Below are 57,671 nucleotides of genomic sequence, written 5' to 3' on the forward strand. Positions count from 1 at the left end.
TGGGGATGTAGGCGCCGCCGAGAATCTTGAGCAGCGTGGACTTGCCCGCGCCGTTCTCGCCCATCAGCGCGTGCACCTGCCCGGGCTGGGCGGTGAAGCTGATGCCGTCCAGCGCCTTGACCCCAGGAAAGGTCTTGCCGATGCCGTCAAACCGCAGGGCCGCAGCGGTCATTGCCACAGCCCGATTTTGGTCAGCTCTTCCTTGAAGTTCTCGCGGGTGATCAGCGTCACTTCATCCATGGCGGTGTACTTCGGCGGCTCGGTGCCTTTGGTAACCCAGTCGAACATCATTTTCGCGGTGTTGTAGCCTTCGATGTGCGGGCTAGGCAGCATCGAACCAAAGAAGCCGCTGTTGGGCTTTTTCAGCTCGCCAATCGCGTCGGTGCCATTGATGCCGATGCCGATCACATTGGCGGCCTTGAAGCCGGCGCTTTCGGTGGCACGCACGCCACCGAGCACGGTGTTGTCGTTCATGCCGCCGATGATCAGGTTCTTCGCGCCGCTGGGCAGTTTCACCAGCGCGGAGTTGGTGGCGTCCATGCTACCGGGTACGTCGAGGGTCTTGGCGGCGGTGAACAGGATGTGATCCTTGGGCATGCCGGCCTCCTCCAGGGATTTGACCGAACCGTCAGTGCGTTTCTTGCCGGTGTCGAGTTCGTTGAAGGTGTTGATCACCGCATAGGTGTCCTTCCAGTCCCAGCCGCGTTTCTTGGCTTCGGCGGCCATCGCGGCGCCCTGTTTCTGGCCGACTTCAAACGCCGCCATGCCCAGGTACGGCACGTCTTCCATGAAATTGCCCTTGGCATCGACGAAACGGTCATCCACCGCAATTACCTTGAGGCCGTTGGCCTTGGCCTTGGCGACGATGGCCGGGCCGAGGGACACGTCCGGCGGGCAGATCACGAAGCCCTTGGCACCGTTGGCAGCGAGGCTGTCGATGGCCGACAAGGTTTTCTCGCCGTCAGGCACGGCGATCTTGATCACCGTGAAGCCATGGTCCTTGCCGGCTTTTTCGGCAAAGGCCCACTCGGTCTGGAACCAGGGTTCTTCAGCCTGTTTGACCAGAAAGCCGATCTTCACTTCTTCAGCGGCCAGCAACAGCCCGCTCAGGCTCATGGCCGAGACCGCCACGGCGGCAGCACACAGGGAACGGATACCACGACGACGATTCATACGGTGACTCCTTGTTGTTGTTTTTGAATTCGGGCGTTAACCGGCAAAGCGGTGACAGGGTTTACCCGGCACATCGACTTCAATCGCCAATACCGCGCCGTCCAATGGGTGATCCAAGGGGCTCGCGGCACTGGTGATATAGAGCGTGGTGAGCGTGGGGCCACCCAACACGCAACTGGTTGGCCGGCTCACGGGCAGCTCGATGATGCGGTCCACCGTCCCATCGGGCGCTATGCGCAGCAGGCAACTGCCGTCCCAGCGTGCGTTCCACACATAACCCTCAACGTCCATCGCCGAGCCGTCCGGCCCGCCGCGTTCGTGAGGGCCGAACCAGGGCGTGGCGGGCCCGAGTTGGCCGTCCGGCTGGATCACAAACTGGTACAGCGTGCCGTCCAGGCTGTCGCCGAAATGCACCAGGCCGCCGTCATCGCTCCACAGCAGGGTATTGGGAATGCCCAGGCCATTGAGCAAGGGCGTGACCTGGCCGTCGGCATCGATGCGAAACAAGCCGCCGGAGCGCCGCGTGACCGGCAGGTCTTCGCCGTGCGCGCCAATGTTGTTTTGCATGGTGCCCAGCCACAACCGACCCTGGGCATCGCAGCGCGCCTCATTGCCACGATTGCCCGTTTGCGGGTCGGCCACGCACAGCAACGTCAGCGCTTCGGTGTCCAGGTCGAGGCGATACACGCCGCTGCTCAGCGTGACCAGGGCATCGCCACGTTCACAGGGGATAAACGCCGAGACAGGCTCGGGCATCTGCCACACCTGCAGTCGTCCGCCCATCAGGCGCAGCGCCTGCTGGCCGGCGATGTTGACCCAGTACAGCGCCTGGGTGGGCACGTCCCAGAACGGACCCTCCCCCAATTGCGCACGGTGTGCAGTAACGGCGTGAAACGACATGGTGCCTCCTGGATTGTTGTTGTTCTCAGGCGTGCGTTACAGCGGGTCTCGCGATGGCGTGCCATCCACCAGCCGCTGGATACGCAACGGGTTGGCGTTTTTCAACGCGTCGGGCAGCAGGCTATCAGGGTAATTCTGGAAGCACACGGGGCGCAGGAAACGATCGATCGCCAGGGTGCCGACCGAGGTGCCACGGGCATCTGACGTCGCCGGGTACGGGCCGCCATGCACCATCGAATCGCAGACTTCCACGCCGGTGGGGTAGCCATTGAGCAAGATGCGCCCGACTTTCTGCTCCAGCAGCGGCGTGAGCTCGGCGAACTGTTGCAGGTCACTCGGCTCGCCAATGACAGTGGCGGTGAGTTGGCCGTGCAGGCCGTGCAACGCGGCGCTCAATTGGGCCTGGTCGGCGACTTCGACAAACACCGTGGTAGGCCCGAAGACTTCTTCTTGCAGCACTTCATCGCCATCGATCAACAGGCGCACGTCGGCCTTGAACAGCTGCGGCTGCGCTTGATTGCCGGCCTGTGCGCTACCGGCCAGATGCTGGATGCCGGGGTGAGCGAGGAGCTTTTCAAGGCCCTTGCCGTAGCTGCTCAACGTGCCCGCGTTGAGCATGGTCTGCGCCGGTTGATCGCCGATCAGTTGCGCCACTTGTTGGGTGAACGCGGTGAAGGCAGGCGAAGCGATACCGATCACCAGGCCCGGGTTGGTGCAGAACTGGCCGCAGCCCTGCACCACCGAGGCGGTGAGGTCGCGGGCGACGCTGTCGGCCCGCGCTTGCAAGGCCTGGGGCAAGACGATCACCGGATTGATGCTGGACATCTCGGCAAACACCGGGATCGGCTGCGGACGCGCCGCGGCCATGTCGCACAGGGCGCGACCGCCCTTGAGCGAACCGGTAAAGCCCACGGCCTGGATCGCCGGGTGCTTGACCAACGCTTCACCGACACCGCCGCCGAAGATCATGTTGAACACGCCAGCGGGCATCTCGGTGGCCTCGGCCGCACGGATGATCGCATCGGCCACGCGCTCGGCGGTTGCCATGTGCCCGCTGTGAGCCTTGAACACCACCGGGCAGCCGGCCGCCAATGCAGCGGCGGTGTCACCACCGGCCGTGGAAAACGCGAGGGGAAAGTTGCTGGCGCCAAACACGGCGACCGGGCCGAGGCCGATACGGTATTGACGCAGGTCCGGACGCGGCAGCGGCTGGCGTTCCGGCAAAGCTTTGTCGATGCGTGCACCGTAGAAATCACCGCGGCGCAACACGCTGGCGAACAAGCGCATCTGCCCACTGGTGCGTCCGCGTTCGCCCTTGATACGCGCCGCGGGCAGTGCGGTTTCGCGGCAGACCAGTTCGACGAAATCATCGCCCAGTGCGTCCAGCTCATCGGCCACGGCATCGAGGAACTGCGCACGTCGCTGGGCACTCAATGCGCGATAAGCAGGATAAGCCTGCGCGGCGGCCTTGGCGGCGGCGTCGACTTCCTGCGGCGTGGCCTGGTAGAAATCCTGTGGCAGGGCTTCGCCGGTTGTGGCATCGACACTCTTGAGGGTGATGCTGCCGTTGGCGCTGCGCTGGCCGCCGATGTAGTTGTGGCCGAGAAACGAGGTCATGAGGGGCTCCTTATAAGGTGATGACTTGGCCGGGTTCGAATGCCGCGTCGCTGCTGCCGACGCTATTGACCAGCGGCGCGCCGAACTCGGCCTGGCTGATCTCGAACACATCCCCCGGCTCGGTACGTATACCGTCGGCGAATGACAGGGTGGCGGTGCCAAAGAAGTGAATGTGCACGTCGCCCGGCTTGAGGAACTGCTGGTACTTGAAATGGTGGTACTCGAGGTTTTCCAGGCTGTGGCACATGTTGGCCTCGCCGCTGAGGAATTCGTTCTGCCAGATCACCTCGCCATTGCGCAGGATGCGGCTGCTGCCCGACAAATGCTGCGGCAACTCGCCGACGCGCAATTCGGGGCCGTAGCTGCAACTGCGCAATTTGGAATGAGCCAGGTACAGGTAGTTCTTGCGCTCCATGACGTGGTCGGAGAACTCGTTGCCCACCGCAAAGCCTACGCGGTAGGGCTTGTGGTCCGGGCCGATGACGTAAAGGCCGCCGATTTCCGGTTCCTCACCGGCGTCGTCGGCGAAGGGTGGCACCGGGAACGCAGCGCCAGGGCGCACCACGATGCTGCCGTCGCCCTTGTAGAACCACTCCGGTTGCACGCCTGCCTCGCCGCTCGCCGGTTTGCCGCCCTCCACGCCCCATTTGAAGATGCGCATGGTGTCGGTCAGCGCGCTGTCGTCGCCGGCCTGGTGCATCTTGTCGCGAGCGGCGGCGCTGCCCAGGTGGGTCAGGCCGGTGCCGCTGATGAGCATATGGGCCGGGTCCGGATGGTCGAGGGGTGGCAGGATCTTCAGCCCGGCGAGCAATGCGGCGTAGTCATGGGTGGCACCCAGACCCAGGCTGTCGACGTGTCGGGCAAGGCCGATACCGGCCTCGATGGCGGCCAGGGCCAATTCGCGCACGCTGCGGGCGCCCTGCACTTCGCGCACCTGGGCGCCGTCCACCACGCCGACCCGACGCTCACCGTTGTGTAATTCGAACTGAACCAAACGCATGCAATTTCTCCTCAATCAAGTACGTGTAGCGCCACGGGCGCTGGCGGCGAATTGGTCGGCGGGCAGCACGTGCTTGCGTTCCAGCACGCGGTAGACCACACCGGTGAGCAGCAAACCGAACACCATCACCGCGGACAGGAAGTACAGGCCAGATGCCAGGTTGCCGGTGTATTCCTTGAGCGCGCCGATCACGAACGGGCCGATATAGCCACCGAGGTTGCCCACCGAGTTGATCAGGGCGATACCGGCAGCGGCACTGGCGCCGGCGAAGAAACGCCCCGGCAAGGTCCAGAACACCGCCGTGCACGAGAACATCGCAAACGCGGCCAGGCACAGCGCCGCCATTTGCAGCACCGGCACGCTGAGCCAGGCGCTGAAGAACAAGCCGATGGCGCCCAGCACGTAAAGCACGGCGAGGTGACCGTAGCGATCGTTGAGGCGGTCGGAGCTGCGCGGGATGATCAGCAGGCCGATGATGCCGAAGAGGTAGGGCACAGACGAGATGAAACCGGTGGTCAGGTCACTGCCGCCAAACTGTTTGATCAGGGTCGGCAGCCACAGGCCCAGGCCGTAGATGCTCAGGGTCACCGGCAGGTAGAACAGCGCCAGCAGCAATACGCGCTTGTCCTTCAATGCATGCAGCGGATTGCCGTGGCGGGTCTGGCCGTAGGCTTGCAGGTCCTTGGCAAGCTCGCCGGTGAGCCAGGTCTTTTCCTCCTCGCTCATCCAGTTGACCTGCTTGGGGCCGTCCGGCAGGTAGCGCAGCACCGGCCAGGTCAGCAGGATCGCCGGGGTGCCGATCACGATGAACAGCCACTGCCAGCCGTGCAGGCCCAGGATGCCGTCCATGCCCAGAAGCCCGCCGGACACCGGTCCGGTGATCATCATCGCAATGGGTTGGGAGAGGATGAACAGCCCAAGGATCTTGCCGCGATGACGCACCGGGAACCACTGGGTGATGTAGTACAGCACGCCAGGGAAGAACCCCGCCTCTGCCGCGCCGAGCAGAAAGCGCATCACATAGAAGCTGTGTGGCCCCTGTACAAAGGCCATGCCGATGGTGATGGCGCCCCAGGTGATCATGATCCGCGCAAACCAGCGCCGTGCGCCGAAGCGGTCGAGCATCAGGTTGCTGGGGATCTCGAACAGGAAGTAGCCGATGAAAAACAACCCTGCGCCCAAGCCATAAGCCGCATCGCCAATACCGACATCGGCGCCCATGTGCAGCTTGGCGAAGCCCACTGCGGAACGGTCCACGTAGGCGATCAGGTACAGCAGGATCAGGAAGGGAATCAGTTTCAGCGTGATGCGCCGAATAAGCCGCAGTTCCTGGCTCATGGGTCGATCTCCGATTGTTGTTTTTATAGAAGCTCGGGGGACGCCTCTCGCGGAAAACCGCCAGGGTCATACCTCAGTTGAGACCGACTATATAGTATGACTATTTGCAAAACAACTCTTCCAAATCGGCAATTTTGCGCTTATGTTTAAGCCGCACAGAACATATAGTCATACAATAAGAGAATCGATCATGTCTGATAAAAAGCCCGGCCTACGCTCCGCCCAGTGGTTTGGTACTGCCGACAAGAACGGCTTCATGTACCGCAGCTGGATGAAGAACCAGGGCATTGCCGACCATCAGTTCCATGGCAAGCCGATTATCGGCATCTGCAACACCTGGTCGGAGCTGACCCCGTGCAACGCGCATTTCCGCCAGATCGCCGAGCACGTCAAACGCGGCGTGATCGAGGCCGGTGGCTTCCCGGTGGAATTCCCGGTGTTCTCCAATGGCGAATCCAACCTGCGCCCCACCGCCATGCTGACCCGCAACCTGGCGAGCATGGACGTGGAAGAAGCGATTCGCGGCAACCCGATCGACGGTGTGGTGCTGCTGACCGGCTGCGACAAAACCACCCCGGCCCTGCTGATGGGCGCCGCCAGTTGCGACGTGCCAGCCATCGTGGTCACCGGCGGGCCGATGCTCAACGGCAAGCATAAAGGCCAGGACATCGGTTCGGGCACAGTGGTCTGGCAACTCAGTGAACAGGTGAAGGCCGGCACCATCACCCTGGATGACTTCCTCGCAGCCGAGGCCGGCATGTCGCGCTCGGCTGGTACGTGCAACACCATGGGCACTGCGTCGACCATGGCGTGCATGGCCGAGGCCCTCGGCACGTCCCTGCCCCACAACGCGGCGATCCCGGCCGTGGATGCGCGGCGTTACGTGCTGGCGCACATGTCTGGCATGCGCGCAGTGGAAATGGTGCGTGAAGACTTGAAGCTGTCGAAGATCCTGACCAAGGAAGCCTTTGAAAATGCGATTCGCGTGAACGCTGCCATCGGGGGTTCGACCAATGCGGTGATCCACTTGAAAGCCATCGCCGGGCGCATCGGCGTCGAACTCGACCTGGACGACTGGACCCGCATGGGCCGCGGCATGCCGACCATCGTCGACCTGCAACCCTCGGGGCGCTTCCTGATGGAGGAGTTCTACTATGCCGGTGGCCTGCCTGCCGTGCTGCGCCGCCTGGGCGAAGCGAATCTGATCCCGCACCCGAATGCCCTCACCGTCAACGGCAAGTCCCTGGGCGAGAACACCAAGGATTCTCCGATCTACGGCCAGGACGAGGTGATCCGCACCCTCGACAACCCGATCCGCGCCGACGGCGGCATCTGCGTGCTGCGCGGCAACCTGGCGCCGCTGGGTGCGGTGCTCAAGCCCTCCGCCGCCAGCCCGGAACTGATGCAGCACCGTGGCCGCGCGGTGGTGTTCGAAAACTTCGACATGTACAAGGCACGTATCAACGACCCCGAGCTGGACGTGGACGCCAACTCGATCCTGGTCATGAAGAACTGCGGCCCCAAGGGTTACCCAGGCATGGCGGAAGTCGGCAACATGGGTTTGCCCGCCAAACTGCTGGCACAGGGTGTCACGGACATGGTGCGCATCTCCGACGCTCGCATGAGCGGCACGGCCTACGGCACGGTGGTCTTGCACGTGGCGCCGGAAGCCGCCGCCGGCGGGCCGTTGGCCACGGTGAAGGAAGGTGACTGGATCGAACTGGACTGCGCCAATGGCCGCCTGCACCTGGACATCCCCGACGCCGAGCTGGCGGCGCGCATGGCTGACCTGGCGCCGCCGCAGAAACTCATCGTCGGCGGCTATCGCCAGTTGTACATCGACCATGTGCTGCAGGCCGACCAAGGGTGCGACTTCGACTTCCTGGTGGGTTGCCGCGGGGCGGAAGTCCCACGGCATTCCCATTAATTGGGATGCTATGATGCCGCGTCTTTAAGCCAGAGCCTTCCCGTCGTCATGGATCACCAGCCGCCCAAGCCGCGCAAGAGCCAGCATGCCCAGATCGTTCAGGACCTGGGCATGCACATCGTTTCCGGGCGCTTCAAGCCGGAAGAACGACTGCCCATGGAAGCCACGCTCTGCGAGGAATACCAGGTCAGCCGGTCGGTGTTGCGTGAAGCCACGCGGGTGCTGAGCGCCAAGGGCCTGGTGTATTCCAAGCCACGGGTGGGTGCGGTGGTGCGGCCGCGGTTGAAGTGGCACCTGCTGGACCCGGACGTGCTGTCCTGGTTGATGCAGTCCACGCCCCACAGCGAGTTTTTCAATACGCTGGCCGGGGTGCGGCGCATTCTTGAGCCGGAAATCGCCGCCATGGCCGCGACCACCGCGACTGACGAAGACATCGCCACCATCGAAAAAGCCTACGCGGGCATGGAAACCGCGAAGACCCACGAGGACCTGTTGCAGGCCGACCTGGACTTCCACCGCGCCATTGCCGACGCCACGCGCAACGACCTGTTGGCCTACATGTGCAACATGCTGTCGCTGCCGCTGCGCGAGTCGATCAACATCACCAACCGCCGCCCGGATATCCAGGGCCTGAGCCTGCCCCGGCACAAGGCGATCCTCACCGCGATCCAGAACCGTGATGCCCTGGGTGCGCGGCATGCGTCGCTGGTGCAATTGGATGACACGCGGGTGGCGCTGGATACGGTGATGAATGTGTTGACGCCGCTCTGACAGCCGAGCGCTATCAGGCAAAAGGCAGCCACCTGTAGGAGCGGGCTTGCCCGCTCCTACAGGTGGGGTGATTACAAGGTGTAGGCGATGCCGACCTGGACGGTGCGTGGCGCGCCTGGGTAGGCGTAGAAGTTGCCGAAAGCGCCTTCTTCAAAGTCACGGTTGAACAGGTTCTTCACGTCCAGGTTAAGCCGGACGTTCTCGTTGACCTTGTAGTAGCCGAGCAGGTCGACCACGGTGTAGGCGTCCATCGTGAACGGCGTGTTGGAGGTTTGGCCGACGCGCTCATCCACGTATTTCGCGCCTGCTCCCAGACCCAGCCCCTTGAGGCTGCCATCCTGGAATTCGTACACGTTCAACAGGCTGAAGCTGTTGCGCGGGATGTTGGCCAGATGGGTACCGGTGCGCAGCGTGTTGTCTTTGGTGACCTTGGCGTCCACATAGGCGTAGCCACCGATCACGCGCCACTCGGGGGTGAGGTTGCCGGCGACGTTCAAGTCAAAGCCGCGACTGCGGACCTGGCCGGCGGCGACCCTGAAGCTGGTATCCAGCGGGTCGGTGGTCAGCACATTCTTTTTGTCGATCTGGTAGACCGCCGCGTCGACGCTCAACTGGTGATCCAGCGCTTCCCACTTGACGCCCATTTCATACGACTTGCCCTTCTCGGGCTCAAAGCCTTCACCCGTGCGGGTGGCGCCCGTGTTTGGCTTGAATGAACGCGCAGCATCGGCGTAAACGGCGAGGGACTCGGTGAGGTCGTAGATTACGCCGACCCGTGGGGTCACGGCGTTATCGCTCGCTTCCCAGCTCTTGGTATTGGCGACGTACGTCTCGTACTTGTGCTCAAACCGCTCGAAGCGCGCACCCGCCAGCACTTTCAAACGCTCGGTCAGGGCGACCTGGTCCTGGACGAAGGCCGCGTAGGTCTTGAGGTTTTCTTTGTCATTCGTCGGCGTGCTGACCAAGGCAGGACGCGGCTTGCCGTAGACCGGATTGAAGATATCGCTGGTGTAGGCGGCGGCGGAACGCTGGATGATCGACTTGTAGTCGTAGTCCTCGAATTCCACGCCGGTCAGCAAGGTGTGCTCGAAACCGCCGGTGGAGAAATGCCCGGTGAGGTTGAGCTGGGTGTCCTTGTCAGTCCATTCCAGCTTGCGGTAGTTGAAGTTGCGATTGAGGGTATGGCCGTCGGCAGCCAGGCCGTTGGCCTCGATGGCGTTGCCTTTAAGCGTACCGTCCAGCCACTGGAAACCACCGCCCAGGGTCCAGTCGTCGTTGAGCATGTGCTCGAAACGCAACTGGGCCATGTTGTTGTCGTTGTGCAACTTGCCGACGTCTTTATCACCCCAGAAGGTATCGCGGGACGCGGTGCCTTTCTGCGTGGCAAAACGCGTGAGGCCACGGTCCAGCGGGTGGTTGTTGCGCATGAAATCGCCTTCGAAAATCACCTTGGTGGCGTCGGTGGCCTGCCAGGTGATCACCGGGGTCACGCCGTAGCGTTCGGTCTCGACGTGATCGCGGAAGGTCTCGCCGCCCTCGCCCACGACATTGAGGCGATAGGCCAGCCGGCCCTCTTCATCCAGCGGGCCGGAGGCATCCAGGGTGCCGCGCTGCATGCCTTGATCGTTCAACTGGCTGCCCAGGGTCACGGTGCGCTCGGCCAGCGGCTGTTTGGATACCACGTTGAAGGTACCGCCCGGATCGCCACGGCCATAGAGCGTGGTGGCCGGGCCGCGCAGCACTTCGAGGCGCTCGATGGTGTTGGCGTCCGGCATGTTCGGGTAGCCGCGGTTGATAGGGAAGCCGTTGCGGTAGAACTCACCGGTGGTGAAGCCGCGCACGGTAAAAGTGGTCAGGCCCTGGCCGCCGAAGTTGTTGGCACGGCCAACGCCGCCGGCGTAGTCGAGTGCGTCTTGCAGGCGGGTGGCGCCGATGTCTTCGACCACATCCTTGGTGACGACGCTGATGGACTGCGGGGTTTCATGAATGGCGGTATCGGTGCGCGTCGCACTGGCCGAGCGCGTGGCCCGATAACCCTGCACCGGCCCCTGGGCGGTTTCATAGTCGGCAGTGCCGGTGATGTTGGTGGCTTGCAATTCAAGGCCAGCCTTCTCGACCGGCTCGACGGCGGCCCAGCTGAAAGGGGAAAACGCCTGAAGCACACAGATGGAAACCAGGGTACGACGCATGAATGATGAACCTAGTGAATGAGCCAGATGGGGCGGCATACGTGCCAGATTTTGCGGCGCGATGGTATAACAAGATATCGACGATTGATATCTATTCTCATTCACTATCTTTCGTGTAACGACTGTGTATCACGAACAATGCAAAAAAAATGTGGGAGGGGGCGAGCCCCCTCCCACATTGGGATCTTTATCTGACGCTAGAGCCCCATTGAATCAGCGATAGCGTTCCAGCCAATGCGCATACGGCGCCGGCAAGGTCCAGGACGACTGCTCGACCCCCAGCTCCTTGGCCGCAAAATACGCCCAGTGCGGATCCGCCAGATGCGCGCGCCCTACCGACACCAGGTCCAGATGACCGGCCTGCAGCGCGCCTTCGGCCAGTTGCGGTGTACCGAAGCCCCACGCAGAGGTGACCGGGATACCGGCTTCGCGGCGGACACGTTCAGCGACCGGCCCCATAAAGGCCGGGCCCCATGGGATATGGGTGTCGGGGATGGTGAAGCCGACGCTGACGCTCAGCAGGTCCAGGCCGCCCGCCTTGAAGTTGCGCGCCAGTTCGATGGATTCGGCGAGGGTCTGTTCATCGCGGCCGTCGTATTCGATCACGCCAAAACGGGCGGTGAGCGGCAGGTTTTCCGGCCAGACTTCACGCACGGCGGCCAGGGTTTCGAGGAGGAAACGGCTGCGGTTGTCGAAGCTGCCGCCATAGGCATCGGTGCGCTGGTTCGAATGCTCGGAGAAGAAGCTCTGGCCCAGGTAGCCGTGGGCGAAGTGCAGCTCGATCCACTCGAAGCCCGCGTCACGGGCACGGCGAGCGCCATCGACGAAGTCCTGCTTGACGCGGGCAATGTCGTCCAGGGTCATGGCACGCGGCACTTGCGGCAGGTGGGCACCGAAGGCGATGGCCGACGGAGCGATGGTTTCCCAGCCGCGCGCATCGGCGGCGGCGATATGGTCGTCCCCTTCCCACGGGCGGTTGGCGCTGGCCTTGCGGCCGGCGTGGGCAATCTGGATCCCCGGCACGGAACCCGCGGCCTTGATGGCCTGGACCATCGGCACGAACGCTTCGGCGTGGGCATCGCTCCAGATCCCGGCGCAACCGGGGGTGATCCGGCCCTCGGGGGCCACCGCAGTGGCTTCTACCACCACCAGGCCCGCGCCACCACGGGCCATGCCGGCCAGGTGCACGTGGTGCCAGTCGTTGACGATGCCATCTTCGGCCATGTATTGGCACATCGGCGGGATGGCGATGCGATTGCGCAGGGTAACGTCTTTGAGCTTGAACGGTTCGAACAAGGCGGCCATGCTGGACTCCAGTAGGTGAGAGTTTGATTCGATAGTTCGATGGTAATCGAACTATGGTATTCAACGATACCCCCCTGTTATGATTCGTTGCATGCGAGCCTTCAAACATCCCCCTGCCCAAGACCTGACCCTCGAACGCGTGCTGTACGCCCTGAGCGACCCAGTGCGCCTGGAAATCGTGCGCTGCCTGGCCGGTGTGCCCGAAGCCACGTGCGGTGAACTGGACGGCGGGCGGCCGAAGTCGAGCATGTCCCACCACTTTCGCGTACTGCGTGACGCTGGCCTGGTGCAAACCCGCAGTGTCGGGACTACGCACATGAATGCACTGCGCGCCGAAGACCTTGAAAGACGTTTCCCTGGCCTGCTGGCAAGTATCCTCGCCCAGCATTAAGTTTCGCTTCAGGTAAGCGCCGAACCTTCCCCGCAAACCCGCGTCCGAGCTAAGGCACTGTTGCTTACCGCTCGCCGCGAGGTCCTCGTTTGAAAGCCGCCATCGTCAAAAAATACCGCCTGATCATCAAAACCATGGGCTATGTGGGCTGGGCCCTGTTCTGGCTGCTGCTGTGGGATATCGCCGTCACCGTCGATTTCATGCTGTTTCTCAACGCCAAGTTGAATCTGCCGCTGATGCCACTGACGCTACTGGGCTCGGCACTGATTGTGCTCATCAGCTTTCGCAACAGCAGCGCCTACAACCGTTGGTGGGAGGCACGCACCCTCTGGGGCGCCATGGTGAACAATTCCCGCAGCTTCGCGCGCCAGGTGCTGACCTTACTGGACGACCCCGATAGCGAGGTCAACCCGGTCAAGGCCACCTTGCTGCGCCGCCACGTGGCCTACGTGAACTGCCTGGCCGCGCACCTCAAGGGCGAGCCGTGCCCCGAGGAAGTCCGCGCGTTTATCCCTGCCGATGAATTTGCCCGCAGCGGCGCCACCAACAACTTTGCCAACGACATCCTCACCGGTTCGGCCGCGTTGCTGGCCAAGGAATACAAGGCCGGCCACCTGGACAGCATTCGGCTGGCGCGGCTGGAATCCACCCTGGTGGATTTGTCCAATGCCCAGGGCGGCATGGAGCGTATCGCCAATACCCCACTGCCCTACCCCTACGTGTATTTTCCGCGCCTGTTCATTTCGCTGTTCTGCCTGATCGTACCGGTAGGCCTGGTGGAGTCCCTGGGGTGGTTCACCCCGCTGGCTTCGACGGTAGTGGGCTTCATGCTGCTGGCCATCGAGCGTATCGGCACCGACCTGCAAAGCCCGTTCCGCTCCAGCGAACACCAGATCCAGATGGAATCGATCTGCGAAACCATCGAGAAAAACCTGCAGTCGATGCAGCGTGATGCCCTGGGTGGCGAGCGCATCGCCTGACCGCCCGTCCGCCCCGCCTTCATGGCCTAAAGTGCGTGACCCATCGGTCGATATACCGAGGGTACGCATGGGCCATACCCCTCTTCATAACAACACATGCGACGCCATCAATACGTTTCCTTCCTTGCCAAAACTATAAATACCCGCGGGAGAAATAATGAATATCAAGCAGAAGCTGACCTGGGCGTTTGCGGCCATCGCGTGCCTCCCGGTTGTGATGGTGGCCGTGTTGGTCGTGCTCAATGTGCGCGACGGGGCCAAGGCCAACTTCCTCGACAGCAGCGGCCGCGAGATCCGCCAGATTGACAATGGCATGAAGCAGTTCTTCGACGGCATCAGCCAGAACGTCGAATTCGTCGCCAAGGACCCGCGCGTTGTCGCGGCCAAGGACCTGAAGAACTACGCCGGCGCCGACGCCGCGCAAATCCCCCTGACGCAGACGAACAAAGAGCTGCTGGCGATTTTCGACCAGTTCGCCAAAAGCCACCCCAGCACTGCCTACCTGTCCCTGGGCCTCGCCGACGGTGGTTACGCCAGTTACCCCGACGACACCAAGCTGAACAATTACGACCCACGCGTTCGTCCCTGGTACAAGGCCGCCATCGCTGCGCCGGGCACCACCGTGCGCACGGGCGCCTATTATTGGGCGCCGGACGACGTGGTGCTGATCGGCACCGTGCACACCGTCGCCGACACCACCGGCAACATCCTCGGTGTCGTCGGGCTGGACGTGTCGCTCAAGCAGCTCACGGAGCTGGTGCGCAACATCAAGCTGGGCAACAGCGGCTACCTGATGCTGGTAGAAGCCAACGGCAATGTGCTGGTGGACCCCAGCGACGCCACGCACAACTTCAAGCCCCTGGCCGACCTTGGCGCTCATTTTGCCGAGCTGTCCAAACGCGGCGACGGCATGACCCAGATCGACATCGACGGCGTACCCTACATGGCTAACGTGGTCAGCTCCAAAGACCTCGGCTGGCGCTTTATCGGCCTGATCAAAAGCGAAGAAGTGATGGCCGACGCCACGAGCCTGACTTGGCTTATCGCCGGCATTGCCGCCGCGCTGGCTGTGATTTTCGCGATTGTCGGCGCCAGTTTTGCCGGTTTGATCGTGCGCCCGATTCGCGGCGTGGCCGACGGCCTGCAGGAAATCGCCGAAGGTGAAGGCGACCTGACCCGCCAGCTCAACGTCCAAGGCAAGGACGAAACTGCCAGCCTGGCCGGCTGGTTCAACCAGTTCCTGAGCATGATCTCGCAACTGGTCCAGCGCATCGGCAGCGCCTCTTCCGACCTGCAAAACGCGGCGGCCGATACCAGCGCCGTGGCCAACAACATGAACCAGGCAGCCGGTCGCCAGCGTGAAGCGGTGGAGCTGGTGAGTACCGCGTTCAACGAAATGGTCGCCACCGCCAACGAAGTCGCGCGCTCCTGCAGCGCTGCCGCCACCAGTGCCGACGAGGGCTACCGCGACGTGCACGACGGTCAGCACCACATCGGCGAAGCCACCGGCAGCGTGCTCAAGCTCAGCGAAGACCTGCAAAAGTCCACCCAGACCATGCAACTGCTGGAGCAGGACAGCAAGAACATCAACACCATCCTCGACACCATCCGCTCGATTGCCGAGCAGACCAACCTGCTGGCCCTCAACGCCGCGATCGAGGCCGCCCGCGCCGGTGATCAGGGCCGAGGGTTTGCCGTGGTGGCCGACGAAGTCCGCGCCCTCGCCCGCCGCACCGCCGACTCCACCGGCGAAATCGACAGCCTGCTGGGCAACCTCGCCCGCCGCACCCAGGAAGTCACGCTGCAGATGCAAGGCAGCCTGCAGGTGTCGCACACCAGTGTCGAACGCATCCAGCAGGCCCGCGACAGCTTTGACAAGATCCGTGGCTCGGTGGACTCGATCCGCGACCAGAACACTCAGATCGCCACTGCTGCCGAAGAGCAGCACCAAGTGGCCGAAGAGATCAACCGGCACATCGCGCAAATCCACGCCGATGCACAACTGGTGGAAAGCTTCGCCCACTCGGCGCAGACCGGGTCAGGTCGGTTGACGGATATTTCGGGGCAGCTCAAGGGGTTGGTGGGTCGGTTCAAGTTCTAGATCGGCCTTGGGGCTCTCGACTTCACCGTCGAGGGCCTTGCGCATTTTCACCCCATCCAATGCTCCCACCCACTTGGCGATGGCCATGGTGCCCACGCCATTGCCGATGGTGTTGGTGATCGCCCGCGCTTCCGACATAAAGCGGTCCACACCCAACAACAGCACCATCCCCGCCACCGGAATCGTTCCCAGGGACGACAACGTCGCCGCCAGGATAATGAATCCGGAACCGGTCACCCCCGCCGAGCCCTTGGACGTGAACATCAACACCGCCAGCACGATCAATTGATCGCTGAGGGTCAACGGCGTGTTGGTGGCCTGGGCGATAAAGATCGCAGCGATGGTGTAGTAGATCGCCTGGCCGTCCGGGTTGAAGGTCAGGCCGGACGGGATGATCATCCCGGCCACCGGCTTGGACACCCCGGCCTTTTCCATCTTGGCGATCATCTGCGGCAGTACCGACTCCGACGAACTGGTGCCGAGCACGGTGAACAGTTCTTCCTTGATGAACTTAAGGAACTTCCACAGGCTGAACCCGCTGTAGCGGCAGATCGGCCCCAGCACGAAGATTACAAACACGGCGCAGGTCAGGTAGACGCATGCCATCAACTTGCCAAGGGAAAACAGCGAGCCAAACCCGTATTTGCCGATGGTGAAGGCAATAGCGCCAAACGCACCGATGGGCGCCAGGCGCATCACCATGTTGACGATGCGAAACATGCCTTGCATCAGGCTGTCGAGGGTGTCGACAAAAGGTTTGCCACGCGGCCCCACTGCCACCAGCGCCACGCCGAGCAGAATGGAAAACAGCAGAATCTGCAACACGTTGCCCTTGGCGAAGGCATCCACCAGGGTGTCGGGGATGATGTTCATGATGAAGTCCATGAACGACGCATGTTTGACCGCCGTGGTGTAGGTGGCCAGGCTTGACGTGTCGAGGGTCGCCACATCGATGTTCATGCCGGCGCCGGGCTTGAACACATCCACCACCACCAGCCCGACCACCAGGGCCAGGGTGGACACCACTTCAAAGTAGATCAACGCGCGAAAGCCGACGCGCCCCAGTTCTTTCATGTTCTCCATCTTGGCGATGCCGGTGACCACCGTGAGGAAGATCACCGGCGCCAGGAGCATTTTGATCAGCTTGATAAACGCATCACCCAAGGGCTTGAGCGCGGCGCCGGTCTCCGGGACGCAAACCCCGACAATCGCGCCGAGGATCACCGCGAGCAGTACTTGTACGTAAAGTTTGCCAAAGATTCTTTTCATGACAGGGCCCTGATTCTTATTGTTGTCAGGAGGTGCCAAGGGGCTGGCGTGCAGCCCCTCGGCGTGGTGCCGCCGTACTTCAGTGAATCAGCGGTTGATCAGCGCGATGACGGCATCGGTGATCTCGCGGGTGGTCGCGGTACCGCCCAGGTCGGGCGTGTGCAGGCCGCTTTCGGTGACGGCTTCGATGGCCGACATCAATTGCCGGGCCGCGGCCGGTTCGCCCAGGTGCTCAAGCATCATCGCCGCCGTCCAGAAAGTGGCGATGGGGTTGGCGACGCCTTTGCCGGTGATGTCGAACGCCGAACCGTGGATGGGCTCGAACATCGAGGGAAACTGACGCGAGGGGTTGAGGTTGGCCGTGGGCGCAATGCCCAGGCTGCCGGACAGCGCGGCGGCCAGATCAGAGAGGATGTCGGCGTGCAGGTTGGTGGCGACAATCACATCCAGCGTCGCAGGCTTGAGCACCATGCGCGTGGTCACCGCGTCCACCAGCTCCTTGTCGACTTTCACGTCGGGGAAATCCTTGGCCACTTCATAGAAGATTTCGTCCCACAACACCATGCCGTGGCGCTGGGCGTTGGACTTGGTAACCATCGTCAAATGCTTGCGCGGACGGCTGCGCGCCAGCTCGAAAGCAAAGCGGTGGATGCGCTCCACACCGGCGCGGGTGAACACCGAGACTTCCGTCGCCACCTCTTCCGGCAAGCCGCGATGCACCCGCCCGCCGTTGCCGGAATACTCACCTTCGGAGTTCTCGCGCACCACCACCCAGTCAATCTGGTCGCCGTTGTGCAACGGGCTTTTCACCCCTGGCAACACCCGCGCCGGGCGCACGTTGGCGTATTGATCGAAGCCTTGGCAGATCGGCAGGCGCAAACCCCACAGTGAAATGTGGTCCGGTACATTCAGCGCGCCCACGGCGCCGAAGAAGATCGCATCGAAGGTCTTCAGTTCGGCCAGGCCGCCCTCGGGAATGTAGTAGCCATTCTTCAGGTAATTGTCGGAGTTCCAGTCGAAATGCTTGAAGCGCAGGACGAACCCGGCTTTTTGCGCCAGGCTTTGCAGCACCTCCACACCTGCTGCGATCACTTCCACACCAATGCCATCACCCGGGATTGCTGCAATATTGTATGCGCTCATCGATAACTCCACTTCGTCACGTTGTTGTTTTTGCCGTTGAACCAGGCTGTCCAAACGGGGTGTGATCGGAGTATATGTAGCGATCAAAGCCACATGATCGACTCGAAATCACTACATAATTAACTTTGAGTTACGAATGAGCCAGACCCTGGATTTGTCGTTTTTCTACCTCCTCGCCAATAAGCGCAGCCTGGTCGCCACCGCCCGCGAACTGGGCGTGACCCCGCCGGCGGTGAGTAAACGCCTGTCGGCACTGGAAGCGCGCCTGGGTATCCGGTTGGTCAACCGCACCACCCGCTCCATGAGCCTGACCACCGAAGGCGAACTGTATTTCAGTCAGGCGGCGCGCATCCTCACGCAGATCGACGAACTGGAGCAGCAGCTCAGCAGCAGCCGCGCCACGCCCAAGGGCCTGATCCGCGTGAATGCGTCCCTGGGCTTTGGTCGCCGGCATATCGGCCCGGCCCTTGCCGCGTTTTTTGCGCAGTACCCAGAGGTGGAGATCCAGCTCGAAATCAGTGACCACCCGTTGGACCTGACCACCCACGGCTTCGACCTGGGCATTCGCTTCGGCAGCCTGCCGGATGCGACCTTCCATGCGCGCAAGATCGCCTCCAACCGCCGCTTGTTGTGTGCATCACCGCTGTACCTGGACAAATACGGCACGCCGCAAAAGCTCGCCGACCTGCACCAGCACAACTGCATTTTCATCCGCCAGAACGAGTCGCCCTATGGCGTGTGGTCGTTCACCCACGGCGGTCACACCGAAACCATCAAGGTGCGAGGCGCGCTGGGCTGCAATGACGGCGAAGTGGCCCTGAACTGGGCGCTGGAGGGCTACGGGATTTTGCTGCGCGCCGAATGGGACATCGCCCGCTACCTGCGCAGCGGGCGCCTGCGCCTGGTGCTGGAAGACCAGACACCGACCCGCGCCGACGTCTACGCGGTGTACCCGCAGCAACTGCACCTGTCGGCACGGGTGCGCAGCCTGATCGACTTTCTGATCGAGCGTTTCAAGCACCTGGACAAGGTGGACGACGCGCTGATGACGGATTGAGGCAGTACCAACTTACCAATTGATAAATCCCCAGCAAACCGCCCGCCGCCAATAGGCCAGCGGGTAATATGCCGATGACGCAGCCCCGCAAAAAACGCCTCGCGGCAAAAAACCCGTCTAAAGTCACTGACAGACGCGCTTTTTTTCGTAGGCACTGGCAGTCCAGCGAAGCACGGCAAGACGCCGCGTTGAACCCGACTCAACGCGTCATCGTTGGCGATTTTCGCTGGTAAGCCAGCGCCTGCAGCAGTAAGGACGTCATTAGAGCCCGGGCGACATTTAGCCACACCGCATCATCGCAGCACCTGTAATAGTCTATTGCAGGACTCTAATGTACTAACCAGTTACTTATCTTGCTAAAATCGCGTCTTTGCCCTCTCACCTTCGAGCATTTATCGATATGAAACGAGCATCGCGCGCCACTGGCGTCCCTAGATTCATCCTGCTGGGCCTGGGCATCATCATTGCCCTGCTCGGCGTGGCGCTGGCCGTTGGCGGCGTCAAACTGGTCACCCTGGGCGGTTCTGCCTACTTTCTGATCGGCGGCCTGGCGATGGCCATTTCCGGCCTGTTGATCGCCCGCCACAAGCCGGCCGGCGCCTGGTTGTACGCGGCCTTCCTGATCGGCACGGCCCTCTGGGCGGTGGCTGACGTGAGCCTGGTGTTCTGGCCCATGTTCTCGCGCCTGTTCATGTTCGCGGCCATCGGCATGGTGGTAGCGCTGGTCTACCCGCTGCTCACCGGCAAGCCTGCCCGCGCGGCCTATGGCGTGGCGGCAGTCCTGGCGGTCGGCGTGGCCGTGGCGGCCGGCAACATGTTTGTCGCCCACCCAAGCGTGGCACCGACCGGCACCGGCCCAGGCATCACGCCCGTGGCGGCCGCCGATGCACAGAAAGACTGGGCCCACTACGGCAACACCGAAGGTGGCAGCCGTTTCGCGGCGCTGGACCAGATCAACCGCGACACCGTCAACAAGCTCAAGGTGGCCTGGACCTACCACACCGGTGACGTCGCCATCAGCGACGGCAATGGCGCCGAAGACCAGCTGACGCCCCTGCAGATCGGCAACAAAGTCTTCATCTGCACCCCGCACAACAACCTGATCGCCCTCGACGCCGACACCGGCAAAGAGCTGTGGAAGAACGAGGTCAACGCCAAGTCGGCGGTATGGCAGCGTTGCCGTGGCATGGCCTACTTCGACGCCACCGCGCCGATCGCCCAGCCAACACAGCCCAACAGCTCGCCGATCATTGCGGCCAGCGTGCCTGCCGGCGCGCAGTGCCAGCGTCGCCTGCTGACCAATACGATTGATGCGCGCCTGATCGCCGTGGACGCCGACACCGGCAAGTTCTGCGAAGACTTCGGCACCCATGGCCAGGTGGATTTGAAAGCCGGCCTGGGTAACGTTCCGGACAGCTACTACCAACTGTCCTCCGCCCCGCTGATCGCCGGTACCACCGTCGTAGTAGGCGGTCGTGTGGCTGACAACGTCCAGACCGACATGCCAGGCGGCGTGATCCGTGGCTTCGACGTGATCACCGGCCAGATGCGCTGGGCCTTCGACCCGGGCAACCCCGAGGACAAACAAGCCCCTACCGGCGACAACACCTACGTGCGCAGCACCCCGAACAGCTGGGCGCCGATGTCCTACGACCCGCTGATGAACACCCTGTTCCTGCCGATGGGCAGCTCGTCCACTGACATCTACGGCGTGGAACGTACTGACCTCAACCACAAATATGGCGCTTCCGTGCTGGCGCTGGACGCCTCCACCGGTGCTGAAAAGTGGGTGTACCAGACCGTCCACAACGACCTGTGGGACTTCGACCTGCCGATGCAGCCGAGCCTCATCGACTTCACCGCGCCAGGCACCGACACAGCGGTACCTGCCGTGGTGATCGGTACCAAGGCCGGGCAGATCTACGTGCTGGACCGCGCCACCGGCAAGCCGCTGACCGAGGTCAAGGAAGTGCCGGTCAAGGCCGCCAACATCCCCAACGAGCCGTACTCGCCCACCCAGCCGAAATCCGTGGGCATGCCGCAGATCGGTGCGCAAACCCTGACCGAGTCGGACATGTGGGGCGCCACCCCTTACGACCAACTGCTGTGCCGCATCGACTTCAAGGGCATGCGCTACGACGGCCTGTACACCGCGCCGGGGACCGATAAATCCCTGAGCTTCCCGGGCTCCCTGGGCGGCATGAACTGGGGCAGCATTTCCACCGACCCGGTGCACGGTTTCATCTTCGTCAACGACATGCGCCTGGGCCTGTGGATCCAGATGGTGCCGTCGCAGAACAAGGCCCAGGCCTCGTCCGGTGGCGAAGCGCTGAACACCGGCATGGGCGCCGTACCGCTCAAGGGCACGCCGTATGCGGTAAACAAAAACCGCTTCCTGTCGGTGGCCGGCATTCCATGCCAGGCACCGCCATTCGGCACCCTCACCGCTATCGACATGAAAACCCAGAAAGTCGCGTGGCAGGTACCGGTGGGCACCGTTGAAGACACCGGCCCGCTGGGTATCCGCATGCACCTGCCGATCAAGATCGGCCTGCCGACCCTCGGCGGCACCCTGTCGACCCAGGGCGGCCTGATCTTCATCGCCGGCACCCAGGACTTCTACCTGCGCGCCTTCAACAGCGCCAACGGTGATGAAATCTGGAAAGCCCGCCTGCCCGTCGGCAGCCAGGGTGGCCCGATGACCTACGTGTCGCCGAAGACCGGCAAGCAGTACGTGGTCATCACCGCCGGCGGCGCGCGTCAGTCCACTGACCGTGGCGACTACGTGATCGCCTACGCCCTGCCATAACCCCTGTGTTCGCGCGGTGCCCCCGCACCGCGCTTTCTGTCTGGAAGAACCCGCATGACCCCCACTTCTCATCTCCCCCTTGGGCGCCTGCTACTGGGCCTGGCCCTTGGGGCCGCCCTGCCCGTACAGGCCGACGACACCACGCTGACCGGCGACTGGGGCGGCCTGCGCCGCGAACTCGAAGACACCGGTATCCGCTTTACCGGCGACTACAGTGGTGAAACTGCCTACAACGCCGACGGCGGCCTGCATCGCTCGGCGCGCTACTCGCAGAACCTCAAGCTCGGCGTGCAGTTCGACCTGGGCAAGCTCTACGGTTTCAACAATGGCGACCGCATCCAGGTCACCATCAATGACCGTCGCGGCAACAGTGCCTCGGAACAACTGGTGGGCAACCGCCTGCCGATCCAGGAAAACTACGGCGGCCTGTACACGCGGCTCACCGAGTTGAGTTACGAACGCACCCTGTTCACCCCCGCGCTGAACCTCAAGCTCGGCTACATGGCCATGGGCAACGACCTCGGCGGCCTGGACAGCGGCATTCTGTGCAACTTCATGAACGCCGGTTTCTGCGGGCACCCGCTGAACATGTCCGGCGGCAGCGGCTGGACCAACTACCCGAATGCCCGTTTGGGTGCGCGGGTCAAATATGACTTCAACCCCAACTGGCAACTGCGCGTGGCCGCGTTCAACGTCGACCCGGACAGCAATGGCAACTCCAGCCGCGCCTGGAAGCTCAGCCCCAAGCGCACCACCGGCACCGTGGTGCCGATCGAGTTGGTGTACAAGCACGCGGGCACCCTGCCGGGCGAGTACAAGCTGGGTTACTATTACGACAGTTCGGATGTGAAGCGCATCGGCAGCACCAAGGACGTCAGCGGCCGCAGTGGGCACTACCTGCTGATCGACCAGGCCGTGTGGGCCTCCGACACCTCCGCCGGTCGCGTGCTGCACGCCTTCGGCCAGTACTCCGCCGCGAGCGAAGCGGCCTCGCCGTTCAGCAAGTGGTATGGCGCAGGCGTGGTGCTGTACAAACCGTTCGAAGGCCGCCCGCGTGACACCGTCGCCCTGGGCTACGGTCGCGCCGTGCCAAACCCACGCAGCCGTGAGGTACAGGAACTGGCGGCGTTCAAGGCCGGCGACGACTACCCCAACCTGAGCAATGCCGAGCAGTTGATCGAACTCAGCTACGGCTACCAGGCCACCCCTTGGCTGACCCTGCGCCCGGATGTGCAATACATCATCGAGCCAGGGGCGTTCTCCGGTGAAAGCATCGATAACGCGCTGGTGCTGGGCCTGCAGGTCAAGGCCGTGTTCTAGGCACCGCCCTGCTGATATTCACGCGGTGTGCAGCCGAACTCGCGGCGAAACACCGTGTGCAGGTATTGCGCGGATTTGAAACCACAACTCAGCGCAATGTCGGCAATCGCCAGGGCCTGGTTCTCCAGGCCCTTGGCGGCAGCGGCAAGTTTGAAGCGCAGAATCTCGTCATGCACGCTGCACCCCCTCTCCTTGCGAAAATGCGCTTCCAGCGATGAGCGCGACACCCCCACATACCCCGCCACCTGAGCCGTCTTGATGCCCTGGCAGGCGTACTGCCGGATGAACAGCAGCGCCTGCATCACATAAGGGTTGCCCAACGGTTGATGCAAACTCGAGGCCTGCACATTGATCGCCTCTGGCGGCACCAGGATGTGCTCCCCCGCACATGGCTTGCCGTGCAGCATCTGATGCAACAACGCGGCAGCGGTGCGGCCCATGGTTTCGGTGCCCTGGATCACCGAACTCAGCGGCACCCGTGTGAGGGTGCGGGTCAGCGGGTCGTTGTCGATGCCGATCAACGCCACCTCTTCGGGCACTGCGATCCCGGCGGTCAGGCAGGCTTGCAGCAGTTGTCGGGCGCGGGCGTCGGTAACGGCGATGATGCCGATGGGCTTGGGCAGGCTCTGCAGCCAGGCAATCTGCTGCTCCACCGCGCTGTCCCACAACGGCGCGCTGGTGCCCAGGCCGCGGTAGACCTCGACGTGCAGACCATCCCGTTGCAGCAGGCTGCGAAAGGCTTTTTCCCGTTCCTGTGCCCAGCGATTGGCCTGGGCCTCGGGCAGGCTGAAACAGGCGAAGCGCGTCAGGCCGGCTTCGATCAGGTGCGCGTATGCCAGTTGCATCAGCGCATGGTTGTCGGTGGCCACGTAGGGGATGTTCTTCGGGTAGGCCCGCACATCTTCATAGGAACCGCCCACCGCCACCACCGGCAAGGTACTGCCGGCCAACGCCTCGCCGATCAGCGGGTCATCGAAGTCGGCAATGATCCCGTCGCCCTGCCAGCGCTCGATGCCTTTGAGGCGGCACAAGAAGTCCTCTTCCAGGAACAAGTCCCAGGACGCGCGGGTACTGCTCAGGTAATTGCCGATGCCGGCAATGATGCCACGGTCGTAGATTTTGCTGCCGTTGAAGAGCAAGGCGATACGGTGCACGGGCGGTAGGGTTTTCATTGTTTTTATCCTGGGGCCGGTCGCCACAGCCTAGACCTCGCTGGTCAAAATCGCACTACTGCTTGACGATTTTCATAATCGGCAGGCCCGGCGCCGTTGCTAGTATCCAGGCACCGCCAAGAACAATAAGGAAAACGCCATGCCGTACTTCCCCGGTGTCGAGAAGGTTCGCTTCGAAGGCCCCAATAGCGACTCCCCCCTCGCCTTTCGCCACTACGACGCCAACAAGCTCATCCTCGGCAAGCCCATGCGCGAACACCTGCGCATGGCGGCCTGCTATTGGCACACCTTTGTGTGGCCGGGGGCGGACATGTTCGGTGTCGGCACGTTCAAGCGCCCATGGCAGCGCAATGGCGACCCCATGGAACTGGCGATTGGCAAGGCCGAGGCCGCCTTCGAATTCTTCTCCAAGCTGGGCATCGATTACTACAGCTTTCACGACACGGACGTCGCCCCCGAAGGCAGCTCGCTGAAGGAGTACCGCAACCACTTTGCGCAGATGGTCGATCACCTGGAGCGCCACCAGGAACAGACCGGCATCCAACTGCTGTGGGGCACTGCCAACTGCTTCAGCAACCCGCGTTTTGCCGCGGGCGCCGCCAGCAACCCGGACCCGGAAGTATTCGCCGTGGCCGCCGCCCAGGTGTTCAGCGCGATGAACGCGACGCTGCGGCTCAAGGGCGCCAACTATGTGCTGTGGGGCGGCCGCGAGGGTTATGAAACCCTGCTCAACACCGACCTCAAGCGCGAGCGCGAACAGCTCGGGCGCTTTATGCGCATGGTGGTGGAGCACAAGCACAAGATCGGCTTCAAGGGCGACCTGCTGATAGAGCCCAAGCCCCAGGAACCCACCAAGCACCAGTACGATTACGACAGCGCCACGGTGTTCGGCTTCCTGCACGAGTACGGGCTGGAGCAGGAGATCAAGGTCAACATCGAGGCCAACCACGCGACCCTGGCCGGGCACAGTTTTCATCACGAAATTGCCACCGCCGTGTCCCTGGGAATCTTCGGCAGCATCGACGCCAACCGGGGCGACCCGCAGAACGGCTGGGACACCGACCAGTTCCCCAACAGCGTCGAAGAGATGACCCTCGCCACCTATGAAATCCTCAAGGCTGGCGGTTTCAGGAATGGCGGCTATAACTTCGACTCCAAGGTGCGTCGCCAGAGCCTGGACGAGGTCGACCTGTTCCACGGGCATGTAGAAGCCATGGACGTGCTGGCCCTGGCCCTGGAGCGTGCAGCGGCGATGGTGCAAAACGATCGCTTGCAGCAGTTCAAGGACCAGCGTTACGCCGGTTGGCAGCAGCCACTGGGCCAGGCGGTGCTGGCGGGTGAATTCAGCCTGGAGTCGCTGGCCGAGCATGCATTTGCCAATGAACTCAACCCGCAGGCCGTGAGTGGCCGGCAGGAGATGCTTGAAGGCATCGTGAATCGGTTTATCTACCGGTAATTGTGGGGTGAACACCCTGCACGTGTGGTGAGCGCTCTCTGCACCGTGACAGTGTTTGTTTTGAGTCTTCCAACAACAATAAAAGGACGCACAACCATGAAACGCACACTTATCGCCACCGCCCTGGCCCTGCTCGCCCTGCCGGTGATGGCCGACCCGGCCCACCCGAAAATTGGCTTTTCCATTGACGACCTGCGCCTGGAACGCTGGTCCCGTGACCGTGACTACTTCGTTGCCGCCGCCGAAAAACTCGACGCCAAGGTCTTCGTGCAATCGGCCGATGCCAACGAGCAGAAGCAGATCTCGCAGATCGAAAACCTCATCTCCCGTGGGGTCGACGTGATCGTCATCGTGCCGTTCAACGCCACCGTGCTCACCAACGCCGTTGCCGAAGCCAAGAAGGCCGGGATCAAGGTGGTGTCATACGACCGCCTGATTCTCAACGCCGACATCGACGCCTATATCTCCTTCGACAACGAAAAAGTCGGCGAGATGCAGGCCGGCGGCGTGCTGCAAGCGGCGCCCAAGGGCAACTACTTCCTGCTCGGCGGTGCTCCCACCGACAACAACGCCAAGGTGCTGCGCGAAGGCCAGATGAAAGTGCTGCAACCGGCCATCGACCGGGGCGATATCAAGGTGGTCGGCCAGCAGTGGGTGAAAGAATGGAACCCCACCGAAGCCCTGAGCATCGTGGAGAACGCCCTGACCCGCAACGACAACAAGATCGACGCCATCGTCGCCTCCAACGACGCCACGGCCGGCGGTGCGATCCAGGCCCTGGCTGCGCAGAAACTCGCGGGCAAGGTGCCGATCTCCGGCCAGGACGCCGACCTCGCCGCGATCAAGCGGGTCATCGACGGCACCCAGACGATGACCGTGTACAAACCGCTCAAGCTGATCGCCACCGAAGCCGCCAAGCTCTCGGTGCAACTGGCCCGCAATGAAAAACCGGACTATGGCTCGCAGTACGACAACGGCAGCAAAAAGGTCGACACCATCCTGCTCACCCCGACCCCGCTGACCAAGGCCAATATCGACCTGTTGGAGAAGGACGGGTTCTACACCAAAGAGCAGATTGCCGGGCATTGATCGCCATGTCCGACTACCTGCTGCAAATGAATGGCATCGTCAAAAGCTTTGGCGGTGTCAAGGCCCTCAACGGCATCGATATCAACGTCCGGCCGGGAGAATGCGTCGGCCTGTGCGGCGAGAACGGTGCCGGCAAATCCACCTTGATGAAGGTGCTGTCGGCGGTCTATCCCCACGGCACCTGGGAGGGTGAAATCCTGTGGGAAGGGCAGCCACTCAAGGCCCACTCCATCAGTGAAACCGAGGCCGCCGGCATCGTCATCATCCACCAGGAACTGACCCTGGTGCCGGACCTGTCGGTGGCCGAGAACATCTTCATGGGCCACGAGCTGACCTTGCCGGGCGGGCGCATGAACTACCCGGCCATGCTGCACCGCGCCGAAGCGCTGATGCGCGAACTCAAGGTCCCGGACATGAACGTGGCGCTGCCGGTGTCGCAGTACGGCGGCGGTTACCAGCAACTGGTGGAGATCGCCAAGGCCCTCAACAAGCAGGCACGCCTGTTGATCCTCGACGAGCCCTCCTCGGCCCTGACCCGCTCGGAAATCGAAGTGCTGCTGGACATCATTCGTGGCCTCAAGGCCAAGGGCGTGGCCTGCGTGTACATCTCCCACAAGCTCGATGAAGTCGCCGCAGTGTGCGACACCATCGCGGTGATCCGCGATGGCAAGCACATCGCGACCACTGCCATGGCGGATATGGACATCGCGCGGATCATCACCCAGATGGTCGGCCGCGAGATGAGCAATCTCTACCCCACCGAGCCCCATGCGGTGGGCGAAGTGATTTTCGAAGCGCGCAACGTTACCTGTTATGACGTGGACAACCCCAAGCGCAAGCGCGTGGACAATATTTCGTTCGCGCTCAAGCGCGGGGAAATCCTCGGCATCGCCGGGTTGGTGGGCGCCGGGCGCACCGAACTGGTGTCAGCGTTGTTTGGTGCCTACCCCGGCCGCTACAGCGCCGAGGTGTGGCTGGACGGCCAGGTGATCGATACCCGCACGCCGCTCAAATCGATCCGCGCCGGCCTGTGCATGGTGCCCGAAGACCGCAAGCGCCAAGGCATCATCCCCGACTTCGGTGTGGGCCAGAACATCACGCTGGCGGTGCTTGACACCTACGCCAACCTGACCCGCATCGACGCCGAAGCTGAACTGGGCAGCATCGATCAGCAGATTGCGCGCATGCACCTCAAGACCTCCAGCCCGTACTTGCCGATCACCAGCCTGTCCGGCGGCAACCAGCAAAAAGCCGTGCTGGCGAAAATGCTGATGGCCAAGCCCCGTGTGCTGATCCTCGACGAGCCCACGCGCGGCGTCGATGTGGGCGCCAAGTACGAGATCTACAAGCTGATGGGCGCACTGGCGGCCGAAGGCGTGGCGATCATCATGGTGTCGTCGGAACTGGCCGAAGTGCTCGGGGTGTCCGACCGCGTACTGGTGATCGGCGAAGGCCAGTTGCGCGGCGACTTCATCAACCAGGGGCTCACTCAGGAGCAGGTGCTCGCCGCGGCGCTCAGCCACGACAACAACAATAATAATGATCGGAAGACCGCGTAGATGAACCAGGTAAAACAGCTGTTTACCCGCTACAAAATGCTCGCCCTGGTCATCGCCGTGGCGGTGATCTGGGTGTTTTTCAGCTGGCAGACCGAGGGCGGCTTCCTCACGCCGCGCAATTTGTCCAACCTGCTGCGGCAGATGTCGATCACCGGGATCCTGGCGTGCGGCATGGTGCTGGTGATCATCAGCGGTGAGATCGACTTGTCGGTGGGCTCATTGCTCGGATTACTGGGCGGGTTGGCGGCCATCCTGGACGTGGTGTACCACGTGCCGTTGCTGGCCAACGTGAGTCTGGTGGCGCTGTGCGGTTTGATGATCGGGTTGGCCAACGGGTACATGACGGCGTATCTGCGCATCCCGTCCTTTATCGTCGGTCTGGGCGGGATGCTGGCGTTTCGCGGGATACTGCTGGGGGTCACCGGCGGCACCACCATTGCGCCGGTTTCACCGTCGCTGGTGTATGTGGGCCAGGGGTATTTACCGCACACGGTGGGTGTGGGGCTGGGGATTCTACTGTTTGCACTCACGCTTTTTTTGACCTGGAAGCAGCGGCGTAATCGAGCGCTGCATGGTCTGGCTGCGCATTCCCTGGTGCGTGATCTAGTGCGCGTGGCGGTCATCGGCGCCGTACTGGCCGGCTTCGTGACGACCCTCAACAGCTACGATGGGATTCCCGTGCCTGTCTTGCTGCTGCTGGTGTTATTGGGCGTGTTCAGCTACGTCACCAGCCAGACCGTATTTGGCCGCCGCGTGTACGCGGTGGGCAGCAATATGGAAGCCACGCGTCTGTCGGGCATCAACGTGCAGGCGGTGAAGCTGTGGATTTTCGGCATCATGGGCGTGATGTGCGCCCTCGCCGGCCTGGTCAACACCGCACGGTTGGCGGCAGGCTCGCCGTCGGCGGGCAACATGGGCGAGCTGGATGCGATCGCCGCGTGCTTTATCGGCGGCACTTCCATGCGTGGCGGTTCAGGCACGGTGTACGGCGCGTTGCTGGGGGCGTTGGTGATCACCAGTTTGGACAATGGGATGTCGATGCTGGATGTGGACAGTTACTGGCAGATGATTGTGAAGGGCAGCATTCTGGTGCTGGCGGTTTGGGTGGATGTGAGTACGCGGACGGGGCGGCGATAAATGGCCTTTCGACATGGTTTGTAAAGGGCCAGCAAGTCGTGTCGCTTTTAATTGCAGGACGTTTCCTAGACAATCCCTGCCGCCTTGTGCCTGCTGGAATCGGTGGCTAGTCTGCGGTCCGTCACTGCCCATTCAGTGATCGGGTTTAGTCGCCCGGATTTCGAACGCGTGCCTGGCCCTCCGTGAGACTTCATGGTGGCTGTGCGCAGGGCACCTTCGGGTGCGCCGGAATTTTCGCGTTGGAACCGGTCGACTAACCTGCGTACAGCCGCCACCCTCGTTTAGTCGCGATGGGTGTCGCTTTCTCATCTAACGCGAAGGTACACCATGAATAAAGTCGTCCCCGACCCACCCATCGACCCCGCCAAAGACCGCGCAGCCTTCAACCGCGCCATCGACCACTACCTGCCCACCCAAGGCTTCCACTCGGTCAACGAAGACCTGAGCGTCGAAGACGCCCTGCTCTACACCGCCAGTTTGCTCGACAGTGCCTCGGCGACGGCGTTGGATTGTGGTGAGCAGTTGGAGAGCCCCGAGCGGGCGAAAATTCTGGCGGTGTGGCATCTGCTGGAAATCGCCAAGACCACCGTGGATCGCTCCATCGACTGCCTGAAACGCGGATAAACACTGTGGGAGCTGGCGTGCCAGCTCCCACAGATGAACGCGTACTGGCTTCAGTTATTTGGAGACGGGCATCGCGAACTCGGCGCCCTGCTCAATGCTCTCCGACCAGCGCTGCATGATCGACTTCTGCTTGGTGTAGAACCGCACACCCTCTGTGCCATACGCATGCATGTCGCCGAACAGGCTCTTCTTCCAGCCGCCAAACCCGTGCCAGGCCATCGGCACCGGGATCGGTACGTTGATGCCGACCATGCCGACTTGAATCCGCCGTGCAAACTCACGGGCGATGTTGCCGTCGCGGGTGAAGCAGCTGACGCCGTTGCCGAATTCGTGGTCGTTGACCAGCTTGATCGCTTCGGCGAAGTCGTTCACGCGCACACAGGCCAGCACCGGGCCGAAGATTTCTTCGCGGTAGATGCTCATCTCCGGGGTCACGTGGTCGAACAGCGTCGCGCCGAGCCAGAAGCCATTTTCCAGGCCGGCTTCGGTGGGCACATAATCACGCCCGTCGAGCAGCAATTGCGCGCCGGATTGCACGCCTTGCTCGATGTAGCCGCTGATGCGTTCCAGCGCGGCGCGGGACACGATCGGGCCCATCTCGGCTTTCAGGTCGCGGCCGTCGGTGATGCGCAATTGCTTGGCGCGTTCGGTCAGCGCGGCGATGACTTTGTCGCCCACGTCACCCACCAGCACCGCCACGGAGATCGCCATGCAGCGTTCGCCGGCACTGCCGTAGGCGGCGCCCATCAGCGCATCGACGGTTTTTTCGATGTCGGCGTCAGGCATCACCACCATATGGTTTTTCGCGCCACCCAGGCCTTGGACACGCTTGCCGTGGCGAGCGCCGGTTTCGTAGATGTATTGCGCAATCGGCGTCGAGCCGACAAAGCTCACGGCCTTGACGTCCGGGTGTTCGATCAGCGCGTCCACCGATTCCTTGTCACCTTGCACCACGTTGAACACACCTTTGGGCAGGCCGGCTTCATGCAGCAGCTCCGCCATGAACAGCGAGGCGCTCGGGTCGGTCGGGCTAGGCTTGAGGATGAACGTGTTGCCCGCTGCGATGGCGATCGGGTACATCCACATAGGGACCATCACCGGGAAGTTGAACGGCGTCACGCCCGCGACAACACCCAGCGGCTGGCGCATCGTCCAGTTGTCCATGCCACGGGACACCTGGTCGGAATGCTCACCCTTGAGCAGGTTGGGAATGCCGCACGCGAATTCGAGGATGTCGATGCCCCGGTCCACTTCGCCCTGGGCGTCGGTGAAGACCTTGCCGTGCTCGGCGACGATGATGCGCGCAAGGTCGTCCTTGCGCTCGCGCAGCAGGTGCAGGTATTGGAACAGCACGCGGGCGCGGCGGATCGGCGGCGTGTCGGCCCAACCGTCGAAGGCGGCTTGCGCGGCGGCAACGGCTTCGGCGACGGTCTGGCGGCTGGCCAGGGCGACGCGGCCGGTCTTCTCGCCGGTGGCCGGGTTGAAGACGTCCTGATAGCGATCATCGCGGGACACGCGCTGGTCGTTGATGTAGTGCTCGATTGTAGTTGTCATGGCAGTCGATCCCAGGTGAATAAGCGATGGCCACACCATAGACTTTCGCTTTGTTCCAAACCAGAGCAGAATCCTGAACTTATTGTCCATATATGCGAACAATTACACCATGGAAAAGGCTGAGATCGAAGGGCTGTGGACCCATATCCACTGGCTGTCAGTGCTGGAGGAGCACGGCACCTACACGGCTGCGGCGACGCGCCTGGGCGTGAGCAAATCCGCCGTGAGCCAGCGGATTTCCGACCTGGAAAAGGCCACCGGCACCCAGTTGGTAACCCGCACCACGCGCAGCGTCAGGCTCACAGACGCGGGGTTGTCGTTGACCCGCGACGTGCGCAGCGCCTATGAACAGATCGCCCGCAGCTTCTCGTCGGTGCGCGATTCGGTCGGGGAAATTCGCGGATTGGTGCGGCTAACGGCTCCGGTGGCGTTCGCCCGTCAGCAGTTGGTGCCACACCTGTCGGAGTTTTTGCAGCGTTACCCGCAGGTGCGCATTCAGCTGGATGTGTCGGATGCCCTCAGTTCGCTGGCTGCCGAAGGCTACGACCTGGCGGTTCGTCACGGTTTCCAGGTGCCGGAAACCCATGTGGCGTGGAAGCTGTGCGACACCGGCTCGGTGCTGGTCGCCACCCGGGACTACCTGCAACACCACGGCGAACCCCGCGCACCCGGCGAGCTCTCGGCCCATAACTGCCTGTTCTACCCGCGCGGCACCGACCAGCCGGCGTGGACCTTCGAACGCGGCACTAAAAACGTCGAACGCCTCACCGTGCCCATCTCCGGCAGCTTCGCCACCAACAACAGCGAAGCCCTGCGCGATTCAGCCCTCAACCACCTGGGCATTGCCCTGCTCCCGGATTTCAGCGCCCATGCGGCGCTCGCCAGCGGCAAGCTGGTGCAGGTGCTCAAGGACTGGACGCTCAAGGGCGCCTTTGCCGATGAGATCTACCTGATTCGCCCGTACTCGCCCCATGTGCCGAAGTCGGTGAGCGTGTTGGTTGGCTATTTGAAGGAGAAACTGTCCGCAGGCTTTCGTTTCGCGGGTTGAGGTTTACCCCTTGCCCATCAGAACCAAAAGTCCATAATGGACAAAACAGTTCAGATACGGAGCCGTCCATGTCCAGCACCCCACACGTGATCAATCAGGCCCAGGCCCGCGCGTTGCTCGCGCAAATCGATGTGCCGCAGATCCTGCGCAAGATGTTCTGCGACCTGGCTGCAGGGCATGCGGTGCAACCGGCACAGCAATGGGTGGAGTTTCCCCAGGGCGCCGGCGACTTTATCAACTACCTGGGCGTGCTGGCCGAAGACGGGGTATACGGGGTGAAGACGTCGCCGTACATCGTGCGCGAACAGGGCCCGCTGGTAACGGCCTGGACGCTGCTGATGTCGACGCATACCGGCCAACCCTTGCTGTTGTGCGACGCCGCCGAACTGACCACCGCCCGCACCGCCGCCACCACGGCGCTTGCGGTGGATGCACTGGCGCCATTGGCCGCGCAACGCCTGGCGATCATCGGCAGTGGCAACGTGGCCCAGGCGCACCTGCACTACGTGAAGGACCTGCGCGACTGGCAGTCCATCAGCCTGTATTCGCCGAGCCTGGCCAGCGCCGATGATGCAACAATTGACCACCTCAAAAGCCTGGACCCACGGCTGACCTTCGCACCCAGCGTCGACGCCGCACTGGCAGACGCCGACGTGATCCTGCTGTGCACGTCCTCCGCCGGGCCGGTGATCGATCCGTCCCGCTTGAGCAAGCCCGGGTTGATCACCTCCATCAGCACCAACGCGCCCCGCGCTCACGAAATCCCGCCGCACTCGCTGAACGCCATGCAGGTCTACTGCGACTATCGCCAGACCACCCCTGGCTCGGCCGGCGAGATGCTGATCGCTGCCGAGCAACACGGCTGGGACAAACGCCAGGTGATCGGCGACCTGCCGGAACTGCTCAGCGACCACGTCCAACGCCCCGCCTACGACCGTCATGTGTACTTCCGCTCCATCGGCCTGGGCCTGGAAGACATCGCACTGGCCAACGCGCTTCGGAGAACCCTATGAACCACGCAGACTTCATCATCATCGGCGGCGGCATTGCCGGCGCGTCCACCGGTTTCTGGCTGTCGCAGCACGGCAAGGTGTTGGTGCTCGAACGCGAGAGCCACCCGGGCTATCACTCCACCGGACGCTCGGCGGCGCTCTACACCGCCGCCTACGGCACGCCGCAAGTGCGCGCGCTGACCCTGGCCAGCCGCGCGTTTTTCGATAACCCGCCGCCCGGTTTCTGCGAGCACCCGCTGCTGACGCCACGGGGCGAAATGACCGTGGACTTCACCGGTGATGCGGCCGAATTGAACGCCCAATATCAGAGCGCGAAGGCCACCGTGACGCAGGTCGAGTTGCTCAGTGCCGATGAAGCCTGTGCGAAAATGCCGATTCTGCGGCGCGAAAAAGTCCACGGCGCGCTGTATGACCCCACCGCCAGCGATATCGACACCGACGCCCTGCACCAGGGCTACCTGCGCGGTATCCGCCGCAACGGTGGCGAGGTGCTGACCGACCACGGCGTCCAGGCGCTGCACCGGGATGCCGAAGGCCTGTGGCAGGTGCAATGCGGCGAAACATCTTACCGCGCGCCGATCATCATCAACGCCGCCGGTGCGTGGGCCGACACGCTCGGCGCGCTGGCCGGCGCCCAGCCCATCGGCCTGCAACCCAAGCGCCGCTCAGCGTTCATCTTCGCCGGCCCCGACGGCGTCGACACCCACCACTGGCCAATGCTGGTGGCGCTGGACGAATCGTTCTACATGAAGCCCGACGCCGGCATGTTCCTGGGTTCGCCGGCCAACGCCGACCCGGTGGCGCCCCAGGACATCCAGCCCGAAGAACTGGACATTGCCATGGGCATCTACCAGATTGAGGAAGCCACCACCCTGACCATCCGCCGCCCCACCCGTACCTGGGCCGGGCTGCGCAGCTTTGTGCACGATGGCGATTTGCTCAGCGGCTTCGACCCTCAGGTACCCGGCCTGTTCTGGGTCGCTGCGCAAGGCGGCTATGGCATCCAGACCTCGCCCGCCATGGGCCAGGCCAGCGCTGCCCTGGTGCGCGGTGCACCGCTGCCGGAGGCGCTGACACGGTTCGGCCTCGACGCTGGTATGCTCTCCCCTGCCCGCCTGGAGCCCCATTGATGAACACCGCTGAACAAGACAAGGTCATGCAGAACTTCCGCGCGATGGCCGACGCCATCGCCACGCTGTTCTTTCCCCACGCCGAAGCGGTGCTGCACGACTTGCGCTCGCAAAAGGTCGACTACATCGCCAATAACCTGTCGAAACGCGCGATTGGCGATGATTCGGCGCTGGAAGACATGCTCAGCGAAGACGTCAGCGAGGTGAATATCGGCCCCTACGAAAAGCTCAACTGGGACGGTCAGAAAATTCGCAGCTTGAGCACCGTGCTCCACGACCACAAGGGCCGCCGGCTGGCGGTGCTGTGTATCAACCTGAATATCTCACTGTTCGAGAACGCCAAGGCGGCGCTGGATCTGTTCCTGTCGCCGAGCAAACTGATCCCGCAGCCGGACTCGCTGTTTCGCGATGACTGGCAGGAGCGAATCAACACGTTCTTGCATGCCTGGATGCGCGAGCGCCAACTGAGCCTCAACCTGCTCAACCGCGACCACAAGCGCGAGTTGGTGCTGGCACTGCATGCCGAGGGGGCGTTCAAGGGCAAGAGCGCGTCGAACTACGTGGCGAACGTGCTGGGGATGGGGCGAGCGACCGTCTACAAGCACCTCAAGGAATTGAAGGGATCTTGATGACACCGCATTCACATGTGGGAGGGGCAAGCCGCTTCCCACGTTTGATCTTCATATGGCCCAGGTTTCCTGGGTGTCAGTCGCCGTAGATATCGGCCTTGAAATACTGCTGGGAAATCTTCTGGTATTCGCCGCTCGCGCGGATCCCGTCAATCGCGGTGTTCAACGCGCTCACCAGCGCCTCGTTGCCCTTGCGCACCGCAATCCCGGCGCCCTCGCCCACGTATTTCGGGTCCTTGAGCTCCGGCCCGACAAACGCGTAGCCCTTGCCCCGAGGCATTTGCAGAAAGTCGTTCAAGGGGATGGTGTCGGCGAAGATCGCGTCCAGTCGCCCGGCCGCCAGGTCCATGTAGATTTCTTCGTTGTTGCTGTAGCGCTTGACGGTGACGCCCTTGGGCTCGAACACCTCGGTGGCGTAACGGTCAGTGGTGGTCGCGCGCTGCACGCCGACGGTCTTGCCCTTGAGGCTGGCGTACCCGTCATCGACCACCGCGCCTTCCTTCATCACCAGGCGCGACGAAGTGAAATAGTACTTGTGGGTGAAGTCCACCGACTTCTTGCGGTCCTCGTTGATGGTCATGGACGACAACGCCATGTCGATTTTCTTCACCTTGAGGGAAGGAATCAGGCCGTCAAACTCGCCTTCGACCCACACACACTTAACCTTCATCTGCGCACACAGCGCATTGCCGATGTCGTAGTCGAAGCCGACAATCTCGCCTTTTTCCGTCTTGGACGCGAACGGCGGGTACGCCGCCTCGATGCCGATACGCAGGGTTTTCTCGGCGGCCAGCAACGGGCCGGAAACGATCAGGCCCAGGGCCAGCGCGGTGATCAGGGGGAATTTCTTCATGACGGAGATCTCGCAAGTTGTTGTTGATTTGGCAAGAGCGAAGAAAAGGATCGAGCGGGCGACACTGCTTTTATACTTATAATTCCATACTGGACTTTTAAGTACCCATCGTCAATCGCAGTTGTAGCGCGTATGCACCAGCACCCGGGTAAAGGGCGGTGCCGCCCGTGCGCCGTCCAGTGCGCCACGAATCCAGCGCACCGCCGCCGCCACTTCGCCGACGAAATCATGGGACACCACGTAGTCCATGACGCCTGCTTCCAACAGCGCCCGGGTGTGCACCGTCAACTCGTGACCGACAAACACTGGACGCTGGCCCTCGGCGAGGGTGCCGAGCGCCTGGGCCACGCCACGGTTGGCCCCCGCCACGTTGTAGATCGCCGCCGGGCAGGCGTGCCGGGCGAAATAGCGGGTCAGTTGCGTGGCGATGGTCTGCGGGCTGTCATCGGAGAGCATCCGCTCATCGATCTTCAGGTGCGGGAACTCGGCACGCAGCACCCGTCGAAAGCCCATTTCACGCTCCTGCTGGCAACGAAACGGCTCACTGGTGACCAGCAGAATCTTCGCCTTCTGCCGCGCCAGGGCATTGCCGACCAGCAACCCGGCGACACTGCCCGCCGCATACTGGTCGTTACCCACGTAGGCACTGCGCCCGGAGTTGGGCAGGTCGGTGGTCAGGCAGACCACCGCAATGCCCTGGCGGCACAGGCTGCGAATCGCCCGGTTGATCGCCGGGTGCTCGCGAGAGACCACAATCACGCCGTCGGCGGACGCCCCCTCGGCCTGAACCTGGTCGGCAAAGGCTGCAGGATCCACCTGGTGGCTGGAGCGGTACTCGCCATGGATGACCACGCCGGGGGTCGACGCATTGATGGCGGCCTGCGCGTCGGCCAGGGTCGCATTGAAGGTTTCACCTGAGTCGCAGAAGAGCGTGATATGCAAGGTCGCCATGCCATTGGCGAGGTCCTGCCTGAGCTTGTCCAGCGCCGCCAAGACCTTGAGCCGGGTGCTCTCACCAACCCCGCTGCGGTTATTGAGCACACGGTCCACCGTCGCCGGCCCGACCCTGGCGACCTTGGCAATCTGCTCGACCGTGGGGCCTTTCCAACCTGCTGCGGGAGTCTGACGGGGCATGGACGAGATGGCCTGAATGATGGAGTTGCCATCACTTATAGCCGATAAAACCTTGGAAACCGACTTTGAGCTCCGGAAAAAAATGATGGCTTTCCCATCAGGATAGGCCCTTGCTCGTCCTTGAATCAGCCCTCCGCGCTGCCAATAATCGCCTCACAACAACCCCAACAATTCGTCAGGAATGCAACCATGAAACTGGGCTTTGTCACCGACACCCTGGGCAACCTGCCCTTGGGCGATGTCCTCCAGCACGCCGAACGCATGGGCCTTTCCGGCCTGGAAGTGAATACGGGCGGCTGGTCAACCGCGCCCCATTTGAACCTGGCGCAGATGCTCGACAACAATGCCGCCCGCCGCGATTTCACCCGCAACTTCCAGGACCACGGCCTGGAAATCATTGCCCTCAATGCCAACGGCAACCCGTTGCACCCCACCCAGCCGGAACAGGCGCAGTGCCTCAGGGACACGATTCGCCTGGCGGGCGAGTTGGGGATCAAGACGGTCTGCGCCATGTCCGGCTTGCCCGAAGGCCAGGCAGGCGACCGCACGCCCAACTGGGTGGTCACCGCCTGGCCGCCGGAAACCCAGACCATGCTGCGCTATCAATGGGAGGAACGCCTGCTGCCGTTCTGGCGCGAGATCGCCGACCTGGCCAAGGCCAACGGCGTCGAGCGCATTGCCCTGGAGTTGCACGGTGCCCAGTGCGTATACAACGTGCGTTCCCTGCTCAAGCTGCGCGAGGCCATCGGCCCGGTGATCGGCGCCAACCTCGACCCGTCCCACCTGTTCTGGATGGGCGCCGACCCCTTGGCCGCCGCCGATGCCCTGGGCGATGCGCTGTACCACGTGCACGCCAAGGACACGCTGCTCAACACGCCAGTGCAGGCGGTGGATTCATTGCTGGAAACCGGCTCACTGATGGACGTGCCGGCGCGCAGTTGGTCCTACATCACCCTCGGCTTCGGCCATGGCGAACAGTGGTGGCGCCAGTTCTGCTACCGCCTGAAGATGGCCGGCTATGACGGCTGGTTGTCCATCGAACATGAAGACGTGCTGCTCAACAGCCTGGAAGGCCTGCAAAAGTCCGTGACGCTGCTGCAGGGGGTGATGCCCGTCGGCGTCAGCGACTTCAAGCCGCAGGCCATTTGAGCCGCTCCCACCCATGAGTTTTTTGCACAACCGAGTGGTGTTTTTGAGCGTTCATCTCTGATTTTTGCGTGCCTATACTCGGTTCAGCCACCCGGCTGAGCCGGGGGTCAGTCCCTACAACAATAATCAAGGACAATGACCATGACGCACCCTTTCCTGGCCGCCCGGGATTTCCTGCTCGCCCACCGCACCGACTACGCCACTGCCGTGCGTGACTTCCAATGGCCGCAACTGGGGGAGTTCAACTGGGCGCTGGACTACTTCGAGGTGATGGCTGCAGGCAACTCGGCCAACGCGCTGTGGATTGTCGAAGAGGACGGCAGCGAGCAACGCTACAGCTTCCAGCAACTGGCCGCGCGCTCCAACCAGGTCGCCAATCACCTGCGGTCCCTCGGTGTGGGTCGCGGTGATCGGGTGCTGCTGATGCTCGGCAACGACGTGGCACTGTGGGACACCATGCTCGCCGCGTTCAAGCTTGGCGCCGTGGTCATCCCCGCCACGGCCCTGTTGAATGCCGAAGATCTGCGCGACCGTATCGAACGCGGCCATGTCCGCCACCTGGTGGTGGGCGAGGCTCATACCGGCAAATTCGCCGGCCTCGCCGACGGTTGCACCCGCGTCTGCGTGGGCACGGCGCCCGCCGGGTGGGTCGCCCATGACGCCGCCTTCGCGCACGCCGAGCAATTCGACGCCGAAGGCCAGACCCTGGCCAGCGACCCGATGCTGCTGTATTTCACCTCCGGCACCACCTCCAAGCCGAAGATGGTGCTGCACAGTCACCAGAGCTACCCGGTGGGGCACCTGTCGACGATGTACTGGATCGGCCTGCAACCGGGCGACCTGCACCTGAACATTTCGTCTCCGGGCTGGGCCAAGCATGCCTGGAGTTGCCTGTTCGCACCGTGGAATGCCGGGGCGTGCATCTTTATCCATAACGTCGCACGGTTCAGCGCGCCGACGTTGCTCAGTGCGCTGGAACGCTACGGCGTGACCAGCCTGTGCGCGCCGCCCACCGTGTGGCGCATGCTGATCCAGGAAGACCTGGCCAGCTACAAATCACGGCTGAACCTGCGCGAACTGGTGGGCGCCGGTGAGCCGTTGAACCCGGAAATCATCGAACAGATCCAGCACGCCTGGGGCCTGCCCTTGCGCGATGGCTTCGGCCAGTCGGAAACCACCGCGCTGGTGGGCAACACGCCGGGGCAGTTGCTCAAGCCCGGCTCCATGGGCCGCCCACTGCCTGGCTATCGGGTGGCGCTGCTGGACCCGGACGGCGTGCCTGGCACCGAAGGTGAAGTCGCGCTGCCGCTGGATGTGCGCCCGCTCGGCCTGATGCTGGGCTACGAGGACAGCCCGGAGAAAACCGCCGAGGTCATGCGTGATGGTTACTACCGCACCGGCGACACCGCGCAGATCGACGCCGACGGCTACATCACCTTCGTCGGCCGTGCGGATGACGTGTTCAAGGCCTCCGACTACCGCATCAGCCCGTTCGAGCTGGAAAGTGCACTGATCGAACACCCGGCCGTGATGGAAGTGGCCGTGGTGCCCAGCCCCGATCCGCTGCGCCTGGCCGTGCCCAAGGCCTTCCTGATCCTTGCCCACGACGCGCTGGGCGATGATGAACTGGCGCGCCACATCCTCGCCTTCGCCCGCGACAATCTCGCGCCGTACAAGCGGGTGCGGCGTATCGAATTTGTCAGCGAACTGCCCAAGACCATCTCCGGCAAGATCCGCCGGGTGGAGTTGCGGCAGATGGAGGTGGTCCGGCGCCAGAGCGAGACGCGAGGTGAGCAGGAGTACTTCGAGGAGGACTTTGCGCTAACCACCCCCACCGCGTGACGGACAGCCTCGGCAAAAAATGTGGGAAGGGGTTTGCCCCCTCCCACATGTGGACTGAGGTGTGCCAGCACCACCCTGATCAGCTCACCCAATCCTCTCGAATACTTGCCTGATCCTGCGAACTTCTCGACTACCGGATACTTACCTCTTGCGCAGTGGTCTAGAGTTCGACAATAAGCGGCCACTGCATTCATAAAGGCCGCACCTACCGTCGATCAGCAGGTGAGCCATGGAATTACGTATCAACCAACAGGCCTTCGAGGTCGATGCCGACGCGGACACGCCCTTGCTGTGGGTCATCCGCGATGACTTGGGGCTGACCGGTACCAAGTACGGCTGCGGCCTGGCGCAATGCGGCGCATGTTCAGTGCTGGTCGATGGCAACGTGGTACGCAGTTGCGTCACGCCGGTGGCTGCGGTGGTCGGGCGCGAGATCACGACCATTGAGGCCATTGAGGCCGACGACGTGGGCAAGCGCGTCGTCGCAGCCTGGGTCGAGAAACAAGTTGCGCAATGCGGTTACTGCCAGTCCGGGCAGGTCATGGCGGCCACCGCCCTCCTCAAGCACACCCCTGTGCCGAATGATGAGCAGATCAAAGCGGCGATGATCAACCTGTGCCGCTGCGGTACTTACAACGCCATCCACGCTGCCATGCACGACCTGGCCAAACCGGAGCGTGCCTGATGAGCATCCCCAAAGACTTGTTCGATACTCCCGTGAACCTGTCGCGCCGGCGCTTTCTGGCCAGTACCGCCGTAGGCGCGCTGGTGATCGGTTTCGGCCTGCCACTGGGTACGTCCAGAGTGCAGGCTGCCACGGCCGCTGAACGCGGCACCCAGGTGCCGGCCTTTCTGGAAATTCGCCCCGACGGCAGCGTGCGCCTGCTCAGTCCTTTCATGGAAGGCGGCCAGGGTACCCACACGGCCATGGCGCAGATTGTCGGCGAAGAGCTGGATGCCGATCCCGCGACGTTCGTGGTCGAAGCCGCGCCTCCCGGCGAAGCGTATGTGGTGATGGAAAACGGTATGCGCATTACCGGCGGCAGCATGTCGGTGCGCATGAGCTACCCGACCATGCGTCGCCTTGGCGCTCTGGCGCGGGCAATGTTATTGCAGGCCGGCGCCGCGCAACTGGGTGTGCCGGTGGCCGAGCTGACCACTCAACCGGGTCGCGTGGTGCATGCCGCGTCCGGACGGTCCCTGGGTTACGGCGAGTTGGCCGGCCGCGCCCTTGATATGCCAGTGCCCGATCCGTCCACCCTCACGTTGCGCGACCCAAGCCAATTCCGCTGGATCGGCAAACCGGTGAAGCGCCTGGATGCCTACGACAAATCCACCGGCAAGGCGCTGTACAGCATTGATCAAAAAGTCGACGGCATGCTCCACGCCGCCGTGCAACACGCCCCGCGCCTGGGCATGACCGTGGGCAGCCTGCGGAATCAGGCACAGGTCGAGGCCATGAAAGGGGTGCATTCCGTTCACACGCTGCCCGGCGCCGTGGCGGTGGTCGCCGAGCGCTGGTGGCACGCCAAGCGCGCGGTGGAAGCGATTCAGGTCGACTGGCTGGAGCCAGGGCCAGATTCTCAAGTGCGCGCCATGCCGGCGGACTTTTCCAGCGATGGTTTCCGCGATTTTCTCGCCGCCCAGCAAGGCCCGGCGCGTGACGACGAAAACGAAGGCGATGTGGCCGGCACGTTGGCCGGGGCCAAGACCCGGGTCGAAGCGACCTACCACAACCAGTACCTGCACCACGCGCAACTGGAGCCGCCGTCAGCCCTGGCCCGCTTCAACCCGGACGGCACGCTGGACGTATGGCTGCCCAACCAGGCGCCCGACATGTTCCGTGCCGATATTGCCAAGCGAACCGGCCTGGACATCGCGCAAATCAACCTGCACTCACCGTTGCTGGGCGGCTTTTTCGGCCGGCACTTCCTGTATGACTCGGCCAGCCCGTACCCCCAGGCCATCGCGTTGGCCAAGGCGGTAGGCCGTCCGGTCAAGCTGATCTGGAGCCGTGAAGAAGAGTTCCTGCGCGATGTATTGCGCCCGGTGGCGGTGGTCAAGTTCCGCGCTGCGCTGGATGACAAAGGCCTGCCAGTGGCCATCGAAGCGGTGAGCGCCACCGAAGGCCCCACTGAGGCCATCGCTGGCAAGCAAGGCGAAAAACTTGACCCCACGGCCCTCGAAGGCTTGACGGGCAAGGCCTATGCAATCCCCAACAAACGGATCGCGCAGATTTACGTCAAAGGCCCGGCGATGCTGGGTTACTGGCGCTCGGTGGGCAACTCCCTGAATGACTTCTTTTATGAGGCATTCCTGGATGAACTGGCGGACAAGGGCGGTCACGACCCTTATGAGTTGCGCCTGCATTTGCTGCGCGACAACCCCCGCCTGACCACCCTGTTGCAGGCGGTGGGCGAGCTGTCCGGCGGTTGGAAGCGCGGTCCTTACACGGCCGAGGACGGCAGCAAGCGCGCACGCGGGGTGGCCATGGCTTCACCGTTCGGCTCCCATGCGGCGGTCATCGCCGAAGTCTCGATCGAAAGCGGCCAGGTCAAGGTGCATCAGATCTGGGAAGCCATCGACCCCGGCAGCATCGTCAACCCGGCCATTGTCGAGGCGCAGGTCAATGGCGCCGTGGCGCTGGGCTTGTCCCAGGCGTTGCTGGAAGAGGCGGTGTACGTGGACGGCAAACCACGGGCGCGCAACTACGACCTGTACCCGATTCTGCCGCCGTCGCGAATGGCGCAGGTGCATGTGCGGATCGTCGAAAGTGGCGAGAAGATGGGCGGCATCGGTGAACCCCCGCTGCCCGCCGTGGCGCCGGCCGTGGCCAATGCAGTGGCGCAATTGACCGGCCAGCGCATCCGCAGCTTGCCGTTGAGCCGACACACTTTCAGCTAACCGACAGAGATCGCCCATGAACAACCGTCGATTCGTAAGAACCGCAGGCTGGCTGGCGCTGCCCTGCCTGGTCGCCGCAGGTGTGCTGGCCTGGTACGTTACCCGCCAACCCCCTTCACCGCTTGAACAAGCCCCACCGGTTGACGCCGCACTGATCAGCCGCGGCGAGTACGTAGCGCGCCTGAGCGACTGCGTGGCCTGCCACAGCCTGCCGGGCAAGACACCGTTTGCCGGCGGCCTGGAAATGGCCACGCCGCTGGGGGCCATCCACGCCACCAACATCACTCCGGACCGCGAACACGGCATTGGCACCTACAGCCTGGCCGACTTTGATCGCGCCGTGCGCCACGGTGTGGCACCCGGTGGGCGCCGACTCTACCCGGCCATGCCCTACCCGTCCTATGTGAAGCTCAGCGACGATGACGTGCGCGCGCTGTACGCGTTCTTCATGAAAGGCGTGCAACCGGCCAGCGAGCCGAATATCCCCAGTGATATTCCCTGGCCGTTGAACCTGCGCTGGCCGATCGCATTGTGGAATGGCGTGTTCGCCCCCAGTGAGCCTTACGCGGCCAAGCCCGAGCAGGATGCGCTGTGGAACCGTGGTGCCTATATCGTCCAGGGCCCCGGCCACTGCGGCAGTTGCCACACGCCGCGCGGCCTGGCGTTCAATGAAAAAGCCCTGGATGAGTCCGGCAAGCCCTACCTCGCTGGCGCCCTGCTGGACGGTTGGTACGCGCCCAGCCTGCGTCAAGACCCCAACACCGGGCTGGGGCGCTGGACTGAAGCGCAGATCGTGCAGTTCCTCAAGACCGGTCGCAACCAGCATGCGGTGGTCTACGGCTCGATGACCGAAGCCTTCAACAACTCCACGCAGTTCATGGCCGACGAGGACCTGGCGGCCATCGCACGCTACCTCAAATCCCTGCCAGGCGACCCGCAGCGTGACGGCACCCCGTGGCAGTACCAGACGGCCTCCGCCAACAGCGGGCCCGGTGCGCACACCTATGCGACGCGCTGCGCGTCCTGCCACGGCCTGGACGGCAAGGGGCAGCCTGAGTGGATGCCGCCTCTGGCTGGCGCTACCTCGGCACTGGCCAAGGAGAGTGCCTCGGCGATCAACATCACCCTCAACGGCTCGCAACGCGTGGTGGTCGCCGGGGTGCCGGATGCCTACCGTATGCCAGCGTTCCGTGAGCAATTGTCTGACCAGGAGATTGCAGAGGTGTTGAGCTATGTGCGCAGCACCTGGGGCAATGCAGGCGGCGCGGTGGACGCGCAGGCGGTGGGCAAGCTGCGCGGGCACACCGACCCGGCGAGCAGCAGCCCGATTATCTTGCACATGCGCTAGCGGGCTACTGGGTGAAGTGTGGGAGCTGGCGGTGGGCTTGTTTTGCGGGTCTGACGCGAATCCAATGTGGGAGGGGGCTTGCCCCCGATGGCGGTGGTTCAGCCAGTACATCTATTGCCTGCCACTCCGCTATCGGGGGCAAGCCCCCTCCCACAGGGGACTGGCGGTGGGCTTGTTTTGCGGGTCTGGCGCAAATCCAATGAACTGCACCCCAAATGCACACTTGCGGTGCGTCGTTTCTACCCAAGTGACAGTTTTCAGGGCGTCGCCACAAGGCGCGAATTCCAGCATTACCTTTTAAATCATGAACATATCGTTTATGGCCTGAAGCTTGCTTTTGAGACACCGCCGCGCCTTGCGGTACTCGTTTCCCCCATCCCTTGCGATGGGCGACCCAGCCTCAACGATGCGGCCGGTGTCTCAAGCGAAACGGCTCACACATTCAGCCGACAGCGTCGTCGGTATGTGAAATCAGGCCCTCCTTCCCCCGCCTGCATTTCTTCCCAGACCTTTTTTCATCCAGCGCCAAGCGTCGTGCCTGACTTCAATTCGGGCTGCGCTGGAGGTGCGGGTCCGGGTTCCAGGAGTCTTCCGAATGGCTATGAATCGTCGTGCTTTCCTGCGGACGTCCGCGATTTCCGCGGCTGCGCTGTCCACCTTGAGCTTGAAGAGTTTCTCGGCATTTGCCGCCGACGACGCGATCAATATCGCCTCGCTCTACGACAACTCCGGTGGCCTGGACATCTATGGCAAGCCCATCGTCGACGCCCTCACCTTTGCGGTCGAAACCCTCAACAGCGCCGGCGGCCTGCTCGGTCGCCCGCTCAACCTGATCAAGTACGACACCCAGTCGAACATGCAGCTCTACGCGCAATACGCCCAGCAGGCGGCGCTCAAGGACCGTGCGGCGGTGGTGCACGCCGGGATCACGTCGGCCTCGCGTGAAGTGGTGCGCCCGGTGCTGGACCGCTACAAGACCCTGTATTTCTACAACAACCAGTACGAAGGCGGCGTGTGCGACCGCAACTTCTTCGGCACGGGCGTCACCCCTGGCCAGACCGTTGAAAAACTGGTGTCCCATGTCACGAAAAAGTGGGGCAAGAAGGTCTACATCGTCGCGGCCGACTACAACTACGGGCAGATTGTCACCGCCTGGGTGAAGAAGTATGTGGAGCAAGCCGGCGGCGAAAGCGTGGGCATCGAGTTCTTTCCGCTGGACGTGACCAACTTCGGCGCGACCATCTCCAAGATCCAGGACGCCAAGCCGGACTTCGTCTGGTCGGCCCTGGTGGGCGGCGCGCACATGTCGTTCTACCGCCAATGGAAGGCGGCAGGCATGACGGGCAAGCTGCCGATCGCCTCCACGACCTTCGCCGGAGGCAACGAGCACATCGTGCTGTCGCCAGAGGAATGCAACGGCATCCTGATCTGCCAGAACTATGTGCAGGAACTCGCCACGCCGCAGAACCAGGCCTTCGTCGAGCGTTTCCACAAACGTTTCGGCGCCGACTACCCGTATATCACCGAGCTGGCGATGGGCGCCTACCAAGGCATGATGCTGTGGGCAGAAGGCGTGCGCCAGGCCGGCACGGTCGAGCGCATGGCCGTGACCCAGGCCCTGGAAAAGGGCATCAGCCTGGACCTGCCGAGCGGCAAGGTCAGCATCGACCCGGCCACCCACCACTGCATTCTCGACGTGCACATCGCCGAGGTGCGCGACCACCGCCTGGAAGTGGTCGAGAGCTTTGCCCAGCAAGCACCTTCGGATACCGCCGCCGTGTGCGACCTGGTGAAGAACCCGCGTGACGCAAAACAATACAGCATCGCGCTGTAAGGAGGCCGACATGGATTGGGCTGCCATTTTCTCCCTGCAAATCGTGGGTGCCATCGCCACGCTGGTGCTGCTGAGCATCGGCCTAGCGGTGGTGTTCGGGATGATGAAAATCATCAACCTGGCCCACGGTGAATTCATGATGCTCGGCGGTTACGTCGCCGTGCTCGCCACCCATCACCTGCACGTGCCCATCTGGATTTCGATCCTGGTGCTGGCGCCTTTGAGCGTGGGGTTGTTCGGCATGCTGGTGGAGCGCCTGCTGGTGCGGCACCTGTACGGCCGCATGATCGATACCATGCTCGCCACCTGGGGGCTGAGCCTGGCACTGACCGGCGCGGCCACCATGCTGTTCGGCAACACCACGGTGGGCATCAGTTCGCCGTTGCCGGGCGTCAGCATTGGCGCCTATCAAACCAGCGGCTACGGCCTGTTTGTGATCGGCGTAGCGGTGGCTGTGCTGCTGGGCATGTGGGCGTTGCTGCGCTTTACCCACTTTGGCCTGTGCGCCCGCGCCACCATGCAGAACGCCAAGATGGCGGCGGCGCTGGGCGCCAACCCCGGGCGCATCTACAGCCTCACGTTCGGGCTGGGCGCGGCGCTGGCCGGTCTCGGTGGCGCGGTGCTGGCACCGCTCACCGGGGTGATTCCCACGCTGGGCGCCAGCTACATCGCCAAGGCGTTCATTACCGTGATCGGCGGCGGCAGTGCGGTGATTACCGGCACCCTCAGCGCCGCCGGCGGCTTCGGCGTGATCAGCCAGGTGGTGACGTTCTTCAGCACCCCAGTGTTCGGTGAAGTGGCGTTGCTGCTGGCGGCCATTGTGTTGATCCGCGTATTGCCCCAAGGCATTACCGGTCGTTTCTTTCGGAGGGCGTTCTGATGCCTGTTGATACCCGCACCCTGCTGCCCGTACTCGGCTGCGCCCTGGCCGCCGTGCTGGTGGCGGTCCTGCCGCAGTGGCTGGACCTGTTTACCCTGCTGTCCCTGACCATCTACCTGGTGATGGCGCTGTTGGCGCTGAGCCTGGCGTTTATCTGGGGTTTTGGCGGCATCCTGTGCTTCGGCCAGGCGGCGTTTTTCGGCCTCGGGGCTTACGCTTATGCCATCGGTGTGATCAACCTGGGCGACAGCACCTGGCCGGTATTGCTGGCCATCGCGGTGCCGGCGCTGGTGGCGGCGGCCATGGGTTACTTCATGTTCTACGGCGGTATCAGCGACGTATACCTAGGCGTGATTACCCTCGCGGTCACCCTGATTCTGTTCAACGTGATGAACTCCACGTCCGGTTCCGAGTACCACATCGGCAGCGCCTTGCTCGGGGGGTTCAACGGTATCCCGGCGATTCCCACCCTCAACGTTCCGTTCAACCCCGAACGCGTGCTGGAGCCGGAAACCCTGTTCCAGGTGATCGGCGGCACGTTGATCCTCTGTTACCTGGGGCTGCGTGGGCTGCTCGCCAGCCGCTTCGGCAAGGTGGTGGTGGCGATCCGCGAGAATGAACAACGCGCTGGCCTGCTGGGCTACGACACGCGCCTGCACAAGCTGATCGTATTCAGCCTGGGCGGCGGCATCGCCGGGCTGGCGGGCTGCCTGTTCGCCAACTGGGGCGCGTTTGTCAGCCCCGGCGTATTCGGGCTGGCGCAGTCGGCGCAGATCATCATCTGGGTGATCGTCGGCGGACGCGGCACCCTGTTCGGGCCAATCCTGGCGTGCATCGGCATCCAGGCACTGATGGCACGGCTGGGTGAACAGCAGCATGTGGACAGCGGCTTTGTGCTGGGCCTGATCCTGCTGGCCTTTGTCATGTTGCTGCCGCGCGGCTTGCTGCCGACCTTGAGCAGCGGCGTCGCGCGCGTTTTCCAACGTCGCCCGCAACCGATCCCGACCCAGGAGCGCGCACTATGAGCCTGTTGCAAACCCAAGGCCTGGGCGTCAGCTTTGGCGGCGTGCATGCGGTCAATGCCGTCGACTTCAGCCTGGAAAGCGGCGAACTGCGCTGCCTGATCGGCCCCAATGGCGCCGGCAAAAGCACGTTTTTCAAGATGCTCAGCGGCCAGCTCAAACCTACCCGTGGCGTGTGCCACTTCAAGGGCCAGCGCATTTCCGGGCGGGCACCGCATCAAGTCGCCCGCCTTGGCATCGGCATCAAGACCCAGGCCCCCAGCGTGTTCGATGGCCTGGATGTGCTCGAAAACCTGCGCCTGGCCGCCAGCCGCCGGCAAGGCCCTGGCCACGCCCGCAACACCGCCGAGGAAACCCTGGAACGCATCGGCCTCACCGAATTGCGCACGCGCCTGGTCGGGGACTTGGCCCACGGCCAACGCCAGTGGGTGGAGCTGGGCATGATTCTCGCCTCGCGCCCGGAACTGGTCCTGCTGGACGAACCCGCTGCCGGCATGACCTACCAGGAAGTGCGCAAGACCGCCGCGCTGATCAAGGAAATCAACGCCCACAGCACCGTGGTGGTGGTCGAGCACGACATGGAATTCATCCGCCTGATCGCCGGCACCGTCACCGTCTTCAACCAAGGCGCGATCCTGGCCCAAGGCAGTTTTGCCGAGGTGACCCAGGACCCCGCCGTGCGCGAAGCCTACCTGGGCAAGCAGGAGATCAAACATGCTTGATGTCACTGGTTTATCCGCCGGTTACGGGCGTATTCCCGTGCTGCGCGACGTTCGCTTGAGCTGCGCGGCCAATACCTGCGTGGGCGTGCTGGGTCGCAACGGCATGGGCAAGACCACCCTGCTGCGCGCCTTGATGGGCGAACTCCCCGCCATGGCCGGCAGCCTGCACTTTGCCGGTGAAGACCTGAGCCAGGCCGCCGCCCACAAACGTGCGCGCGCCGGTATCGGCTACGTGCCACAGGGTCGGCAGATTTTCCCGTTCCTGAGCGTGCGGGAAAACCTGCGCATGGGTTGCGTGAAAGACTTCGCCAACGCCGACGCGACCATCGAACGCATCCTCGCCTACTTTCCGCGCCTGCACCGCCTGCTCGACCAACCCGGCGGCGCGCTGTCCGGCGGTGAGCAGCAGCTGCTGGCCCTGGCCCGCTGCCTGTGCGGCGAGCCGAAGATAATCTTGCTGGACGAGCCCACGGAAGGCATCCAGCCCTCGATCTGCGACGAAATCATTGAAACCCTGCAACGCCTGCGTGTGGAACAGAGCCTGGCGGTGATCCTGGTTGAACAGGACATCGAGTTTCTCAGTGCCTTGTCCGACCGCATCCTGATCATCGAGAACGGCCAACTGGTGGACGAAGTCGACCCGGCCCTCACCAGCGCCGAAGCCATCGCCGAGCGCTTCATGGGCTTTCATGTATAAGGAACCTGTCATGTCGATTCAACGCCCTACCCTGGCCGATCTCACCGAGGTCGGTCACCGCCTTGGCTTGCAAATGGCCGAGCCGTTGCTGCACGAATACGCGCACATTCTCGAAGCCGTGTGGCAGGACTACGACCGTCTCGATTCAATCACCCAGCCACCCGCGCCACCCCGTTACCCGCGGGGCCCCGGCCAGGTGCCGCAGGACAACCCCTACAACGCCTGGTACATACGCACCGACATCCAGGGCGCCGCCACCGGCAAGCTGGCGGGCAAACGCGTGGCGCTCAAGGACAATATCTGCCTGGCCGGCGTGCCAATGATGAACGGCGCCTCGACCCTGCAGGGCTACGTGCCGGACCTCGACGCCACCGTAGCCACCCGCGTGCTGGACGCCGCCGGGCTGATCCTCGGCAAGGCCCACTGCGAGTTTTTCTGCGTGTCGGGCAGCAGCCACACCAACGCCACCGGTGCGGTGCACAACCCGCGCAATCCGGGGCATTCCACCGGGGGTTCGTCTTCAGGCTGCGCGGCATTGATCGCCGCCGGCGAAGTGGACCTGGGCATCGGCACCGACCAAGGCGGCTCGGTACGGATTCCGGCGGCCTATTCAGGCATCTACGGCATGAAGCCGACCCATGGGCTGATCCCCTACACCGGCATCATGCCCATCGAAATGACTTTGGACCACGCTGGGATCATGAGTGCCAACCTTGCAGACAATGCGCTGCTGCTGGAGGTGCTGGCCGGCGCCGACGGGCTGGATCCGCGCCAGGATCGCGTGGTGCCCACCGAAGCCTACACCCAGGCGCTCGGCAAGGGCTGCGAGGGTCTGCGTATCGGCGTGGTGCGCGAAGGCTTCGGCCATGCCAACTCCGAAGCCGATGTGGACGCCGCCGTGCGGCGTGCGGCGGCGTTGTTCGAAGGCCTGGGCGCACGGGTCGAGGATATTTCGATCCCACTGCACGCCCTGGGCCATGCGATCTGGACGCCGATTGCAGTGGAAGGCACCACCCAGTTGCTGCGCGGCTACAATTACGGCTCGAACTGGAAAGGCCTGTATGTGGAAAGCCTGATGAACGCCCAGCAGGATTGGCAAAGCGAGGCCGGGCGTTTCCCCCACGACCTGAAAACCTGCCTGCTGGCCGGCGAGTACGCGTACCAGCGCTTTGGCGGCCGGTATTACGCCAGGGCCCAGAATGCCGCCCGTCAGCTGCGCGCGGCCTACGACCAGCAATTGCAGGATTTCGACGTGCTGCTGATGCCCACCGTACCGCTCAAGGCGCCCAGGCTGCCCACGGCAGATGCATCGGCCAGCGAATGGGTGCAACGGGCCCTGGAAATGAACGCCAATACCGCGCCGTTCGATGTCACCGGCCACCCGGCGCTGTCAGTCCCTTGCGGGCTTGCCAGCGGCCTGCCGGTCGGCATGATGCTGGTGGCGCGCGATTACGGCGAGGCCATGCTGTATCAAGTGGCGCACGCGTTTGAACACCACATCGACTGGGAAAGCCTGACGTCATGAGCACCCCCGACTACAAAGTCGGCCTGCTGTTTTCCGAGTGCAGCCTCACCGCTGCCTCGGAGACCACCCAGGCCAATGCCACTCACCTGGCGATTGCCGAGGTCAACGACGCCGGCGGTATACAGGGCCGTTTGCTGTTACCGGTGGACGGGCATCCCGGTGCCGAACCTGCGGACTACCGCGACAGCGCTCTGCGCCTGTGCGACGAACACCAGGTGCAGGTGCTGTTCGGCACGCACATGTCGAGCACCCGCAAAACCGTGCTGCCGGTGGTCGAGAGCCGCCGTCGCCTGCTGTTCTACCCCACGCTCTACGAAGGGTTCGAGTACTCGCCGTGGTGCTACTACACCGGCTCCGCGCCCAACCAGAACTCGGTGCAACTGGCACGCTACGTGTTGGAGCATTTCGGCAACCGGGTGCTGTTCGTCGGCGGTTCCTATGTGTACCCGTTCGAGTCCAACCGCATCATGCGCGAACTGTTCGAACAGGCCGGCGGCGAAGTGGTGGACGAGATCTACCTGCCCTTCCACGCCACCGCCGAGGACTTCGAGCGGGTGATGCAACAGGTGCGCGCGACGGCACCGGATGCGATCTACTCGACCATCGTCGGCAGCGATATTCCGGCGCTGCACCGCGCCTATCGCCAGGCCGGTTTCGACCCGGCGCGCATGCCCATCGTCAGCCTCGCCACCAACGAGGTCGACGTGTTGTGCATGAGCGCTGAGGAGGCCGAGGGGCACGTCTCGGCGGCGCCGTGGTTCTCGACCTTGCAGACGCCCGCCAGCCAGGCCTTTGTGGCCCGTTACCGAGCACGTTTCGGTGACGATGCACCGCTGACAGCGGGCGCCGAGGCCGCGTATTTCCAGGTGCATCTGTTCGCCGAAGCGGCGCGACGGGCGGACGGCCCATCCGTCGAAGCGTTGCGCCAGGCCTTGGCTGGGGCACAGTACGAAGCGCCCCAGGGCCGCGTGCACATCGACGCCGACACCCACCACACCTGGCTGTGGCCACGCATCGCCCGCCTCGACCACCAGCGTCGCTTCGAGCTGGTGGTGCAAAGCGAGCAACCGGTGAAACCGAGCCCCTACATGGTCGACTACCAACTGGATGGTCAGCCATGAGCGGCGGGAGGTCGAGATGAGCAACGCACCGTCACTGTTGCGTGAACTCAAGGGCCTGCGCGTGCTGGTGATCCACCCGGTGGACGCCGAAGCCCGCGTGGTGCTGGACCAGTTGCAGCGCATCGGCTGCATCGTCGAGCAATGCTGGCCGGTGCCCACGCATTTGCCGGAGCACACCGACGTGGTGCTGCTGGCCGTGGAACTCAGCCAGCGCCTGAACACCCAGGCGCTGGTGGAGGGCCTGAGCGAGCAGGCGCCGCCGATCATCGCCGTGGTGGGTTATGAAAACCCGTCGATGCTGCAACTGGTGCTGGAAACCCAGCCGGCGGCCGTCATCGAGCGCCCGCTGCGGCCCTTCGGCCTGTTGACCCAGTTGCTGATGGCCCGCGCCGCCTGGCGGGCGCGCATCGACATGCTGGCGCAACTGCGCAAATTGCAGACCCGCCAGCCGGCAGTGTCCAAGATTTCCATGGCCAAGGCACTGCTCATGGCCCGTCATCGCATTGGCGAAAACGACGCCCATCGCCGCCTGCAACGCGACGCCATGGCCAGTCGCAGCAGCATGGAAGCGGTGGCACAGGCTATTATCGACGCTGGCCTGCCCCCTCAACCCGAATAAGCACCCCGTGCATCCAAGAATACGTAGAGGTTATTTATGCAAGCTTTCAACTTCAGCACCACCGCCCACTTGATCTGCGCCAGCGGCGCCGCCGCCCAGCTGGCCGAGCATTGCGCCGCAAGGGGCGCGCGTAACGTGCTGCTGGTGACCGACGCCGGCATCCTGCGCCATAACCTGCTGGATTCGGTGCTGCCCGGTTTCGACGCCGCCGATATCAACCTGCAGGTCTACAGTGATGTGCTCGCCGACCCGGCCGAGGAACTGGTGCTGGCCGCCACGGCGCAAGCCCGCGCGATGGGGGCCGACCTGATCGTTGGCTTCGGCGGCGGCAGCTCCATGGACACCGCCAAACTGGTGGCCTACCTCGCTGCCCCCGGCCAACGCCAGGGGCTGGCGGACATCTACGGCGTCAACCAGGCAAACGGCGCGCGCCTGCCGCTGATCCAGGTGCCGACCACCGCCGGCACCGGTTCGGAAGTCACGCCGATTTCCATCGTCACCACTGCGACTGGCAAGTCCGGCGTGGTGTCGTCGCAGTTACTGCCGGACCTGGCGATTCTCGATGCCCAGCTCACCGTCGGCCTGCCCGGGCCAGTCACCGCCGCCACCGGCATCGACGCCATGGTGCACGCCATTGAGGCCTACACCAGCAAGGTGCGCAAAAACCCGATTTCCGACCTGCTGGCCCGCGAAGCACTGCGCCTGCTCAGCACCCACCTCGAAACCGCTGTGCGCGACCCGCAAAATCTCGAGGCCCGCCAAGCCATGCTGCTGGGCGCGTGCCTGGCCGGCCAGGCCTTCGCCAACGCGCCAGTGGCGGCGGTGCATGCGCTGGCCTATCCACTGGGGATTACGTTTCACCTGCCCCACGGTTTGTCCAACGCGCTGGTGCTTCACCAGGTGCTGGCCTTCAACCTGTCCCACGCCCGCGATCTCTACGCTGAGCTGGCCCCCTGCGTATTGGGCGAACGCCTGCTGCCCGGCGACGGGGCCGCCCAGTTCATCGCCGAACTGCAACGCCTCCACGCCGCCGTCGACCTGCCGCTGCGCCTGCGCGACGCCGGGGTGACCCAGGAAAGCCTGCCGGAACTGGCCCGCAGCGCGATGCAGCAGCAACGGTTGCTGGTCAACAATCCGCGCGAGGTGGCAGAGGCGGACGCGCTGGCGATTTATCGGGCGGCGTATTGATAACGCCTATTGGGGTAAAGCCTTCAGCGCCTTAGCGGGTTGAAGGCAATACACCGCCATCGGGGGCAAGCCCCCTCCCACCTTTATTTTTTGGAATGCGATCTGCTGTGGGAGACGTCGAGCTTCAGCGAGGCTTCGAAGGCGGGCCCAACGTCAGGACTTCAGGTTCTTGATACTGGCGAAGGTCGACTCCCCCCGTGCGTGCTCCAGCGCATTCATCGGCAGGGGCACGGGCAGTGCGGGCATGATTGGCTTGATCACGATGGAGCGCTCGCTGTCCGTGACCGAACGCTCGTCGCTGGGCGGCACGCCAAAGTACTCGCGGTAGCATTTGGAGAAATGCGGCGTGGACACGAACCCGCAGAGCAGCGCCAGTTCGACGATGGAGATGGGGGTCTGCTTGAGCAGTTGCCGCGCGCGGATCAGCCGCAACCGCAGGTAGTAACGCGAAGGTGAACAGTTGAGGTACTTCTGGAACATGCGCTCGAGCTGGCGGCGCGACAGTGCGACATAGTCGGCCAACTCGTCCAGGTTGATCGGCTCTTCGAGGTTGGCCTCCATCAGCGCCACGATTTCCTGCAACTTGGGCTGCTGGGTGCCGAGCATGTGCTTGAGGGGCACGCGCTGGTGATCCTGCTCGTTGCGGATGCGTTCGTACACGAACATATCGGAGATGGCCGCCGACAGCTCGTGGCCGTGATCGCGGCCGATCAGGTGCAACATCATGTCCATCGGCGCGGTGCCGCCGGAACTGGTGAGGCGGTCGCGGTCCAGGGTGAACAGGCTGGAACTGACGGCAACCCGTGGAAACGCTTCCTGCATGGCCGCCAGCCATTCCCAGTGCACGCTGCACTCATAGCCATCGAGCAAGCCTGCGCGGGCCAGCACCCAACTGCCGGTGCAGATGCCACCCAGGCGTTTGGAATACCGCGCCTGGGTGCGCAGCCATTTGATCAGTTCGCCGGTCACGGTGCTCTGGATACCGATGCCACCGCACACCACCACGATGTCGCTGGACGGCGCACTGACAAGCGAGCCGTCCGGGGTGATCGGCACACCGTCGCTGGCCCATACCGGGTTACCGTCGGGGCTGGCGGTGTTCCAGCGATACAGCTCCTGGCCCGACAGCTGGTTGGCCATGCGCAGGGGCTCGACGGCCGACGCCAGCGAGATCAGCGTGAACTGGTCCAGCAGCAAAAACACGATGCTGCTTACCGGCCGCGCGCTCATGGTCGAGAAGCTGCAGGCACGGTTATTTGCCGAGGTTCAGGGTGGCGCGTGGTGATCAGCCCGATCAGGGAAATCATCAGGGCCAGGCCAAGGGTCGACGACACTTCGAAGCGGTGTTCAGGCGTCACCACCATCACCCCCAGCGCTGCGCAGATGAAGGCGATGACCAACCAGGTCAACCAAGGAAACAGCCACATCTGGAACGTCAGCGTGACATTGCGCTGGCGCAGGACTTTGCGCATGCGCAGTTGCGACACGGCGATCACCAGGTACACCAGCAAGGCGATGGCACCGGAACTGGCGAGCAAGAACTGGAACAGCCCGGCCGGCATGAAGTAACTCAGCAAGGTCACACCCGCTCCCAGCACCGTACTGGCAATCACTGCGGCACGGGGCACGCTGGCCGCCGACGTTTTCTTTACCATCGCCGGGGCATCGCCGCGCTTGCCCAGGGAAAACAGCATGCGCGAGGCGATGTAGATCGAGGAGTTCATGCAACTGGCCACGGCGATCAACACCACCACGTCCACCATCAGCTTGGCGTGGGGAATGTTCATCAACTCCAGGGCACGCTGGTAGGAGCCGACTGACGCCAGCAACGGGTCATTCCAGGGCACCACGGAAATCACCACGAAGATCGACAGCAGGTAGAACACGCCGATGCGCCACATCACCGAGCGCGTGGCGCGGGCGATGTTCTGCGCCGGGTTATTGGATTCGGCCGCCGCGATGGTGACCGCTTCGGTGCCGATAAAACTGAACATGATGGTGATGAAAGCGCCGACCACGGCGGACAACCCGTTAGGCGCAAACCCGCCGTGATCTTCCATCAGGCGGCTCAGGCCGCTGGCCTCGCGTTCGGGAATCCAGCCCATCAGCACCGCAACACCTACGCCGATAAAGCCGATGATTGCCACCACCTTGGCCATGGCAAACCAGAATTCGAACTCGCCGTACTTGGAGACGCTGAACAGGTTGGTGACCACCAGCAAAAAAATCGACAGCAAGGCAAACAGCCAGGCGTCGATCTGTGGAAACCATTGGTTGAGGATATGCCCGGCGGCCAAGGCTTCGATGGGAATCACCAGCACCCAGAACCACCAATACAGCCAGCCGATGGTAAAGCCGGCCCAGCGGCCGATGGCCTGGTCGGCATAGGTGGAAAACGAGCCGGTGTCGGGGTTGGCCACCGCCATCTCCCCGAGCATGCGCATCACCAACACCACCAGCAGCCCGGAAAACAGATAGGCCAGCATCACCGCCGGCCCCGCCGCCACAATCGCGTGGCCAGAGCCGACAAACAACCCCGCGCCGATGATGCCTGCAATTGACAGCATGGTCACATGACGCGGCTTGAAGCCCTGCGCCAACTGCCCGTTGGAATCCTTGGAACTCAGGCTATTCATATTTTCTTATTCTCGGTGATCGTCGTTCAGGCGTACTGACTGAAGAGTCAGGCGATCATCATTTCTTAATGATGGGTCACCTTACGCGGGCCGAGCCGGGGAAAAATAGCCTGAGAGCGGCACAGTTGCGCCTGATATCGACATACCCAAGGCTGGGCGACCGGACCTCCGATTACGATTCACGCCTGCAGCCCGGCTGCTCAACCCTGACGCTAGCGATATCCGCGCGCCTGAACATCGAACAAATCGGCGTAACGCCCGCCCGCCGCCATCAGTTGGTCATGGCTGCCCTGCTCCAGGATCTGCCCGCGCTCGAGCACAATGATATGGTCGGCGCTGCGCACGCTGGAGAAGCGGTGGGAAATCAGCAGGGTCATGCGCCCCTTGGCATGCTCGCGAAAGTGCTCGAACACCGCGGCTTCCGCGCCGGCGTCCAGGGCAGCCGTCGGTTCATCGAGGATCAGCAGGTCGGCGTCCTGGCGCATATAGGCCCGTG

Annotated in this window: 48 protein-coding genes and 1 pseudogene (1 of these 49 running past the window's edge); 32 read left to right on the forward strand and 17 right to left on the reverse strand. The window is 63.2% G+C overall.

Annotated features, from left to right (window positions below; all coding sequences use genetic code 11):
• The 6 genes from CQ041_RS19765 to CQ041_RS19790 form a co-directional block, all read right to left on the reverse strand.
• Positions 1–172 (reverse strand): ATP-binding cassette domain-containing protein (locus tag CQ041_RS19765; RefSeq protein ID WP_146116085.1); only part of this gene is annotated, 172 nt, incomplete at its 3' end.
• Entirely contained in the window at positions 169–1,173 is a 1,005-nt protein-coding gene (locus tag CQ041_RS19770) for a substrate-binding domain-containing protein (protein ID WP_105524137.1), read from the reverse strand. The genes CQ041_RS19770 and CQ041_RS19765, both read right to left, overlap by 4 nt.
• A gap of 36 nt (positions 1,174–1,209) precedes the next feature.
• A complete protein-coding gene (locus tag CQ041_RS19775; protein ID WP_105524138.1) occupies positions 1,210–2,073 on the reverse strand; it encodes an SMP-30/gluconolactonase/LRE family protein in 864 nt (287 codons plus the stop codon).
• Positions 2,074–2,109: 36 nt separating this feature from the next.
• Positions 2,110–3,690, reverse strand: coding sequence for an aldehyde dehydrogenase (NADP(+)) (locus CQ041_RS19780; protein WP_105524139.1), 1,581 nt, complete (start codon positions 3,688–3,690; stop codon positions 2,110–2,112).
• A gap of 10 nt (positions 3,691–3,700) precedes the next feature.
• Positions 3,701–4,690 carry an AraD1 family protein gene (araD1, locus tag CQ041_RS19785; protein ID WP_105524140.1) on the reverse strand — a complete coding sequence of 330 codons (990 nt, stop codon included), beginning with the start codon at positions 4,688–4,690 and terminating at the stop codon, positions 3,701–3,703.
• A 15-nt stretch (positions 4,691–4,705) separates the two neighbouring features.
• Positions 4,706–6,028 (reverse strand): MFS transporter, encoded by a 1,323-nt coding sequence (locus CQ041_RS19790; protein WP_105524141.1) that lies wholly within the window; start codon positions 6,026–6,028, stop codon positions 4,706–4,708.
• A gap of 190 nt (positions 6,029–6,218) precedes the next feature.
• Between CQ041_RS19790 and CQ041_RS19795 the strand changes: the two genes are divergently transcribed.
• Together CQ041_RS19795 and CQ041_RS19800 are read left to right on the forward strand one after the other, a co-directional pair.
• On the forward strand, positions 6,219–7,955 hold the full coding sequence (locus tag CQ041_RS19795; protein ID WP_105524142.1) for an IlvD/Edd family dehydratase: 1,737 nt from the start codon (positions 6,219–6,221) through the stop codon (positions 7,953–7,955).
• A 48-nt stretch (positions 7,956–8,003) separates the two neighbouring features.
• Positions 8,004–8,726 carry a FadR/GntR family transcriptional regulator gene (locus CQ041_RS19800; RefSeq protein ID WP_105524143.1) on the forward strand — a complete coding sequence of 241 codons (723 nt, stop codon included), beginning with the start codon at positions 8,004–8,006 and terminating at the stop codon, positions 8,724–8,726.
• 71 nt (positions 8,727–8,797) lie between these two features.
• Here the strand turns inward: CQ041_RS19800 and CQ041_RS19805 are convergent, their stop codons facing one another.
• Both CQ041_RS19805 and CQ041_RS19810 read right to left on the reverse strand, forming a co-directional pair.
• On the reverse strand, positions 8,798–10,915 hold the full coding sequence (locus tag CQ041_RS19805) for a TonB-dependent siderophore receptor (protein WP_105524144.1): 2,118 nt from the start codon (positions 10,913–10,915) through the stop codon (positions 8,798–8,800).
• A 213-nt stretch (positions 10,916–11,128) separates the two neighbouring features.
• The gene (locus CQ041_RS19810; protein ID WP_105524145.1) at positions 11,129–12,220 is read right to left on the reverse strand and encodes an NADH:flavin oxidoreductase/NADH oxidase; all 1,092 of its coding nucleotides are present in this window, start codon (positions 12,218–12,220) and stop codon (positions 11,129–11,131) included.
• Between the two features lie 91 nt (positions 12,221–12,311).
• Here CQ041_RS19810 and CQ041_RS19815 point away from each other — a divergent pair, with 91 nt between their 5' ends.
• From CQ041_RS19815 to CQ041_RS26890, 4 genes and pseudogenes are all read left to right on the forward strand, one after another.
• On the forward strand, positions 12,312–12,611 hold the full coding sequence (locus tag CQ041_RS19815) for a helix-turn-helix transcriptional regulator (protein WP_163001929.1): 300 nt from the start codon (positions 12,312–12,314) through the stop codon (positions 12,609–12,611).
• An 89-nt stretch (positions 12,612–12,700) separates the two neighbouring features.
• Complete coding sequence (locus CQ041_RS19820; protein WP_105524147.1) at positions 12,701–13,591, forward strand: bestrophin family protein; 891 nt, start codon at positions 12,701–12,703, stop codon at positions 13,589–13,591.
• Between the two features lie 217 nt (positions 13,592–13,808).
• Positions 13,809–14,831: pseudogene (locus tag CQ041_RS26885) on the forward strand (cache domain-containing protein); the annotation flags it as partial.
• Positions 14,832–14,924: 93 nt separating this feature from the next.
• Positions 14,925–15,692, forward strand: coding sequence for a methyl-accepting chemotaxis protein (locus tag CQ041_RS26890; protein WP_371923030.1), 768 nt, complete (start codon positions 14,925–14,927; stop codon positions 15,690–15,692).
• Here CQ041_RS26890 and CQ041_RS19830 read toward each other — a convergent pair.
• Positions 15,630–16,961: a dicarboxylate/amino acid:cation symporter gene (locus CQ041_RS19830; RefSeq protein WP_105524149.1), complete on the reverse strand. Its 1,332-nt coding sequence runs from the start codon at positions 16,959–16,961 to the stop codon at positions 15,630–15,632. The genes CQ041_RS26890 and CQ041_RS19830 overlap by 63 nt on opposite strands.
• A gap of 87 nt (positions 16,962–17,048) precedes the next feature.
• Complete coding sequence (locus tag CQ041_RS19835; RefSeq protein ID WP_105524150.1) at positions 17,049–18,104, reverse strand: tartrate dehydrogenase; 1,056 nt, start codon at positions 18,102–18,104, stop codon at positions 17,049–17,051.
• A gap of 136 nt (positions 18,105–18,240) precedes the next feature.
• On the opposite strand from CQ041_RS19835, the gene CQ041_RS19840 reads away from it, so the two are divergent.
• From CQ041_RS19840 to CQ041_RS19850, 3 genes are all read left to right on the forward strand, one after another.
• Positions 18,241–19,161: a LysR family transcriptional regulator gene (locus tag CQ041_RS19840; RefSeq protein WP_105524151.1), complete on the forward strand. Its 921-nt coding sequence runs from the start codon at positions 18,241–18,243 to the stop codon at positions 19,159–19,161.
• Positions 19,162–19,561: 400 nt separating this feature from the next.
• Complete coding sequence (locus CQ041_RS19845; protein ID WP_105524152.1) at positions 19,562–21,970, forward strand: glucose/quinate/shikimate family membrane-bound PQQ-dependent dehydrogenase; 2,409 nt, start codon at positions 19,562–19,564, stop codon at positions 21,968–21,970.
• A 54-nt stretch (positions 21,971–22,024) separates the two neighbouring features.
• Positions 22,025–23,290 (forward strand): carbohydrate porin, encoded by a 1,266-nt coding sequence (locus tag CQ041_RS19850; protein WP_105524153.1) that lies wholly within the window; start codon positions 22,025–22,027, stop codon positions 23,288–23,290.
• On the opposite strand, the gene CQ041_RS19855 is transcribed toward CQ041_RS19850, so the two are convergent.
• On the reverse strand, positions 23,287–24,462 hold the full coding sequence (locus tag CQ041_RS19855; protein ID WP_105524154.1) for a XylR family transcriptional regulator: 1,176 nt from the start codon (positions 24,460–24,462) through the stop codon (positions 23,287–23,289). The genes CQ041_RS19850 and CQ041_RS19855 overlap by 4 nt on opposite strands.
• Positions 24,463–24,601: 139 nt before the next feature.
• Here CQ041_RS19855 and xylA point away from each other — a divergent pair, with 139 nt between their 5' ends.
• The 5 genes from xylA (at position 24,602) to CQ041_RS19880 (ending at position 30,327) form a co-directional block, all read left to right on the forward strand.
• Positions 24,602–25,918, forward strand: coding sequence for a xylose isomerase (gene xylA, locus CQ041_RS19860; protein WP_105524155.1), 1,317 nt, complete (start codon positions 24,602–24,604; stop codon positions 25,916–25,918).
• Positions 25,919–26,014: 96 nt separating this feature from the next.
• Positions 26,015–27,007: a D-xylose ABC transporter substrate-binding protein gene (xylF, locus tag CQ041_RS19865; protein ID WP_105524156.1), complete on the forward strand. Its 993-nt coding sequence runs from the start codon at positions 26,015–26,017 to the stop codon at positions 27,005–27,007.
• Between the two features lie 5 nt (positions 27,008–27,012).
• Positions 27,013–28,566: a D-xylose ABC transporter ATP-binding protein gene (gene xylG, locus CQ041_RS19870; protein ID WP_177429405.1), complete on the forward strand. Its 1,554-nt coding sequence runs from the start codon at positions 27,013–27,015 to the stop codon at positions 28,564–28,566.
• Entirely contained in the window at positions 28,567–29,703 is a 1,137-nt protein-coding gene (locus tag CQ041_RS19875) for a sugar ABC transporter permease (RefSeq protein WP_105524158.1), read from the forward strand.
• Between the two features lie 327 nt (positions 29,704–30,030).
• Positions 30,031–30,327: a DUF6124 family protein gene (locus CQ041_RS19880; RefSeq protein ID WP_105524159.1), complete on the forward strand. Its 297-nt coding sequence runs from the start codon at positions 30,031–30,033 to the stop codon at positions 30,325–30,327.
• Positions 30,328–30,381: 54 nt separating this feature from the next.
• On the opposite strand, the gene CQ041_RS19885 is transcribed toward CQ041_RS19880, so the two are convergent.
• Positions 30,382–31,881, reverse strand: a complete 1,500-nt coding sequence (locus tag CQ041_RS19885; protein WP_105524160.1) for a CoA-acylating methylmalonate-semialdehyde dehydrogenase — start codon at positions 31,879–31,881, stop codon at positions 30,382–30,384.
• Positions 31,882–31,990: 109 nt separating this feature from the next.
• Between CQ041_RS19885 and CQ041_RS19890 the strand changes: the two genes are divergently transcribed.
• From CQ041_RS19890 to CQ041_RS19905, 4 genes are all read left to right on the forward strand, one after another.
• Complete coding sequence (locus CQ041_RS19890; protein ID WP_105524161.1) at positions 31,991–32,929, forward strand: LysR family transcriptional regulator; 939 nt, start codon at positions 31,991–31,993, stop codon at positions 32,927–32,929.
• A gap of 68 nt (positions 32,930–32,997) precedes the next feature.
• Positions 32,998–33,942 (forward strand): ornithine cyclodeaminase family protein, encoded by a 945-nt coding sequence (locus CQ041_RS19895; RefSeq protein WP_105524162.1) that lies wholly within the window; start codon positions 32,998–33,000, stop codon positions 33,940–33,942.
• On the forward strand, positions 33,939–35,072 hold the full coding sequence (locus CQ041_RS19900) for an FAD-binding oxidoreductase (RefSeq protein ID WP_105524163.1): 1,134 nt from the start codon (positions 33,939–33,941) through the stop codon (positions 35,070–35,072). The genes CQ041_RS19895 and CQ041_RS19900 overlap by 4 nt, the downstream gene beginning before the upstream one ends.
• Positions 35,072–35,701, forward strand: a complete 630-nt coding sequence (locus CQ041_RS19905) for a transcriptional regulator (RefSeq protein ID WP_105524164.1) — start codon at positions 35,072–35,074, stop codon at positions 35,699–35,701. Before CQ041_RS19900 ends, CQ041_RS19905 begins: the two co-directional genes overlap by 1 nt.
• 76 nt (positions 35,702–35,777) lie before the next feature.
• Here the strand turns inward: CQ041_RS19905 and CQ041_RS19910 are convergent, their stop codons facing one another.
• On the reverse strand, positions 35,778–36,554 hold the full coding sequence (locus tag CQ041_RS19910) for an ABC transporter substrate-binding protein (protein ID WP_105524165.1): 777 nt from the start codon (positions 36,552–36,554) through the stop codon (positions 35,778–35,780).
• A gap of 111 nt (positions 36,555–36,665) precedes the next feature.
• The gene (locus CQ041_RS19915; protein WP_105524166.1) at positions 36,666–37,688 is read right to left on the reverse strand and encodes a LacI family DNA-binding transcriptional regulator; all 1,023 of its coding nucleotides are present in this window, start codon (positions 37,686–37,688) and stop codon (positions 36,666–36,668) included.
• Positions 37,689–37,877: 189 nt separating this feature from the next.
• Here CQ041_RS19915 and CQ041_RS19920 point away from each other — a divergent pair, with 189 nt between their 5' ends.
• From CQ041_RS19920 to CQ041_RS19985, 14 genes are all read left to right on the forward strand, one after another.
• Complete coding sequence (locus CQ041_RS19920; protein ID WP_105524167.1) at positions 37,878–38,837, forward strand: sugar phosphate isomerase/epimerase; 960 nt, start codon at positions 37,878–37,880, stop codon at positions 38,835–38,837.
• A 141-nt stretch (positions 38,838–38,978) separates the two neighbouring features.
• Positions 38,979–40,679 carry an AMP-binding protein gene (locus CQ041_RS19925; RefSeq protein WP_105524168.1) on the forward strand — a complete coding sequence of 567 codons (1,701 nt, stop codon included), beginning with the start codon at positions 38,979–38,981 and terminating at the stop codon, positions 40,677–40,679.
• A 229-nt stretch (positions 40,680–40,908) separates the two neighbouring features.
• A complete protein-coding gene (locus CQ041_RS19930; protein WP_105524169.1) occupies positions 40,909–41,364 on the forward strand; it encodes a (2Fe-2S)-binding protein in 456 nt (151 codons plus the stop codon).
• Positions 41,364–43,583 (forward strand): molybdopterin cofactor-binding domain-containing protein, encoded by a 2,220-nt coding sequence (locus CQ041_RS19935; RefSeq protein ID WP_105524170.1) that lies wholly within the window; start codon positions 41,364–41,366, stop codon positions 43,581–43,583. The genes CQ041_RS19930 and CQ041_RS19935 overlap by 1 nt, the downstream gene beginning before the upstream one ends.
• A gap of 16 nt (positions 43,584–43,599) precedes the next feature.
• Entirely contained in the window at positions 43,600–44,931 is a 1,332-nt protein-coding gene (locus CQ041_RS19940) for a cytochrome c (RefSeq protein WP_105524171.1), read from the forward strand.
• 595 nt (positions 44,932–45,526) lie between these two features.
• Positions 45,527–46,765 (forward strand): ABC transporter substrate-binding protein, encoded by a 1,239-nt coding sequence (locus tag CQ041_RS19945; RefSeq protein ID WP_105524172.1) that lies wholly within the window; start codon positions 45,527–45,529, stop codon positions 46,763–46,765.
• Between the two features lie 10 nt (positions 46,766–46,775).
• A complete protein-coding gene (locus CQ041_RS19950; RefSeq protein WP_105524173.1) occupies positions 46,776–47,645 on the forward strand; it encodes a branched-chain amino acid ABC transporter permease in 870 nt (289 codons plus the stop codon).
• Positions 47,645–48,670, forward strand: coding sequence for a branched-chain amino acid ABC transporter permease (locus CQ041_RS19955; RefSeq protein ID WP_105524174.1), 1,026 nt, complete (start codon positions 47,645–47,647; stop codon positions 48,668–48,670). Before CQ041_RS19950 ends, CQ041_RS19955 begins: the two co-directional genes overlap by 1 nt.
• Positions 48,667–49,389, forward strand: coding sequence for an ATP-binding cassette domain-containing protein (locus CQ041_RS19960; protein WP_105524175.1), 723 nt, complete (start codon positions 48,667–48,669; stop codon positions 49,387–49,389). Before CQ041_RS19955 ends, CQ041_RS19960 begins: the two co-directional genes overlap by 4 nt.
• Complete coding sequence (locus CQ041_RS19965) at positions 49,382–50,086, forward strand: ABC transporter ATP-binding protein (RefSeq protein WP_105524176.1); 705 nt, start codon at positions 49,382–49,384, stop codon at positions 50,084–50,086. The genes CQ041_RS19960 and CQ041_RS19965 overlap by 8 nt, the downstream gene beginning before the upstream one ends.
• Positions 50,087–50,096: 10 nt before the next feature.
• Complete coding sequence (locus CQ041_RS19970; RefSeq protein ID WP_105524177.1) at positions 50,097–51,611, forward strand: amidase; 1,515 nt, start codon at positions 50,097–50,099, stop codon at positions 51,609–51,611.
• Complete coding sequence (locus CQ041_RS19975) at positions 51,608–52,732, forward strand: transporter substrate-binding domain-containing protein (protein WP_105524178.1); 1,125 nt, start codon at positions 51,608–51,610, stop codon at positions 52,730–52,732. Before CQ041_RS19970 ends, CQ041_RS19975 begins: the two co-directional genes overlap by 4 nt.
• 16 nt (positions 52,733–52,748) lie before the next feature.
• Complete coding sequence (locus tag CQ041_RS19980) at positions 52,749–53,351, forward strand: ANTAR domain-containing response regulator (RefSeq protein ID WP_105524179.1); 603 nt, start codon at positions 52,749–52,751, stop codon at positions 53,349–53,351.
• Positions 53,352–53,387: 36 nt separating this feature from the next.
• On the forward strand, positions 53,388–54,539 hold the full coding sequence (locus CQ041_RS19985) for an iron-containing alcohol dehydrogenase (protein ID WP_105524180.1): 1,152 nt from the start codon (positions 53,388–53,390) through the stop codon (positions 54,537–54,539).
• 153 nt (positions 54,540–54,692) lie between these two features.
• Here CQ041_RS19985 and CQ041_RS19990 read toward each other — a convergent pair whose 3' ends face one another.
• From CQ041_RS19990 to CQ041_RS20000, 3 genes are all read right to left on the reverse strand, one after another.
• Positions 54,693–55,769 carry a GlxA family transcriptional regulator gene (locus CQ041_RS19990; protein ID WP_105524181.1) on the reverse strand — a complete coding sequence of 359 codons (1,077 nt, stop codon included), beginning with the start codon at positions 55,767–55,769 and terminating at the stop codon, positions 54,693–54,695.
• Positions 55,766–57,175: a GABA permease gene (gene gabP / locus CQ041_RS19995; RefSeq protein ID WP_105524182.1), complete on the reverse strand. Its 1,410-nt coding sequence runs from the start codon at positions 57,173–57,175 to the stop codon at positions 55,766–55,768. The genes CQ041_RS19990 and gabP overlap by 4 nt, the downstream gene beginning before the upstream one ends.
• A 212-nt stretch (positions 57,176–57,387) precedes the next feature.
• Positions 57,388–57,671, reverse strand: partial view of an ABC transporter ATP-binding protein gene (locus tag CQ041_RS20000; protein ID WP_105524183.1) — the 3' portion only. 1,525 nt of this gene lie beyond the right edge of the window; the window shows 284 of its 1,809 coding nt (coding positions 1,526–1,809); its start codon lies off the right edge, out of view; the stop codon is at positions 57,388–57,390.

This window comes from Pseudomonas sp. MYb60 (assembly GCF_002979555.1).
In the GTDB taxonomy this organism is placed as follows: domain Bacteria; phylum Pseudomonadota; class Gammaproteobacteria; order Pseudomonadales; family Pseudomonadaceae; genus Aquipseudomonas.

Bases quoted from the DNA above. Each gene is read 5' to 3' on its own strand.
- CQ041_RS19845 (WP_105524152.1), top strand. From the start codon at position 19,562: ATGAAACGAGCATCGCGCGCCACTGGCGTCCCTAGATTCATCCTGCTG.
- CQ041_RS19910 (WP_105524165.1), bottom strand. From the start codon at position 36,554: ATGAAGAAATTCCCCCTGATCACCGCGCTGGCCCTGGGCCTGATCGTT.
- xylG (WP_177429405.1), top strand. From the start codon at position 27,013: ATGTCCGACTACCTGCTGCAAATGAATGGCATCGTCAAAAGCTTTGGC.
- CQ041_RS19980 (WP_105524179.1), top strand. From the start codon at position 52,749: ATGAGCAACGCACCGTCACTGTTGCGTGAACTCAAGGGCCTGCGCGTG.
- CQ041_RS19875 (WP_105524158.1), top strand. From the start codon at position 28,567: ATGAACCAGGTAAAACAGCTGTTTACCCGCTACAAAATGCTCGCCCTG.
- CQ041_RS19950 (WP_105524173.1), top strand. From the start codon at position 46,776: ATGGATTGGGCTGCCATTTTCTCCCTGCAAATCGTGGGTGCCATCGCC.
- CQ041_RS19975 (WP_105524178.1), top strand. From the start codon at position 51,608: ATGAGCACCCCCGACTACAAAGTCGGCCTGCTGTTTTCCGAGTGCAGC.
- CQ041_RS19790 (WP_105524141.1), bottom strand. From the start codon at position 6,028: ATGAGCCAGGAACTGCGGCTTATTCGGCGCATCACGCTGAAACTGATT.
- xylA (WP_105524155.1), top strand. From the start codon at position 24,602: ATGCCGTACTTCCCCGGTGTCGAGAAGGTTCGCTTCGAAGGCCCCAAT.
- CQ041_RS19945 (WP_105524172.1), top strand. From the start codon at position 45,527: ATGGCTATGAATCGTCGTGCTTTCCTGCGGACGTCCGCGATTTCCGCG.
- CQ041_RS19795 (WP_105524142.1), top strand. From the start codon at position 6,219: ATGTCTGATAAAAAGCCCGGCCTACGCTCCGCCCAGTGGTTTGGTACT.
- CQ041_RS19805 (WP_105524144.1), bottom strand. From the start codon at position 10,915: ATGCGTCGTACCCTGGTTTCCATCTGTGTGCTTCAGGCGTTTTCCCCT.
- CQ041_RS19920 (WP_105524167.1), top strand. From the start codon at position 37,878: ATGAAACTGGGCTTTGTCACCGACACCCTGGGCAACCTGCCCTTGGGC.
- CQ041_RS19780 (WP_105524139.1), bottom strand. From the start codon at position 3,690: ATGACCTCGTTTCTCGGCCACAACTACATCGGCGGCCAGCGCAGCGCC.
- CQ041_RS19985 (WP_105524180.1), top strand. From the start codon at position 53,388: ATGCAAGCTTTCAACTTCAGCACCACCGCCCACTTGATCTGCGCCAGC.
- CQ041_RS19935 (WP_105524170.1), top strand. From the start codon at position 41,364: ATGAGCATCCCCAAAGACTTGTTCGATACTCCCGTGAACCTGTCGCGC.
- CQ041_RS19925 (WP_105524168.1), top strand. From the start codon at position 38,979: ATGACGCACCCTTTCCTGGCCGCCCGGGATTTCCTGCTCGCCCACCGC.
- CQ041_RS19955 (WP_105524174.1), top strand. From the start codon at position 47,645: ATGCCTGTTGATACCCGCACCCTGCTGCCCGTACTCGGCTGCGCCCTG.
- araD1 (WP_105524140.1), bottom strand. From the start codon at position 4,690: ATGCGTTTGGTTCAGTTCGAATTACACAACGGTGAGCGTCGGGTCGGC.
- CQ041_RS19885 (WP_105524160.1), bottom strand. From the start codon at position 31,881: ATGACAACTACAATCGAGCACTACATCAACGACCAGCGCGTGTCCCGC.
- CQ041_RS19940 (WP_105524171.1), top strand. From the start codon at position 43,600: ATGAACAACCGTCGATTCGTAAGAACCGCAGGCTGGCTGGCGCTGCCC.
- CQ041_RS19990 (WP_105524181.1), bottom strand. From the start codon at position 55,769: ATGAGCGCGCGGCCGGTAAGCAGCATCGTGTTTTTGCTGCTGGACCAG.
- CQ041_RS19890 (WP_105524161.1), top strand. From the start codon at position 31,991: ATGGAAAAGGCTGAGATCGAAGGGCTGTGGACCCATATCCACTGGCTG.
- CQ041_RS19880 (WP_105524159.1), top strand. From the start codon at position 30,031: ATGAATAAAGTCGTCCCCGACCCACCCATCGACCCCGCCAAAGACCGC.
- CQ041_RS19930 (WP_105524169.1), top strand. From the start codon at position 40,909: ATGGAATTACGTATCAACCAACAGGCCTTCGAGGTCGATGCCGACGCG.
- CQ041_RS19800 (WP_105524143.1), top strand. From the start codon at position 8,004: ATGGATCACCAGCCGCCCAAGCCGCGCAAGAGCCAGCATGCCCAGATC.
- CQ041_RS19815 (WP_163001929.1), top strand. From the start codon at position 12,312: ATGCGAGCCTTCAAACATCCCCCTGCCCAAGACCTGACCCTCGAACGC.
- CQ041_RS19895 (WP_105524162.1), top strand. From the start codon at position 32,998: ATGTCCAGCACCCCACACGTGATCAATCAGGCCCAGGCCCGCGCGTTG.
- CQ041_RS19965 (WP_105524176.1), top strand. From the start codon at position 49,382: ATGCTTGATGTCACTGGTTTATCCGCCGGTTACGGGCGTATTCCCGTG.
- CQ041_RS19775 (WP_105524138.1), bottom strand. From the start codon at position 2,073: ATGTCGTTTCACGCCGTTACTGCACACCGTGCGCAATTGGGGGAGGGT.
- CQ041_RS26890 (WP_371923030.1), top strand. From the start codon at position 14,925: ATGAACCAGGCAGCCGGTCGCCAGCGTGAAGCGGTGGAGCTGGTGAGT.
- CQ041_RS19810 (WP_105524145.1), bottom strand. From the start codon at position 12,220: ATGGCCGCCTTGTTCGAACCGTTCAAGCTCAAAGACGTTACCCTGCGC.
- gabP (WP_105524182.1), bottom strand. From the start codon at position 57,175: ATGAATAGCCTGAGTTCCAAGGATTCCAACGGGCAGTTGGCGCAGGGC.
- CQ041_RS19830 (WP_105524149.1), bottom strand. From the start codon at position 16,961: ATGAAAAGAATCTTTGGCAAACTTTACGTACAAGTACTGCTCGCGGTG.
- CQ041_RS19770 (WP_105524137.1), bottom strand. From the start codon at position 1,173: ATGAATCGTCGTCGTGGTATCCGTTCCCTGTGTGCTGCCGCCGTGGCG.
- CQ041_RS19900 (WP_105524163.1), top strand. From the start codon at position 33,939: ATGAACCACGCAGACTTCATCATCATCGGCGGCGGCATTGCCGGCGCG.
- CQ041_RS19915 (WP_105524166.1), bottom strand. From the start codon at position 37,688: ATGCCCCGTCAGACTCCCGCAGCAGGTTGGAAAGGCCCCACGGTCGAG.
- CQ041_RS19905 (WP_105524164.1), top strand. From the start codon at position 35,072: ATGAACACCGCTGAACAAGACAAGGTCATGCAGAACTTCCGCGCGATG.
- CQ041_RS19840 (WP_105524151.1), top strand. From the start codon at position 18,241: ATGAGCCAGACCCTGGATTTGTCGTTTTTCTACCTCCTCGCCAATAAG.
- CQ041_RS19850 (WP_105524153.1), top strand. From the start codon at position 22,025: ATGACCCCCACTTCTCATCTCCCCCTTGGGCGCCTGCTACTGGGCCTG.
- CQ041_RS19835 (WP_105524150.1), bottom strand. From the start codon at position 18,104: ATGAGCGCATACAATATTGCAGCAATCCCGGGTGATGGCATTGGTGTG.
- CQ041_RS19855 (WP_105524154.1), bottom strand. From the start codon at position 24,462: ATGAAAACCCTACCGCCCGTGCACCGTATCGCCTTGCTCTTCAACGGC.
- CQ041_RS19960 (WP_105524175.1), top strand. From the start codon at position 48,667: ATGAGCCTGTTGCAAACCCAAGGCCTGGGCGTCAGCTTTGGCGGCGTG.
- xylF (WP_105524156.1), top strand. From the start codon at position 26,015: ATGAAACGCACACTTATCGCCACCGCCCTGGCCCTGCTCGCCCTGCCG.
- CQ041_RS19970 (WP_105524177.1), top strand. From the start codon at position 50,097: ATGTCGATTCAACGCCCTACCCTGGCCGATCTCACCGAGGTCGGTCAC.